Annotated in this window: 56 protein-coding genes and 3 pseudogenes; 35 read left to right on the top strand and 24 right to left on the bottom strand. The window is 71.9% G+C overall.

Annotated elements, in window-relative coordinates:
* From DDP54_RS16895 to DDP54_RS16910, 4 genes are all read left to right on the top strand, one after another.
* Positions 1-1,004: lipid II flippase MurJ (locus DDP54_RS16895; protein WP_277949612.1), on the top strand; the 1,004-nt coding region annotated here is incomplete at its 5' end.
* Positions 997-2,148: a glycosyltransferase family 4 protein gene (locus tag DDP54_RS16900; RefSeq protein WP_109133170.1), complete on the top strand. Its 1,152-nt coding sequence runs from the start codon at positions 997-999 to the stop codon at positions 2,146-2,148. The genes DDP54_RS16895 and DDP54_RS16900, both read left to right, overlap by 8 nt.
* Before the next feature lie 59 nt (positions 2,149-2,207).
* On the top strand, positions 2,208-3,893 hold the full coding sequence (locus tag DDP54_RS16905) for a CTP synthase (RefSeq protein WP_109133171.1): 1,686 nt from the start codon (positions 2,208-2,210) through the stop codon (positions 3,891-3,893).
* 2 nt (positions 3,894-3,895) lie between these two features.
* Positions 3,896-4,492: an NUDIX hydrolase gene (locus DDP54_RS16910; RefSeq protein ID WP_109133172.1), complete on the top strand. Its 597-nt coding sequence runs from the start codon at positions 3,896-3,898 to the stop codon at positions 4,490-4,492.
* Between the two features lie 21 nt (positions 4,493-4,513).
* On the opposite strand, the gene DDP54_RS16915 is transcribed toward DDP54_RS16910, so the two are convergent.
* The 3 genes from DDP54_RS16915 to DDP54_RS16925 all read right to left on the bottom strand — a co-directional run bounded on the left by DDP54_RS16915 (position 4,514) and on the right by DDP54_RS16925 (position 7,252).
* Positions 4,514-5,461 carry a COX15/CtaA family protein gene (locus DDP54_RS16915; protein WP_109133213.1) on the bottom strand — a complete coding sequence of 316 codons (948 nt, stop codon included), beginning with the start codon at positions 5,459-5,461 and terminating at the stop codon, positions 4,514-4,516.
* A gap of 61 nt (positions 5,462-5,522) precedes the next feature.
* Complete coding sequence (locus tag DDP54_RS16920) at positions 5,523-6,299, bottom strand: ABC transporter permease (protein WP_109133173.1); 777 nt, start codon at positions 6,297-6,299, stop codon at positions 5,523-5,525.
* Positions 6,296-7,252 (bottom strand): ABC transporter ATP-binding protein, encoded by a 957-nt coding sequence (locus DDP54_RS16925; RefSeq protein ID WP_109133174.1) that lies wholly within the window; start codon positions 7,250-7,252, stop codon positions 6,296-6,298. The genes DDP54_RS16920 and DDP54_RS16925 overlap by 4 nt, the downstream gene beginning before the upstream one ends.
* A gap of 196 nt (positions 7,253-7,448) precedes the next feature.
* Between DDP54_RS16925 and DDP54_RS16930 the strand changes: the two genes are divergently transcribed.
* The 8 genes from DDP54_RS16930 to DDP54_RS16965 are packed head-to-tail and all read left to right on the top strand — an operon-like array spanning position 7,449 to position 14,241.
* Positions 7,449-8,183, top strand: a complete 735-nt coding sequence (locus tag DDP54_RS16930) for a helix-turn-helix domain-containing protein (protein ID WP_109133214.1) — start codon at positions 7,449-7,451, stop codon at positions 8,181-8,183.
* Positions 8,180-9,622, top strand: coding sequence for a Fe-S cluster assembly protein SufB (gene sufB / locus DDP54_RS16935; RefSeq protein WP_109133175.1), 1,443 nt, complete (start codon positions 8,180-8,182; stop codon positions 9,620-9,622). The genes DDP54_RS16930 and sufB overlap by 4 nt, the downstream gene beginning before the upstream one ends.
* The gene (gene sufD, locus DDP54_RS16940) at positions 9,622-10,896 is read left to right on the top strand and encodes a Fe-S cluster assembly protein SufD (RefSeq protein ID WP_109133176.1); all 1,275 of its coding nucleotides are present in this window, start codon (positions 9,622-9,624) and stop codon (positions 10,894-10,896) included. Before sufB ends, sufD begins: the two co-directional genes overlap by 1 nt.
* Positions 10,893-11,240 carry a non-heme iron oxygenase ferredoxin subunit gene (locus DDP54_RS16945; RefSeq protein ID WP_109133177.1) on the top strand — a complete coding sequence of 116 codons (348 nt, stop codon included), beginning with the start codon at positions 10,893-10,895 and terminating at the stop codon, positions 11,238-11,240. The genes sufD and DDP54_RS16945 overlap by 4 nt, the downstream gene beginning before the upstream one ends.
* A 2-nt stretch (positions 11,241-11,242) precedes the next feature.
* Positions 11,243-12,007: a Fe-S cluster assembly ATPase SufC gene (sufC, locus tag DDP54_RS16950; RefSeq protein ID WP_109133178.1), complete on the top strand. Its 765-nt coding sequence runs from the start codon at positions 11,243-11,245 to the stop codon at positions 12,005-12,007.
* Positions 12,008-12,065: 58 nt separating this feature from the next.
* Positions 12,066-13,403: a SufS family cysteine desulfurase gene (locus DDP54_RS16955; RefSeq protein ID WP_242448564.1), complete on the top strand. Its 1,338-nt coding sequence runs from the start codon at positions 12,066-12,068 to the stop codon at positions 13,401-13,403.
* Positions 13,400-13,894: a Fe-S cluster assembly sulfur transfer protein SufU gene (sufU, locus tag DDP54_RS16960; RefSeq protein ID WP_109133179.1), complete on the top strand. Its 495-nt coding sequence runs from the start codon at positions 13,400-13,402 to the stop codon at positions 13,892-13,894. Before DDP54_RS16955 ends, sufU begins: the two co-directional genes overlap by 4 nt.
* Complete coding sequence (locus DDP54_RS16965; protein WP_109133180.1) at positions 13,891-14,241, top strand: metal-sulfur cluster assembly factor; 351 nt, start codon at positions 13,891-13,893, stop codon at positions 14,239-14,241. The genes sufU and DDP54_RS16965 overlap by 4 nt, the downstream gene beginning before the upstream one ends.
* A gap of 49 nt (positions 14,242-14,290) precedes the next feature.
* Here DDP54_RS16965 and DDP54_RS16970 read toward each other — a convergent pair whose 3' ends face one another.
* From DDP54_RS16970 to DDP54_RS16985, 4 genes are all read right to left on the bottom strand, one after another.
* Positions 14,291-15,181 carry a neutral zinc metallopeptidase gene (locus tag DDP54_RS16970; RefSeq protein WP_242448565.1) on the bottom strand — a complete coding sequence of 297 codons (891 nt, stop codon included), beginning with the start codon at positions 15,179-15,181 and terminating at the stop codon, positions 14,291-14,293.
* 66 nt (positions 15,182-15,247) lie between these two features.
* Positions 15,248-15,889 carry an energy-coupling factor transporter transmembrane protein EcfT gene (locus tag DDP54_RS16975; RefSeq protein ID WP_109133182.1) on the bottom strand — a complete coding sequence of 214 codons (642 nt, stop codon included), beginning with the start codon at positions 15,887-15,889 and terminating at the stop codon, positions 15,248-15,250.
* Complete coding sequence (locus DDP54_RS16980) at positions 15,886-16,614, bottom strand: ABC transporter ATP-binding protein (RefSeq protein WP_109133183.1); 729 nt, start codon at positions 16,612-16,614, stop codon at positions 15,886-15,888. Before DDP54_RS16980 ends, DDP54_RS16975 begins: the two co-directional genes overlap by 4 nt.
* Positions 16,615-16,625: 11 nt before the next feature.
* Positions 16,626-17,267, bottom strand: a complete 642-nt coding sequence (locus DDP54_RS16985; protein WP_109133184.1) for a biotin transporter BioY — start codon at positions 17,265-17,267, stop codon at positions 16,626-16,628.
* 195 nt (positions 17,268-17,462) lie between these two features.
* On the opposite strand from DDP54_RS16985, the gene DDP54_RS16990 reads away from it, so the two are divergent.
* Complete coding sequence (locus DDP54_RS16990; protein ID WP_109133185.1) at positions 17,463-19,061, top strand: ABC-F family ATP-binding cassette domain-containing protein; 1,599 nt, start codon at positions 17,463-17,465, stop codon at positions 19,059-19,061.
* A gap of 23 nt (positions 19,062-19,084) precedes the next feature.
* On the opposite strand, the gene DDP54_RS16995 is transcribed toward DDP54_RS16990, so the two are convergent.
* The 3 genes from DDP54_RS16995 to DDP54_RS17005 are packed head-to-tail and all read right to left on the bottom strand — an operon-like array spanning position 19,085 to position 20,537.
* Positions 19,085-19,930: an SURF1 family protein gene (locus DDP54_RS16995; RefSeq protein WP_242448566.1), complete on the bottom strand. Its 846-nt coding sequence runs from the start codon at positions 19,928-19,930 to the stop codon at positions 19,085-19,087.
* The gene (locus DDP54_RS17000; RefSeq protein WP_109133187.1) at positions 19,927-20,211 is read right to left on the bottom strand and encodes a hypothetical protein; all 285 of its coding nucleotides are present in this window, start codon (positions 20,209-20,211) and stop codon (positions 19,927-19,929) included. The genes DDP54_RS16995 and DDP54_RS17000 overlap by 4 nt, the downstream gene beginning before the upstream one ends.
* Positions 20,208-20,537, bottom strand: coding sequence for a DUF3099 domain-containing protein (locus tag DDP54_RS17005; RefSeq protein ID WP_242448567.1), 330 nt, complete (start codon positions 20,535-20,537; stop codon positions 20,208-20,210). Before DDP54_RS17005 ends, DDP54_RS17000 begins: the two co-directional genes overlap by 4 nt.
* A gap of 151 nt (positions 20,538-20,688) precedes the next feature.
* Between DDP54_RS17005 and fabG the strand changes: the two genes are divergently transcribed.
* The gene (fabG, locus tag DDP54_RS17010) at positions 20,689-21,420 is read left to right on the top strand and encodes a 3-oxoacyl-ACP reductase FabG (protein WP_242448568.1); all 732 of its coding nucleotides are present in this window, start codon (positions 20,689-20,691) and stop codon (positions 21,418-21,420) included.
* A gap of 96 nt (positions 21,421-21,516) precedes the next feature.
* Complete coding sequence (locus DDP54_RS17015) at positions 21,517-22,038, top strand: histidine phosphatase family protein (RefSeq protein WP_109133190.1); 522 nt, start codon at positions 21,517-21,519, stop codon at positions 22,036-22,038.
* 89 nt (positions 22,039-22,127) lie between these two features.
* On the opposite strand, the pseudogene serB reads toward DDP54_RS17015, so the two are convergent.
* Positions 22,128-22,706: pseudogene (gene serB, locus DDP54_RS17020) on the bottom strand (phosphoserine phosphatase SerB); the annotation flags it as partial.
* A 76-nt stretch (positions 22,707-22,782) separates the two neighbouring features.
* Positions 22,783-24,023 (bottom strand): annotated as a pseudogene (locus DDP54_RS17025) (glucose-1-phosphate adenylyltransferase).
* A gap of 106 nt (positions 24,024-24,129) precedes the next feature.
* Here DDP54_RS17025 and glgA point away from each other — a divergent pair.
* Positions 24,130-25,338, top strand: coding sequence for a glycogen synthase (glgA, locus tag DDP54_RS17030; RefSeq protein WP_109133217.1), 1,209 nt, complete (start codon positions 24,130-24,132; stop codon positions 25,336-25,338).
* Here the strand turns inward: glgA and DDP54_RS17035 are convergent.
* The gene (locus DDP54_RS17035) at positions 25,335-26,156 is read right to left on the bottom strand and encodes a hypothetical protein (protein WP_109133191.1); all 822 of its coding nucleotides are present in this window, start codon (positions 26,154-26,156) and stop codon (positions 25,335-25,337) included. The two genes, glgA and DDP54_RS17035, sit on opposite strands and share 4 nt — an antisense overlap.
* Before the next feature lie 66 nt (positions 26,157-26,222).
* On the opposite strand from DDP54_RS17035, the gene DDP54_RS17040 reads away from it, so the two are divergent.
* The 8 genes from DDP54_RS17040 (at position 26,223) to DDP54_RS17075 (ending at position 35,538) form a co-directional block, all read left to right on the top strand.
* Entirely contained in the window at positions 26,223-27,008 is a 786-nt protein-coding gene (locus tag DDP54_RS17040; RefSeq protein WP_109133192.1) for an ABC transporter ATP-binding protein, read from the top strand.
* Positions 27,009-27,120: 112 nt separating this feature from the next.
* Positions 27,121-27,579 (top strand): NfeD family protein, encoded by a 459-nt coding sequence (locus DDP54_RS17045; RefSeq protein ID WP_109133193.1) that lies wholly within the window; start codon positions 27,121-27,123, stop codon positions 27,577-27,579.
* 72 nt (positions 27,580-27,651) lie between these two features.
* Entirely contained in the window at positions 27,652-28,842 is a 1,191-nt protein-coding gene (locus DDP54_RS17050; RefSeq protein WP_109133194.1) for an SPFH domain-containing protein, read from the top strand.
* 81 nt (positions 28,843-28,923) lie between these two features.
* Positions 28,924-29,586, top strand: coding sequence for a TetR/AcrR family transcriptional regulator (locus DDP54_RS17055; RefSeq protein ID WP_146192467.1), 663 nt, complete (start codon positions 28,924-28,926; stop codon positions 29,584-29,586).
* 2 nt (positions 29,587-29,588) lie between these two features.
* A complete protein-coding gene (locus tag DDP54_RS17060) occupies positions 29,589-31,325 on the top strand; it encodes an ABC transporter ATP-binding protein (protein WP_109133196.1) in 1,737 nt (578 codons plus the stop codon).
* Positions 31,322-33,298, top strand: a complete 1,977-nt coding sequence (locus tag DDP54_RS17065; RefSeq protein ID WP_109133197.1) for an ABC transporter ATP-binding protein — start codon at positions 31,322-31,324, stop codon at positions 33,296-33,298. Before DDP54_RS17060 ends, DDP54_RS17065 begins: the two co-directional genes overlap by 4 nt.
* A gap of 82 nt (positions 33,299-33,380) precedes the next feature.
* Positions 33,381-34,676, top strand: coding sequence for an MFS transporter (locus DDP54_RS17070; RefSeq protein WP_242448570.1), 1,296 nt, complete (start codon positions 33,381-33,383; stop codon positions 34,674-34,676).
* Between the two features lie 19 nt (positions 34,677-34,695).
* Positions 34,696-35,538 carry an RNA methyltransferase gene (locus tag DDP54_RS17075; protein WP_242448571.1) on the top strand — a complete coding sequence of 281 codons (843 nt, stop codon included), beginning with the start codon at positions 34,696-34,698 and terminating at the stop codon, positions 35,536-35,538.
* Positions 35,539-35,602: 64 nt separating this feature from the next.
* Here the strand turns inward: DDP54_RS17075 and DDP54_RS17080 are convergent, their stop codons facing one another.
* Positions 35,603-37,105, bottom strand: a complete 1,503-nt coding sequence (locus tag DDP54_RS17080) for a leucyl aminopeptidase (protein ID WP_109133220.1) — start codon at positions 37,103-37,105, stop codon at positions 35,603-35,605.
* Positions 37,106-37,168: 63 nt separating this feature from the next.
* On the opposite strand from DDP54_RS17080, the gene DDP54_RS17085 reads away from it, so the two are divergent.
* Genes DDP54_RS17085 through DDP54_RS17105 form a run of 5 tightly spaced genes read left to right on the top strand, consistent with a single transcriptional unit; the run spans position 37,169 to position 39,929 of the window.
* A complete protein-coding gene (locus DDP54_RS17085; protein ID WP_109133198.1) occupies positions 37,169-37,528 on the top strand; it encodes a hypothetical protein in 360 nt (119 codons plus the stop codon).
* Entirely contained in the window at positions 37,525-37,986 is a 462-nt protein-coding gene (locus DDP54_RS17090; protein ID WP_242448572.1) for a hypothetical protein, read from the top strand. Before DDP54_RS17085 ends, DDP54_RS17090 begins: the two co-directional genes overlap by 4 nt.
* Positions 37,987-37,996: 10 nt before the next feature.
* Positions 37,997-39,049 (top strand): quinone-dependent dihydroorotate dehydrogenase, encoded by a 1,053-nt coding sequence (locus DDP54_RS17095; protein WP_109133199.1) that lies wholly within the window; start codon positions 37,997-37,999, stop codon positions 39,047-39,049.
* Entirely contained in the window at positions 39,049-39,261 is a 213-nt protein-coding gene (locus DDP54_RS17100) for a hypothetical protein (protein ID WP_109133200.1), read from the top strand. Before DDP54_RS17095 ends, DDP54_RS17100 begins: the two co-directional genes overlap by 1 nt.
* Before the next feature lie 56 nt (positions 39,262-39,317).
* Entirely contained in the window at positions 39,318-39,929 is a 612-nt protein-coding gene (locus DDP54_RS17105) for a hypothetical protein (protein WP_109133222.1), read from the top strand.
* Between the two features lie 45 nt (positions 39,930-39,974).
* Here the strand turns inward: DDP54_RS17105 and DDP54_RS17110 are convergent, their stop codons facing one another.
* Both DDP54_RS17110 and DDP54_RS17115 read right to left on the bottom strand, forming a co-directional pair.
* Entirely contained in the window at positions 39,975-40,985 is a 1,011-nt protein-coding gene (locus tag DDP54_RS17110) for an aldo/keto reductase family protein (RefSeq protein WP_197711476.1), read from the bottom strand.
* Positions 40,986-41,004: 19 nt separating this feature from the next.
* Entirely contained in the window at positions 41,005-41,631 is a 627-nt protein-coding gene (locus tag DDP54_RS17115) for a DUF3043 domain-containing protein (protein ID WP_109133201.1), read from the bottom strand.
* 32 nt (positions 41,632-41,663) lie between these two features.
* Between DDP54_RS17115 and DDP54_RS17120 the strand changes: the two genes are divergently transcribed.
* Complete coding sequence (locus DDP54_RS17120; protein WP_109133202.1) at positions 41,664-43,109, top strand: dipeptidase; 1,446 nt, start codon at positions 41,664-41,666, stop codon at positions 43,107-43,109.
* Positions 43,110-43,118: 9 nt separating this feature from the next.
* Here the strand turns inward: DDP54_RS17120 and DDP54_RS17125 are convergent, their stop codons facing one another.
* The 3 genes from DDP54_RS17125 to nadA are packed head-to-tail and all read right to left on the bottom strand — an operon-like array spanning position 43,119 to position 45,486.
* Positions 43,119-43,682, bottom strand: a complete 564-nt coding sequence (locus DDP54_RS17125; protein ID WP_109133203.1) for an acyl-CoA thioesterase — start codon at positions 43,680-43,682, stop codon at positions 43,119-43,121.
* Complete coding sequence (locus DDP54_RS17130) at positions 43,679-44,269, bottom strand: DJ-1/PfpI family protein (protein ID WP_109133204.1); 591 nt, start codon at positions 44,267-44,269, stop codon at positions 43,679-43,681. The genes DDP54_RS17125 and DDP54_RS17130 overlap by 4 nt, the downstream gene beginning before the upstream one ends.
* Before the next feature lie 11 nt (positions 44,270-44,280).
* Entirely contained in the window at positions 44,281-45,486 is a 1,206-nt protein-coding gene (nadA, locus tag DDP54_RS17135) for a quinolinate synthase NadA (RefSeq protein WP_242448573.1), read from the bottom strand.
* Positions 45,487-45,570: 84 nt separating this feature from the next.
* Here nadA and DDP54_RS17140 point away from each other — a divergent pair, with 84 nt between their 5' ends.
* Positions 45,571-46,755, top strand: coding sequence for a glycerate kinase (locus DDP54_RS17140; protein WP_109133206.1), 1,185 nt, complete (start codon positions 45,571-45,573; stop codon positions 46,753-46,755).
* A gap of 112 nt (positions 46,756-46,867) precedes the next feature.
* Positions 46,868-47,218, top strand: coding sequence for an iron-sulfur cluster insertion protein ErpA (gene erpA, locus DDP54_RS17145; protein WP_109133207.1), 351 nt, complete (start codon positions 46,868-46,870; stop codon positions 47,216-47,218).
* A gap of 91 nt (positions 47,219-47,309) precedes the next feature.
* On the opposite strand, the gene DDP54_RS17150 is transcribed toward erpA, so the two are convergent.
* Genes DDP54_RS17150 through DDP54_RS18770 form a run of 3 tightly spaced genes read right to left on the bottom strand, consistent with a single transcriptional unit; the run spans position 47,310 to position 48,786 of the window.
* Positions 47,310-47,555, bottom strand: coding sequence for a sulfurtransferase TusA family protein (locus DDP54_RS17150; protein WP_109133208.1), 246 nt, complete (start codon positions 47,553-47,555; stop codon positions 47,310-47,312).
* Positions 47,555-48,433 carry an aminotransferase class V-fold PLP-dependent enzyme gene (locus tag DDP54_RS17155; RefSeq protein WP_242448574.1) on the bottom strand — a complete coding sequence of 293 codons (879 nt, stop codon included), beginning with the start codon at positions 48,431-48,433 and terminating at the stop codon, positions 47,555-47,557. The genes DDP54_RS17150 and DDP54_RS17155 overlap by 1 nt, the downstream gene beginning before the upstream one ends.
* Positions 48,337-48,786, bottom strand: a complete 450-nt coding sequence (locus DDP54_RS18770) for a hypothetical protein (RefSeq protein WP_242448575.1) — start codon at positions 48,784-48,786, stop codon at positions 48,337-48,339. Before DDP54_RS18770 ends, DDP54_RS17155 begins: the two co-directional genes overlap by 97 nt.
* A 221-nt stretch (positions 48,787-49,007) precedes the next feature.
* Here DDP54_RS18770 and coxB point away from each other — a divergent pair, with 221 nt between their 5' ends.
* The 3 genes from coxB to DDP54_RS17170 are packed head-to-tail and all read left to right on the top strand — an operon-like array spanning position 49,008 to position 52,035.
* A complete protein-coding gene (coxB, locus tag DDP54_RS17160) occupies positions 49,008-49,883 on the top strand; it encodes a cytochrome c oxidase subunit II (protein ID WP_109133209.1) in 876 nt (291 codons plus the stop codon).
* Complete coding sequence (gene ctaD / locus DDP54_RS17165; protein ID WP_109133210.1) at positions 49,883-51,640, top strand: cytochrome c oxidase subunit I; 1,758 nt, start codon at positions 49,883-49,885, stop codon at positions 51,638-51,640. Before coxB ends, ctaD begins: the two co-directional genes overlap by 1 nt.
* On the top strand, positions 51,637-52,035 hold the full coding sequence (locus tag DDP54_RS17170; RefSeq protein ID WP_109133211.1) for a cytochrome c oxidase subunit 4: 399 nt from the start codon (positions 51,637-51,639) through the stop codon (positions 52,033-52,035). Before ctaD ends, DDP54_RS17170 begins: the two co-directional genes overlap by 4 nt.
* Positions 52,036-52,184: 149 nt before the next feature.
* Here the strand turns inward: DDP54_RS17170 and DDP54_RS17175 are convergent, their stop codons facing one another.
* Positions 52,185-52,811 (bottom strand): superoxide dismutase, encoded by a 627-nt coding sequence (locus tag DDP54_RS17175; protein WP_109133212.1) that lies wholly within the window; start codon positions 52,809-52,811, stop codon positions 52,185-52,187.
* A 123-nt stretch (positions 52,812-52,934) separates the two neighbouring features.
* Positions 52,935-53,291 (bottom strand): annotated as a pseudogene (locus DDP54_RS17180) (ubiquinol-cytochrome c reductase cytochrome b subunit); the annotation flags it as partial.

A 53,291-nucleotide genomic window follows, 5' to 3' on the forward strand; every position in this document is an offset into this window, starting at 1 on the left:
TCCCGACGTGGCGCTCCGGGGTTCGGCTGCGCCCGACCCTCAGGTTCCCGCCGGGCGTCGCGCGACGGGTGGGGGGCCTCGCAGTCGCCGGCGTCGGCGCGCTCCTCGCACAGCAGGTCTCGATCCTCGTGGCAGCCCGGCTCGCCAAGAGCTACGGGACCGACGGGACCTACACGACCTACCTGACCGTGATCCAGGCGGTCTACCTCCTGCCGTACGCGGTGCTCGCGGTGCCGCTCGCCACCAGCACGTTCCCGCGACTGGCCGGGCGTGCCGCCGCGGGCGATCGCGACGGCTACGCGCGGATGGCCGCGTCGACGACCCGTGCGGTCCTGGTCGCGAGCGGGGTGGGGGCGACGGCGCTGGTGGCTGCCGTCCCCGGTGTCGTCGACGTGTTCGCGGGGATCGCCGACGGTGACCGCGCGCTGGTCGCGTCGATGGGACCGGCGCTCACCCTCATCGCTCCCGGGCTGCTCGGTCTCGGGCTGATCTTCCACGTGTCGCGCTCGCTGTACGCGCTCGAGCGCGGCCGTGCGGCCGTCGCGGCGACCAGCCTCGGGTGGTTGACGGTCGTGGTGGCGTCGGTCGTCGCGTGCTGGCTCCTGGTCCCGGACGGCCGCGACGGGCCGGCGACGCTCAACGCACTCGCGGTCGGGACCTCCGTCGGCATGACGGTCGGTGGTGCGGCACTGCTCGTCGCGTTGCGGCGCGCTGGCGGGCCCGGGGTCGGAGCGGGGCTCGGTCGCACCGTCGCGGTCCTCCTGCTCGCAGGCTCGGCGGGTTCGATCGCGGGGCGCTGGACCGTGGACACGGTGCTCGCGATGGTGGGCAGCGGCGTCCTGGGTGCGGTCGGCGCCGCTGCTGGTGGCGCCTGCATCGCTGTCGCGGTGGTCCTCGGCGCGACCTGGTTGGCGGATCGCTCGACGCTCACCGGGCTGCGCTCGGCGGGTGGCAGGCCCGGTCCGGGCCGGCTGCTCGAGACGACGCGGCACACCGATGGCTGAGCGGGGCGTGCACCGCCCGAGGGCGACCGACGGCGGGCATCGGGTGCTGATGATCGTCGGGCCCGCTGCCGGCGGGATCGGCGCGCACGCTGCGAGCCTCGTCCAGGGCCTGACGGACGAGGGCTGGCAGGTCGTCGTCGCCACGGCGCCCGTCACTGCGGCACGCTTCGACCTCGGACCCCATGTCGAGGTGAGTTGGCCCGGTCGGCGTCCGGTGGCTGTCTGGCGGGCTCTGCGCCGGCTCCGGGCCCTCGCCGCGGGCGCCGACGTCGTGCACGCCCAGGGGCACCAGGCGGGCCTGGTCGCGCTCCTCGTGACGGCGGGCCTCGGTCGGCGCGCTCCGTCCGTCGTCATCTCGTGGCACAACGCGATCCTGGGCGCAGGGATCCTGCGCCGCGCCCGCACGTTGCTCGAGCGGGTCCAGGTGCGCCGCGCCGACCTCGTGACCGGGGCCTCGCAGGATCTCGTCGACCGGGCGACGTCCCTGGGGGCTCGGCGCGCGGAGCTGGCGGAGGTGGCGGCCCCGGCCGCCGGGCGGGCGGCGCTCGACCGGGCTGCAGCGAGGGCGCTGCTGGCCGACGAGCTGGGGATCGACCCGGACGGCGACTGGCTGCTCACGGTGTCGCGCATCGCGCCGCAGAAGAACCTCGACGTCCTCGTCGACGCTGCGAGGATCGCGCAGGGCAGGCGCGGCGGCGCGTCCGAACGCGGTGTCGTGTGGCTCGTCGTGGGGGACGGCCGGGACGACCTGCTGGCATCCCTGCGCGCGTCGGTCGCGGCCGACGCGACCCCGGTGCGGTTCGTGGGTGCGCGCAGCGACGTGCCGACCTGGATGGCCGCTGCTGACCTCTTCGTGCTCCCGAGCGCCTGGGAGGCGCGCGCGCTCGTCGTGCAGGAAGCTCTCGCGGCTGGTCTGCCGATCGTGGCGAGCGCCGTCGGCGGCCTGCCGGAGCTCGTCGCGAACGCCGGGGTCCTCGTGCCGGTGGGGGACCCGCACGAGCTGGCGGAGGCCGTCGTCGGGCTTCTCGCGGACCCCGAGCGGCGGGCGGTGCTGGCTGCCGCTGGGCGTCGGCGCTGGGCGGCGCTGCCGGACGCGGCCGACGTGCTCGAGGAGTGGACGGCGCGCTACCGATCGATGATGTGAGCGCCGACTCGTGGCGCCGCGGGGTGGTGCCGGTCGGCCGTACGGTAGAGTGAAAGCCCGTGGCAGACCGAGCAAATCGACTTCCCGGGCGGTCGGACAATACGACCCGGCACATCTTCGTCACCGGAGGCGTCGCCTCCTCTCTGGGCAAGGGCCTCTCGGCCAGCAGCCTGGGACGACTCCTGCGATCGCGTGGCCTGAGGGTCGCGATGCAGAAGCTGGATCCGTACCTGAACGTCGATCCCGGCACCATGAACCCGTTCCAGCACGGCGAGGTCTTCGTGACCGAGGACGGCGCCGAGACGGACCTCGATGTCGGTCACTACGAGCGCTTCCTCGACGTGAACCTCGTCGGTTCGGCGAACGTGACGACCGGACAGGTGTACTCCGAGGTCATCGCCAAGGAGCGACGCGGGGAGTTCCTCGGCGACACGGTCCAGGTGATCCCGCACATCACCGACGAGATCAAGTCGCGGATGCGCGCGCAGGCCCACCCGGCCGTCGGCGAGGCGCCCGACGTGATCATCACCGAGATCGGCGGCACGGTCGGTGACATCGAGTCGCAGCCCTTCCTCGAGGCGGCGCGTCAGGTCCGCCGCGAGCTGGGCCGCGAGAATGTGTTCTTCCTGCACGTCTCGCTCATCCCGTACATCGGGCCGAGCGGTGAGCTCAAGACGAAGCCGACCCAGCACTCGGTCGCTGCGCTGCGCTCGATCGGCATCCAGCCCGACGCGATCGTGTGCCGGGCAGACCGCGAGGTCCCCGAGTCCGTCAAGCGCAAGATCGCCCTCATGTGCGACGTCGACTCCGAGGCCGTCGTGACGGCAGTGGACTCGCCGAGCATCTACGACATCCCGCGCGTCCTGCACTCCGAAGGGCTCGACGCCTACGTCGTCCAGCGTCTCGGCCTGCCGTTCCGTGACGTCGACTGGGCCGACTGGGACGAGCTGCTGCGGCGCGTGCACCAGCCGGCGCACCGCGTCGAGGTCGCGCTCGTCGGCAAGTACATCGACCTGCCCGACGCGTACCTGTCGGTGACGGAGGCGCTGCGCGCCGGCGGCTTCCACCACGACGCGAAGGTCGTCATCCGCTGGGTCACCTCGGACGACTGCCAGACCCCCGAAGGGGCACGGCTCGCACTCGAGGGTGTCGACGCCGTGCTCGTCCCGGGTGGCTTCGGGGTCCGTGGCATCGAGGGCAAGCTCGGCGCGCTCCGGTGGGCCCGCGAGCAGCTCGTGCCGACGCTGGGGATCTGCCTCGGCCTGCAGTGCATGGTCATCGAGTACGCGCGGAGCGTCCTCGGGCTGACCGGTGCGTCGTCGTCGGAGTTCGACGACCACCCCGCCGACCCGGTCGTCGCGACGATGGCGGAGCAGCTGGCGTTCGTCGACGGCGGCGGCGACCTCGGTGGCACCATGCGGCTCGGTGCGTACGACGCGATCCTGACACCCGGCTCGGTCACGGCCGAGGCGTACGGCTCGACGATGGTCTCGGAGCGTCACCGTCACCGCTACGAGGTCAACAACGCTTACCGCGGCAAGCTCGAGGCCGAGGGCATGGTCATCTCGGGGACCTCTCCGGACTCCTCGCTCGTCGAGTTCGTGGAGCTGCCCCGCGAGACCCACCCGTACTACGTCGGCACGCAGGCGCACCCCGAGTTCAAGTCGCGGCCGAACCGCGCGCACCCGCTGTTCATCGGGCTGATCGGGGCGGCGCTCGCACGGCGCGGCACCGAGGAGGACTGAACGTGAGCGACGCGCCGTCGGACCAGGTGGCGGCGCGTCCGCTCACGGATCACACCCTGATCCACGCGGGCAAGATCTGGGACATCGTGAGCGATGTCGTGGACCTCGGCCCGACGCAGGTGCTGCGCGAGTACGTCGACCATCCCGGTGCGGTCGCGATCATCGCGGTCGACGATCAGGACAGGGTCCTGCTCGTCTCGCAGTACCGGCACCCCGTGCGGTCGGAGCTCTGGGAGCCGCCTGCGGGTCTGCTCGACGTCGCGGGGGAGCCTGCGGTCGTCGCGGCGGCGCGCGAGCTGGCCGAGGAGGCCGACCTGCGGGCAGACACGTGGCACGTCCTCGTCGACTTCTACACGACGCCGGGCGGGTCGAGCGAGCGGATCGAGGTCTTCCTCGCGCGCGGTCTGCACGAGGTCCCCGAGGACGAGCGGCACGTGCGGCTCGACGAGGAGGCCGACATGGTTCCCGTGTGGGTCCCGCTCGACGACGCGGTGGACGCGGTCCTCGCGGGCCGGCTGCACAGCCCGACGGCGGTCGTCGGCGTGCTCGCGGCGGCACGCGCTCGCGAGCGTGGTTGGGACGCGCTGCGTCCTGCGTGATCGCCTGCGCCCCGCGGGCGGTCAGTCCGTCGCGGTCGTGGGTACGACGAGATCGCGGGTGCGCAGCGACAGCACGAACCAGGTGAGCGACGCCGTCAGGAGCACGGCTCCCAGCATGTGCAGCCCGACCAGGACGACGGGCAGCCCCGTGAAGTACTGCACGTAGCCGATGACACCCTGCAGCAGCGTCACGGCGAGCAGCCACAGGGCGGCCCTGCGCGTCGTGCCGGGTGCGGCCGTCCGGTAGAGACCGATCAGCACGACCGCGAGGACCACCACGAAGAGCCACACGGCGCCGGCGTGGGCGCGGGCGATCAGGACGGGGTCGACCGCGAACCGGTAGGCCACGTCGTCGTCGCCGCCGTGCGGGCCCGAACCGGTCACGACGACCCCGAGTGCGAGCAGGACCACGGCGACGACGGTGAGCAGCCGGGCGAGGCTGAGCTGCCGCGGTGCGACGACCGGTCGTGCGGGTCCGTCGCCGGCGCGCTCGCGCACGACCAGGACGGTCGACACCGCGACGAGCGCGAGCGAGACGAGCATGTGGATGCCCACCACCGCGGGGTTCAGGTGGAACAGGACCGTTACGCCGCCGATCACGGCCTGGGCGACGACCCCGAGGACCGGGGCGAGGCCGAGCAGCCGGTAGGACCGTGAGCGCGAACGGTCCGTCCAGACGAGGACCGCGACCGTCAGTGCGATGGCAGCGAGGAACCCCGTCAGCGTGCGGTTGCCGAACTCGATGAACGGGTGGATCGACGTCGCCTCATGGAGCGCCGGGGTGAACGACCCCGGCTCGCACGCGGGCCACGTCGAGCAGCCGAGGCCTGAGCCGGTGAGGCGCACAGCGCCGCCCGTCACGACGAGCACACCCTGGGCGACGACGTTGGTGATCAGGGCTCTGCGGGTCCAGCGCCGCCGACGGGCGAGGCGATCGGTCGGGGGCTCAGTCACTGACGTGGTGCTCACGGGGCCAGCGTAGAGCCGGTGCCCAGGCCCCGGTGCCACCTCGAGCCGCCGCGGACGACTGTCAGTGCCACCGGAACAGACGGGCTGCCGCCCAGGCCAGCACCGCCGTCCACGCCAGCAGCACGCCCACTGACCATGCCGGGAGCGTGCCGTGCAGCAGCGCCCCGCGCAGCGCCTCGCCGAGCGCGCCGGAGGGCAGCAGCCGGGCGACGTGCTCGAGCGGGCCGGGGAGCTGGGAGGCCGGCACGACCACGCCGCTGCCGACCGCGAGGAGGACGAGCAGGAGGTTCGCGCCGGCGAGGACCGCCTCCGCGCGCAGCGTCCCGGCGACGAGGAGTGCCAGCGAGATGAACGCTGCGGTTCCCAGCGCGAGCGCGATGACGGCGAGGGGGATGCCGGCCGCGACGGGTCGCCAGCCCAGGGCGAGGCCGGTGCCGCCGACGACGACGACCTGGACGGCCTCGACCGCAGCGACCGCGAGGAACTTCCCCGCAAGCAGCCCACGGCGACCGAGCGGCGTGGTGGCGAGCAGGCGCAGCACCCCGTTGCGCCGGTCGAAGGACGTCGCGATCGCCTGGGAGGTGAAGGCCGTGCTCATCACCGCGAGCGCGAGGACCCCGGGCGCCACGACGTCGATGCGGGCCGCCCCGCCCGTGGCGAGCTCGACGACACCGCTGCGTGCCAGGCCGACGAGCACCAGGACGGGCAGGAAGATCGTCACCAGGAGCTGTTCGCCGTTGCGCAGGATCATGCGGGTCTCGAACGCGCCCTGCGAGACGACCCGACGCCAGGGGGCCGCCGCCGCCGGTGCGGGTGGGGCTGCCGTCAGCGCGCTCATCGCAGGCTCCGTCCGGTGAGGTCGAGGAAGACGTCCTCGAGGGTGCGACGCCCGACCCAGATCCGTGTCGCGAGGACGTCGCGCTCGGCACACCAGGAGGCCAGTGCCGCGACGACGTCCGGGTCGACGTGCCCGCTCGCGACGTACTCGCCGGGAGACTCCTCGGTGACGCTGACCGACACCGCGGGAGACAGGCCGGCGGCGGGGACCGCGGTGTTGAGGCGTGCGCCGATCGCGCCGAGATCCAGACCCCCGACGGCAGTGAAGTGCAGCGTGCGGTCGTCGTGAGCAGCAACCAGGTCGGAGACCGTCCCCTGGGCGATGACGGCGCCGTGGTCGACGACGACGACACGGTCGGCCAACGACTCCGCCTCGTCCATGAGGTGCGTCGTCAGCACGATCGCGACACCCTCGTCGCGCAGCTCGCGCACCAGGTCCCACACCGCGTGCCGCGACTGCGGGTCCATCCCGGCGCTCGGCTCGTCGAGGAAGACGAGCTCGGGGCGTCCGACGAGGGCGATCGCCAGCGCGAGGCGTTGGCGTTGCCCGCCCGAGAGACGCCTCACGGTCGTGCGAGCGAACGATGCGAGCCCGAGCCGGTCGGTCAGGTCGGTCACGTCGCGGGGGTGGGCGTACATGGTGGCGACGTGCTGCAGCATCTCGAGCGCGCGGACCCCCGTCGGCAGACCGCCGTCCTGGAGCATGACCCCGACGCGGGGGCTGAGCGCGCGTGCGTCGGTGCGCGGGTCGAGGCCGAGGACGCGCACGGTGCCGCCGTCGGGCACGCGCAGCCCTTCGCAGCACTCGATCGTCGTGGTCTTCCCGGCGCCGTTCGGACCGAGGACCGCGGTGATGCTCCCGGCGTCGGCGACGAGGTCGAGCCCGTCGACGACGGCGCGACCGTCGTAGCGCTTGACCAGGCCACGGATCTCGACGGCGGGGGAGTCGGGCACGGTCGCGAGTCTAGGCGCCCCGCCCGTGAGCCTGTCGTCCGCGGCGTCCGCGGGTGAGGGTCACCTTGCTTGCGCGGAACGAATTGCGACACAAGGATGTTGTCAATATCAAGCGGGCGCGTCTGCGCGCCCTTCCCGATCACGAGCGCCCCGACCCGGGCGATCGGTGGACCACCGGATCCCGCAGGAGGTGTGCATGAGCGTCACGCTGCCCGACGTGCGCCCCTCGACCTTCGGGCCCTCCGACGCCGGCGAGTCAGAGGCCGGGACCCGCCTCCGCGTCCTCCAGCTCATCGCGGCCGACGGACCCGTCTCGGCCGCCGACATCGCGCGCGAGCTCGACCTGACGCCGGCCGCGATCCGCCGGCACCTCGGTGTGCTCGAGAGCACCGAGCAGATCTCCGTCCACGAGGGTTCGCAGGGGCTGGGCCCGGCCCGTCGTGGGCGGCCCGCGCGCCGCTTCGTCGCCACGAGCCACGGACAGGCCGCTCTGTCGCACCGGTACTCCGAGCTGGCGGGGCAGGCTCTGCGCTACCTGTCCGCCTTCGCGGGCCCCGATGCCGTCACCGACTTCGCCGAGAGCCGCGTGCGCGACCTCGAGGAGCGGTACGCCCTCGCGCTGGCGGCGGCTGGCACGGACATGCACGCTCGGGTCAACGTCCTGGCGGACGCGCTGGCCCGCGACGGCTACGCCGCGACCGCCAGGCCGGTCCCGGGCGCCGCTGCGATCCAGCTCTGCCAGGGCCACTGCCCGGTCCAGGAGATCGCCGCCGAGTTCCCCCAGCTCTGCGAGGCCGAGGCGCACGCGTTCTCGCGGCTGCTCGGCGTCCACGTGCAGCGTCTCGCGACCCTCGCCGGTGGCGGTCACGTCTGCACCACGAACATCCCGATCATCACGACCCCTGCCCCCGTGGAAGGACCGACACCATGAGCGCCCCCACCGACAGCGCTGTGAACGCACCGCTGACCCAGGACGAGGCCATCGCCTCGATCGGGAACTACAACTACGGGTGGCACGACTCCGACACCGCCGGCATCTCGGCGCGGCGCGGCCTGAGCGAGGAGGTCGTGCGGAACATCTCCGGGCTCAAGAACGAGCCCGAGTGGATGCTCAAGACGCGACTGAAGGCGCTGCGCCTGTTCGACAAGAAGCCCATGCCCTGGTGGGGTGCGGACCTCTCGGGGATCGACTTCGACAACATCAAGTACTTCGTGCGGTCGACGGAGAAGCAGGCCACCACGTGGGACGACCTGCCCGACGACATCAAGAACACGTACGACCGGCTCGGCATCCCCGAGGCCGAGAAGCAGCGCCTCGTCGGCGGCGTCGCCGCGCAGTACGAGTCCGAGGTCGTCTACCACCAGATCCAGTCGGAGCTCGAGGAGCAGGGCGTCATCTTCGTCGACACCGACACGGGGCTGCGCGACTACCCCGAGATCTTCGAGCAGTACTTCGGCTCGGTGATCCCGTCGGGCGACAACAAGTTCGCGTCGCTGAACACCGCCGTGTGGTCCGGCGGCTCGTTCGTCTACGTCCCGCCGGGTGTGCACGTCGACATCCCGCTGCAGGCCTACTTCCGGATCAACACGGAGAACATGGGCCAGTTCGAGCGGACGCTCATCATCGCCGACGAGGGCTCGTACGTGCACTACGTCGAGGGTTGTACCGCTCCGGTCTACACGTCGGACTCGCTGCACTCGGCGGTCGTCGAGATCATCGTCAAGAAGAACGCCCGCGTGCGCTACACGACGATCCAGAACTGGTCGAACAACGTCTACAACCTCGTGACGAAGCGGGCCACCGCGGCCGAGGGCGCGACCATGGAGTGGGTCGACGGCAACATCGGCTCCAAGGTCACGATGAAGTACCCCGCGATCTACCTCATGGGCGAGCACGCCCGGGGGGAGACGCTGTCGATCGCGTTCGCTGGCGCAGGCCAGCACCAGGACGCGGGCGCCAAGATGGTGCACGCCGCCCCGAACACGTCGTCCTCGATCGTGTCGAAGTCCGTGGCCCGCGGCGGTGGACGCACGTCCTACCGCGGTCTGGTACAGGTGCTCGAGGGCGCCTCGCACTCGGCCTCGAACGTCCTGTGCGACGCGCTCCTCGTCGACCAGATCTCCCGGTCCGACACCTACCCGTACGTGGACGTCCGCGAGGACGACGTGTCGATGGGCCACGAGGCCACGGTCTCGCGCGTGAGCGAGGACCAGCTCTTCTACCTCATGTCGCGCGGCATGAAGGAGACCGAGGCCATGGCCATGATCGTGCGCGGCTTCGTGGAGCCCATCGCTCGCGAGCTGCCCATGGAGTACGCCCTCGAGCTGAACCGCTTGATCGAGCTGCAGATGGAAGGTGCCGTCGGCTGATGACGAGTACGACTACTGACTTCGAGGAGGCCACCGGCGCGCCGCGCGGACTCTCGACCGACCACTCGCGGGCGGTTGCCGAGGGCGCGCATCAGCACGGCCGTGGTGGCACGCCCCAGTCGAGCCGCGCGGACCGCGTCAGCTCGTTCGACCTCGCGCAGTTCCCCGTGCCGAACGGGCGCGAGGAGGAGTGGCGGTTCGCGCCGGTCGACCGGCTGGCCCCGCTGTTCGACGCCGAGCTCACCGGACCCAAGGTCATCACGACCGTCATCGAGGCACCCGAGGTGACGGTCGAGGTCGTCGACCGCGACGACGTCCGCCTGGGTCAGGCTGGCAAGCCCGGCGACCGGACGGCTGCGACGGCGTGGGCGTCGTTCCAGCGCGCGACCGTCGTGACGATCCCGGCGCAGGCCGTCGCGTCCACCGCGACGACGATCCGCGTCGAGGGCATCGACGCGAGCAAGCCGACGGCGTCGCACGTGCTCGTGCACGCCCGTGAGCTGTCCGAGGCGCTCGTCGTCATCGACCACATCGGGCCCGCGACGCTCGCCGAGACCGTCGAGGTCGTCGTCGAGGACGGCGCACACCTGACGGTCATCTCGGTCCAGGACTGGGCCCCCGGTTCGGTGCACGCGTCCTCGCACCGCCTGCGCCTCGGCCGGGACGCGACGCTCAAGCACATCGTGGTCACGCTCGGCGGCGACGTCGTGCGGATCACGCCCGACGCGGAGTTCGTCGGCGAGAACGGCTCGGTCGAGATGATCGGGCTGTACTTCGCCGACGCGGGCCAGCACCAGGAGCACAGGCTCTTCGTCGACCACGCGGTCGCGTCGTGCCGGTCGCGCGTCACCTACAAGGGCGCGCTGCAGGGCGAGGGTGCGCACACCGTGTGGGTCGGGGACGTGCTCATCCGGGCGGCCGCCGAGGGCACCGACACCTACGAGCTCAACCGCAACCTCGTCCTGTCCGAGGGGGCCCGCGCCGACTCGGTGCCGAACCTCGAGATCGAGACCGGCCTGATCGCGGGCGCGGGGCACGCGAGCGCCACGGGCCGGTTCGACGACGAGCAGCTGTTCTACCTGCGCTCACGTGGCATCCCCGAGCCCGATGCACGTCGGCTCGTGGTCCGCGGGTTCTTCGCCGAGCTCATCCACGCGATCGGCGTGCCCGAGGTCGAGGAGCGCCTCACGGCGGCGATCGACGCCGAGCTCGAGAAGAGCATGAGCGTGCTCGACGCGGCGCCGACCCTCGCGGGGCTCGAGGACGGACTGTGAGCGCCCAGCTCGCCTGTGACGTCGCCGACGTCGCCGTCGGCAGCGCCCTGCGGGTCGAGCTGCTCGGGGTGAACGGTCCCGTCGAGGTCGCCGTCGTGCGCGACGAGGACGGCGAGCTGCACGCGATCTCCGACATCTGCTCGCACGGGCAGGTGTCCTTGTCCGACGGCGAGGTCGAGGGCCGCACGATCGAGTGCTGGCTGCACGGCTCCCGCTTCGACCTGAGGACCGGCAAGCCGCTGAGCCCGCCGGCCGTCCGCCCCGTCCCCGTCTACCCCCTGACCGTCGACGGCGAGCGTGTGCTCGTCGACGTCGACGCCAACGGATCCTCCGAGGAGAGCTGAGTATGGCCACGCTAGAGATTCACGACCTGCACGTCAGCGTCGAGACCAAGGAAGGCCCCAAGCCGATCCTGCGCGGCGTCGACCTGACCGTCGCGAGCGGCGAGACCCACGCGATCATGGGCCCCAACGGCTCGGGCAAGTCGACCCTGGCGTACTCGCTCGCCGGACACCCGAAGTACACGGTCACGAGCGGGACGGTGACGCTCGACGGCGCCGACGTGCTCACGATGACCGTGGACCAGCGGGCGCGCGCCGGGCTGTTCCTCGCGATGCAGTACCCCGTCGAGGTCCCCGGCGTGTCGGTGACGAACTTCCTGCGGACCGCCAAGACCGCGATCGACGGCACCGCACCGAAGCTGCGCACGTGGACCAAGGACGTCAAGGCAGCCATGGAGCTGCTGCGCATGGACCCGGAGTTCGCGGCCCGCAGCGTCAACGAGGGGTTTTCGGGTGGCGAGAAGAAGCGTCACGAGATCCTCCAGCTTGAGCTGCTCAAGCCGAAGTTCGCGATCCTCGACGAGACCGACTCCGGCCTCGACGTCGACGCGCTCCGCATTGTGTCGGAGGGCGTGAACCGCGTCCGCGAGAGCGGCGAGGTGGGCGTCCTGCTCATCACGCACTACACGCGGATCCTGCGGTACATCAAGCCCGACTTCGTGCACGTGTTCGTCGACGGGCGGATCGCCGAGCAGGGCGGCCCCGAGCTCGCCGACCGGCTCGAGGACGAGGGCTACGACCGCTTCCTGACCGACGGGGCGACGGCCTGAGGCTGCACGCCGCACCGCGCGACGAGCAACCCCTGGCCGAGGAGAGCAAGGACCGACAGTGACCGAGATCTCGCAGGTCGCCCGGCTCACGCCGGGTGAGCTCGCCGCCGTGCGGGCGGACTTCCCGCTGCTCGCCCGCACCGTGCGTGGCGGGCGACCGCTCGTGTACCTCGACTCTGCGGCGACCTCGCAGAAGCCCGAGGTGGTGCTCGACGCCGAGCAGGACTTCTACCTCCAGCGCAACGCGGCGGTGCACCGCGGGGCGCACCAGCTCGCGGAGGAGGCGACCGAGGCGTTCGAGAACGCCCGGGAGCGGGTGGCGTCGTTCGTCGGCGCCGACCCGGGGGAGCTCGTCTGGACCTCGAACGCGACCGCGGGGATCAACCTTGTCGCGTACGCCATGTCGAACGCGACGCTGGGTCGCGGGGGCGAGGCGGCACGGCGGTTTGCGCTCGCGCCCGGTGACGAGATCGTTGTCACCGAGGCCGAGCACCACGCCAACCTCGTGCCGTGGCAGGAGCTCGCCGCCCGGACGGGAGCGACGCTCCGCTGGCTCGGGGTGCACGACGACGGCCGGATTCGGCTCGACGAGCTGGCGATGGTCGTGACCGAGCGCACGCGGGTCCTGGCGTTCACGCATGCCTCGAACGTGACGGGAGCGGTCACGTCGGTCGCGCCGTTCGTCGCCCGGGCGCGCGAGGTCGGCGCACTGACCGTGCTCGACGCCTGCCAGAGCGTCCCGCACCTGCCGGTCGACCTGCACGCGCTCGGCGTCGACTTCGCGGCGTTCTCGGGGCACAAGATGCTCGCCCCCACCGGTGTCGGCGCGCTCTACGGGCGGCGCGAGCTGCTCGAGGCCATGCCGCCGGTCACGACCGGGGGATCGATGGTCGAGGTCGTCACGATGGAGTACACGACCTATGCGCCGCCGCCCCAGCGGTTCGAGGCGGGCACGCAGATGGTCTCGCAGGCGGTGGCGATGGGCGCCGCGGCGAGCTACCTCGACGAGCTCGGCATGCCTGCGGTCGCGGGCCACGAGGCGGAGATCGCGGCCGCGCTGCTCGCCGCCGTCGCGTCGGTCCCCGGGGTGCGCGTCCTCGGACCGACCGATACCGTCGACCGGCTCGCGACCGTGTCGTTCGTCGTGGACGGCGTGCACGCGCACGACGTCGGCCAGGTGCTCGACGCCGCGGGCGTCGCGGTGCGCGTCGGCCACCACTGCGCCCAGCCCCTGCACCGGCGCCTGGGCGTCGCTGCGTCGGCTCGCGCGTCGGCGGGCGTCTACACGACCCTCGACGAGGTCGAGGTCTTCCGGGAAGCACTGGCGGGTGTCCGAGCGTTCTTCGGAGTGAGCGGCGTACCGGTCGCTGCGGCGGGTCAGAAGGACGGGCGATGAGCATCGACGCGATGGAACAGCTCTACCAGCAGGTCATCCTCGACCATGCCCGCGAGCCGCACGGCCGCGGGCTGCAGCCGCTCGGCCTGCTCGCGGGCGAGTCGCACCAGATCAACCCCACGTGCGGCGACGAGGTCACGCTCCGGGTCGAGCTCGACGACGCGGGCCGGCCGGTTGTCCGGGACGTCAGCTGGGACGGGCAGGGCTGCAGCATCTCGCAGGCCTCCCTCTCGGTGCTCCACGACCTCGTCGTCGGCGCCGACCTCGACGAGGTCGACCGGCTCGCCGGCACGTTCCGCGCGCTGATGAACGCGCGCGGCCTCGGTCTCGACGACGACGCCGAGGAGCTGCTCGGCGACGCGACGGCCTTCACCGGCGTCGCGAAGTACCCCGCCCGGATCAAGTGCGCGCTGCTCGGCTGGGCCGCGCTGACCGATGCCCTCATCAAGACCGGCGCGACGTCGCCGGGCACCCCACAGGAGGACGCATGACCACCACGACCCCGGGTGCCGCGCCTGCGAACCCGTCGCCGACCACAGCCGCTGACGTTGAGGAAGCCCTCCACGACGTCATCGACCCCGAGCTCGGCATCAACGTCGTCGACCTGGGCCTCGTCTACGGCGTCATGGTCGACCAGCAGAACCATGCCGTCATCGACATGACCCTGACGTCGGCGGCCTGCCCGCTCACGGATGTCATCGAGGACCAGGCCGGCATGTCGCTCGAGGGCCTCGTCGACGGGTTCCGCATCAACTGGGTGTGGATGCCGCCGTGGGGCCCCGAGAAGATCACGCCCGACGGGCGCGAGCAGATGCGGGCGCTCGGCTTCAACATCTGACGCCGGACCTGGCGTCAGTCAGCTGGTCGGCCTCAGCGGCTGTCCGCGGTCAGAGGCTCGCTGCGCTGAACGTGTCGCACGCCGTGATCGTGCCCTCGGTGTACCCGGTCATGAACCAGCGCTGACGCTCCTCGCTCGACCCGTGCGTCCAGGTGTCGGGGTTCACGCCGCCGCTCGACTGCTGCTGGATGTGGTCGTCGCCGACGGCCTGCGCGGCGGACAGCGCGTCGGACAGCTCGGTCTGGGTGATCGGGTTGAGGAAGGTCACACCGGTCTTCGGGTCGACGACGGTCGCGGCATGGCCGGTCCACAGGCCCGCATAGCAGTCGGCCTGCAGCTCGGTCTTCACGGAGTCGGAGTCGGCCCCCGTGCCCTGGCGGTTCGCCTGGTCCATGACGCCGGTGATCTGCTGGATGTGGTGCCCGTACTCGTGCGCCACGACGTACATCTCGGCGAGCGCGCCACCCGATGCCCCGTACTGGCTCTGCAACAGGTCGTAGAAGCCGAGGTCGATGTAGATGGCCTTGTCAGGAGGGCAGTAGAACGGGCCCGTCGAAGCGGACGCGGTCCCGCAGCCCGTCTCCATCGCGGACTCGAAGCTCCAGACGTCCGGCTGCGAGAACGTGAGGTTGTTCGCGGGCAGCGTCTCGGCCCAGTACGTGTCGAGCGCATACACCGTCGCGGACAGGCGGCAGTCCCGCTGGGAGTTCGCCTCCGCCGCGCTGCATGTCCCCAGGGTGCTCTCCGTCGCCTGGACGGCGCCCGGCGCGCCGCCCTGAACGGCGTCGACGACGGGTGTGAGGTTCACCCCGGTCAGCTGCGAGATCACGTAGACCGCGATGGCGAGCAGGCCCACCCCGCCGCCCGCTGCGGCTCCACGCCTGCCACGACTGGTCTTGACACGGCCGCCCTCGAAGCTGCCACCCTCGGTGAAAGTCATGTCGGTCAAAGTACGTCCTGGCCGCGCAGTCCGCACGGCGTGCGGGGTTGGACTCCAGAGCGAGGCTCAGTCGGCGAGTCCGCGCGCAGCCAGCGCGTCGCCGGTCGCCCGGGCGCGCGCCACGGTGCGGACCGCGGCCGGGACGAGCAGTGCACGCGGAGACCGGTCGAGCCCGCGGGCGCGTGCGGCGTCGCGGGTCTCGGTGAACGTCTCCAGCAGCGCCGGGATCGCGCGGAGCATGATCCCGACGGCGAGGGCAACGGTCTCGGGCGGCAGCCCGACGTGACGCAGCGGCCGGGCGGCGGTCCCGAGCGCGTCGAGCATGCGGTCGGCCGGCGTGGTCGCCGTCACGACGGTGGCCGCGAGGACGAGGGTCACGAGGTCGACGGCGACCTCCGCGCCGACCTGCCAGCCGCGCGCCCACCACTGGTAGCCGCCGAGCAGCGTCGCCGTGAGCAGCACCGGGAGAGTGCTGCGAACCGTCGACCACAGCGGGAGCCGACCGATCGCGGCGGCGCCGAGCACGGCGACGAGCAGGGCTGCTGCGCTCCCTGGTCCCCGCAGGACGACGACCAGGGCCCCCAGCGTGGCGAGCCCGCCGAGCTTGGCCCCCGGACGGGCCCGGTGCAGCACCGTCGTGCCTGGGCGGTACAGCCCGAGCGGCCCGGCCCACGGGCTGCGCTGCGTCGGGCGCGCCGGGCGGCTCACGGCGACACCCGTGGCGCCATCAACGCGCGGTAGGCCTCGACGGCGTCGACCGGGTCGCCGTCGAACACCACAGCGCCCGCGTCGACGACGAGGACCCGGTCGGACCGGGCGGCGGCGTCCAGGTCGTGCGTGACCTGGAGCACCTGCTGGTCGAGCCCGTCGAGCAGGTCGTCGACGACCCTGCGCCAGCGCAGGTCGAGCAGGGTCGTCGGCTCGTCGCACACGAGGACCGCCGGCTCGGTCGCGAGGACGCCGGCCAGAGCGAGCAGCTGCTTCTGGCCGCCTGAGAGCGCATGGACCGGGACGTCGCCGCGACCTGCGAGGCCGAACCTGGCGAGGATCTCGTGGGCACGCTCGGCACGCTCCGCGGTCGGCAGCCCGAGCCGGCGCAGGGACAGCGCGACGTCCTCGACGGCGGTCGGCATGACGAGCTGGGCGTCGGGGTCGGTGAAGACGAAGCCGACCCGGCTCCGGACCGCTCGTCCGTCTCGGGCGGTGTCGAGCCCGTCGACCCTGACCGTGCCCGACGACGGCAGGACGAGACCGTTCACGAGCCGCGCGAGCGTCGACTTGCCCGACCCGTTCGCCCCGATGACGGCGATCCGCCGTTCAGCGAGCCGGCACGTCACCGGACCGAGCAGGGTCACGACGTGACTCGTCGGGCCAGCGCCACCGCCGGCGTGCGGGGCGTAGGCGGTGACCGTGACGGCGTCGAGCTCGATCATGAAGGGCCGTGTCAGGGACGGCGCCGGACCATGTCCGGGAACGCCCGGAGCACCGCGCTCGCGACCAGTGCGGCGAGGAGGTTCTTGATCAGGTCGCCCGGGATGTAGCGCGACCCTGCGACGAGGGCCTCCGAGGCGGACAGGCCGCCACGCCAGCCCATGACCGCGATGCCGATCGGGTGGATCAGCAGGAGGCTCGCGGCGGTGGCCGAGGCGAACAGGGCCACGTACCGCACCGAGGGACGCAGGCCGCCGGCACGCGTTGCGAGGTACCCCGCGAGCGCGGCAGCCAGCGGGAACGCGAGCAGGTAGCCGGCCGACAGGCCTGCGAAGACGCCCACCCCACCGGCACCGCCCGAGAAGACCGGGAGTCCCGCGGCCCCCACGGCGAGGTACAGCAGGGCGGCCAGGGCCCCACGCCGTGCGCCGAGGACGAGCCCCGCGAGCATGACGCCGAACGTCTGCAGCGTGATGGGCACGGCGCTGCCGGGGACGGGGATCGCGGGCAGGATCGCGCACACCGCGATGAAGGCCGCGAACGTCGCGACGAGCGCGACGTCGGTGGCCGCCGAGGACCGGGTCACGGGGACCGCGGGCGCGATGGCGCCACCCAGTCCGAGGGCGGGGTTCGAGCTGTCAGGTGCGTCGGGCATCGGAGCTCCCAGGGGCTGTGGCACGTCGGTGGAGGGCCCGGCACGGCGCCCGAAATGACTGTGTTGCGGGCCTGCGGCCGTCTGCAACGCTAGCCGGTCGTAGACTGGGGCGCGTTTGTGCCCGCGCCCAACGGTGGCGCGTGGCGTTCGGAGGAAACCGCAGTCGGCGGTTCGCCGACCCCGGAGGGACACCTAGTGATCACTGCCCATGCCATCGAGCTGCGCGTCGGCGCGCGCGTGCTGCTGGAGGAGGCGACCTTCCGCATCGCGGCGGGTGACCGGATCGGTCTCGTCGGGCGCAACGGTGCGGGCAAGACGACCCTGACGAAGACGCTCGCGGGGGAGACCCTGCCGACCGGCGGCCAGATCACGCGGTCCGGCGACGTCGGCTACCTCCCGCAGGACACGACCTCGGGCGACCTCGCGATGCTCGCGATGGACCGGGTGCTGTCCGCCCGCGGCCTCGACGAGATCGTCAACGCCATGCGTGAGACCGAGGGCGCCATGGCGAGCGCGATCGACGACACCCGCGACGCCGCGATGGAGCGCTACTCGCGGCTCGAGGCGCGGTTCTCTGCCGCGGGTGGGTACGCGGCCGAGAGCGAGGCGCACCGCATCACCTCGAACCTGGGCCTGGACGACCGCGTGCTCGGTCAGACGCTCGGGACGCTCTCGGGCGGCCAGCGTCGACGCGTCGAGCTCGCTCGGATCCTCTTCTCGGGTGTCGACACGCTCCTGCTCGACGAGCCCACCAACCACCTCGACGGTGACTCGATCCTCTGGCTGCGCGACTACCTGCGGACGTACGCGGGTGGGTTCATCGTGATCAGCCACGACGTCGAGCTGCTGCGGGCGACCGTGAACAAGGTGTTCTACCTCGACGCCAACCGGGCCGAGCTCGACCAGTACAACCTGGGGTACGCGGCCTACCTCGTGCAGCGCGAGACGGACGAGAAGCGGCGCAAGCGCGAGCGAGCCAACACCGAGAAGAAGGCCGCGGTCCTGCTGCTGCAGGCCGACAAGATGCGCGCGAAGGCCACGAAGGCGGTCGCGGCCCAGAACATGGCCCGGCGGGCCCAGCGCATGCTGTCCTCGCTCGACGACGTGCGGGCGGCGGACAAGGTCGCCCATCTGCGGTTCCCCGACCCGGCACCGTGCGGCAAGACTCCGCTCACCGCGACCGGGCTGTCGAAGTCGTACGGCTCCCAGGAGGTCTTCACCGACGTCGACCTGGCGATCGACCGGGGCAGCCGCGTGGTGGTGCTCGGGCTCAACGGCGCAGGCAAGACCACCCTGCTGCGCATGCTCGCCGGGATCGACGCCCCGGACACCGGGGAGGTGCACGCCGGTCACGGGCTCAAGCTCGGGTACTACGCGCAGGAGCACGAGACGCTCGACCTCGACCGGACCGTCCTGGAGAACCTGCGCAGCTCCGCCCCGGACCTCACCGACACCCAGGTGCGCTCGGTGCTCGGGTCCTTCCTGTTCTCGGGCGACGACGCCGACAAGCCCGCGCACGTGCTGTCGGGTGGCGAGAAGACCCGGCTCGCCCTGGCGGCGCTGGTCGTGTCGTCGGCCAACGTCCTGCTGCTCGACGAGCCCACGAACAACCTGGACCCGGCGAGCCGCGCGGAGATCCTCGGTGCGCTGCGCAGCTACGCCGGCGCGGTCGTGCTGGTGAGCCACGACGAGGGTGCGGTCGAGGCGCTCAACCCCGAGCGCGTCGTCCTGCTGCCCGACGGCGACGAGGACCACTGGAGCTCGGACTACCTGGACCTCATCTCGCTGGCCTGACCCACCGCGGGGCGCAACCTCCGTCAGCCGAGCTGGGAGTCGACGAGCGCGTCCTCTTCGTCCTCGGCGCTCGGTGACCTGCGACGCCGCTCGGGTCGGGCCGCCGGGCCTGCGCCTGACCCGTCCACCAGCTCGCGGCGTGCCATGGCCGTGAAGCCGACGAGCGACCCCAGGGCGAAGGTCCACCACTGGAATGCGTACGACAGGTGCGAGCCGGGGTCGGTGCTGGGCGTCGGCAGCGTGCCCAGCGCGTGGTCGGGTGCAGGGTCCTCGGCCGCCATCTCGGCGTAGACCTCGTAGGCGCCGGGGGAGCCCGTCGCCGGGACGGCGTCGCCGGCCTCGAGGACCTGGGCGACCGAGATCGCCTGGACCTGACCGGCCGGTGCGGACCGCGGCGACTGCGCCTCACCGCGGCGCAGGCGCACGGTCACCGTCGCCGTGCCCGTCGGAGGCGCCGGGACCTGGGCGACCTCGCTGCCGTTCTCGCCCGTCGGGACCCATCCCCGGTCCACGACCAGCACCGCTCCGGCCTCGCCCCCGTCGGCGACGACGAACGGGACGAGGACGTGGTAGCCGGCCATGCCGCCGATCGGCCTGTTGCGGAGCAGCACGGTCGCGTCGGCCTCGTAGCGACCCGTCACGGTCACCTGGCGCCACACCGCGTCGGCGGGCAGCGCCTCGCCCGGCGTCGCGACCAGCGCGGACAGGGGGACGGGCTCAGCCGAGTAGTTGTCCTCGATGAGCCGGATCTGCGCGTCACGGGCGACATGCCGGTTCCACTGCCACCGTCCCAGGAACGTGCAGGTGACGCCGAGGGCGAGTGCGAGCAGCAGGAGCGACACGGCGCGCCGCACGTGCGGCTTCATCATCCGTCGGCCGCGGGGAGAGCGTCGGCAGGCAGGCCGTCCGCCGGAAGGTCGGCCCCGGGCAGCTCGCTCGCGGGGACGACGTCCCGCAGGAACGAACGGGCGCCGAGGAACTCCTCGAGCTGCGCGCGGTGGCCGTCGCACGCGAGCCAGACCTTGCGGCGCTCGGCGGTGTGCAGCTTCGGGTTGTTCCAGAGCAGACCCCAGGTGGCTTCCTCGCGGCAGCCGCGCGCGCTGCAGACGAGGTCCCGGACGGCGTCCGGTGTGGGAACGGACAGGGTCATCGCTTGCCTCCATCGAGCTGACCGGTACCCGTGCCGGGTCCGAGGGTGCGGGTGTCGACGACCTCCACTGCGTCGTCGCGCCGTTCGCGGCCGGCATTCGCGAGGATGACCGCGATGTAGGGCAGGACGACGGCGGCGACGAGCAGGATGACCGACAGCCACACGGGCATCCGGTTCCACAGGATGACGACGAGGAGGAAGCACACGACCCGGACACCCATCTGGACGAGGTATCGGCGGGTGCGCCGCGCGATGTCGTCGGCCAGAGGGTCGGCGGCGGTCGTGATCCGGTGCACCTCGCCGGCGCCCGGTCGCTTCCTTCTCACCTCCCGATCCTAGACCGGCATGCTGTGGTCGATCCGGCGCTCGTTCCGGCCGGCGGCTGTGCGCCGTTGTGCTCACCGGACAACTCGAGGGTCCGAGCGTGAGGTCCGTCGCGCGGCGCCCAGTGCCTTCGGTCGGATAGCGTCGGTTCTCGTGCCAGACATCACAGCGGGTGGACCCGCACCACGAAGCGTGCTCGTCACCGGGGCGAACCGGGGGATCGGCCGGGCGATCGCCGAGCGTTTCGTCGCGGCAGGCGACAGGGTCGCGACGATCTACCGCAGCGGGAACCTGCCGGACGGAGTCTTCGGCGCGATCGGCGACGTGCGCGACTCGGCGTCCGTCGACGCGGCGTTCAGCGCCATCGAGGCCGAGCACGGACCCGTCGAGGTCCTCGTCGCGAATGCCGGCATCACGCGCGACCAGCTCGTCCTGCGGATGACCGACGAGGAGTTCGAGGATGTCATCGACGTCAACCTCACGGGTGCGTTCCGGGTCGTGCGTCGTGCGTCCAAGGGCATGATCCGCCTCCGTCGCGGACGCATCATCCTCATCTCGTCGGTCGTCGGGCTGTACGGATCGCCCGGCCAGGTCAACTACTCGGCGTCGAAGGCCGGGCTCGTCGGCATGGCTCGCTCGCTCACGCGCGAGCTGGGCGGGCGCGGCATCACCGCGAACGTCGTGGCGCCGGGCTTCGTCGAGACGGCGATGACCGCCGAGCTGCCTGAGGCACGTCAGGACGCGTACCGCGCCGCGATCCCGCTCGCGCGGTTCGCGCTGCCCGACGAGGTCGCCGCTGCCGTCCAGTTCCTCGCGTCCGCGGACGCCGGCTACATCAGCGGCGCGGTGATCCCCGTCGACGGTGGCCTTGGCATGGGCCACTGACGACTCGTCGGTGCGGCCGAAGATCCCCAGGGCGACTCAGCGCTGAGTCGGCTCGTCCGCGTGACGCGGGAGCCCGAGCGATGCGACTCTAGGGGCGTGGAAGACCTCAGCGCCTCGCGCCGTATCGTCCTGCTCCGTCATGCCAAGGCGGAGCACGGGGGCGACCTCGCCGACCACCTGCGTCCGTTGTCGCTCGTCGGTCGCCGCCAGGCGACCGGGGTCGGGGCCACGCTGCGGACCGCCGGGGTGATCCCCGAGCTCGTGCTCTGCTCGTCGTCGCTGCGGACCCGTCAGACCTGGGACCTCGTGCGCTCGTCGCTCGGCACGCAGCCGACGGTGGAGCTCAGCGACACGCTGTACTCAGCCGGGGTCCGGGCGTTGCTGGACGTCGTCCGTGCGGTGCCGGCGGACGTCCGCACCGTCCTGGTCGTCGGCCACGAGCCCACGGTCTCTGAGGCCGCAGCGACACTGGCCGGACCGGGGTCGGACGAGCCGTGCGTGGCGCGGGTGCGCGTCGGGATGCCGACCGGCAGCTACTCCGTCCTCGAGACGGACGTCGACTGGGCGCTGCTCGAGCCCGACGGGGCGCGGCTGCTCCGGCTCGTGACGCCGGCCTGAGAGGGCGGCGCACGACGTCCAGCGGGGGGCTAGGTGCCGGACGCCGTGCGGAACGGAGCGAGCGCGAGCACGTCGTCGAGCCGGCCTTGCACGGCTGCGTCGGCGCGATCGGCCAGGACCGGCTTGGCGTTGAACGCGATCCCGAACCCGGCGACAGCGAGCATGTCGACGTCGTTCGCCCCGTCGCCGATCGCGATCGTGCGTTCCAGCGGGATCGCGTCGTCCGCCGCGAAGCTCCGCAGGGCTTCGGCCTTCCCGGCCCGGTCGACGACCGGACCCCGGACGCGACCGGTGAGCACACCGCCCACGACCTCGAGCCCGTTCGCGCGGTAGCGCGTGACGCCCAGCCGATCCGCGAGCGGCCCGACGACCTCGAGGAAGCCGCCCGACACGAGCGCGACGGGCCACCCACGCCTCGCGAGCTCAGCGAGCAGCTCCTCGGCACCCGGGGTCAGGGTCACCTCGGCCAGGACGTCCGGGAAGACGCTCACCGGTAGGCCGGCCAGCGTCGCGACCCGGGCGTGCAGCGACGCGGCGAAGTCCAGCTCGCCCCGCATCGCGCGCTCGGTGATGTCGGCGACCTCGGCACGCGAGCCCGCGTGCGCAGCAAGGAGCTCGATGACCTCGGCCGTGATGAGGGTCGAGTCGACGTCCAGCACGACGAGGCGTCGGTCGTCCAGGCCAGGGGGCAACGGGGTCACGCAGGTGAGGGTAGTGCTCCGACGCGGTGGGCGCGGCGACCGTTCAGGGTTCGATGACCGTCCCCTTCGGGACGACCGTGATGCCCGACTCGGTCACCGTGAAGCCCCGCGCCAGGTCGTGCTCGCGGTCCAGGCCGACGCCCGCCCGCTCGGGGACGATGACGTTCTTGTCGAGGATCGCGCGGTGCACCTGCGCGTAGCGGTTGACCTGGACGCCGTCCATGAGGACCGAGTCCGTGACCTGCGCCCACGAGTGCAGGTACGTCCCGGGGGACAGGATCGATCCGGAGACTGTCGCGCCGGAGACGAGCACGCCGGGGGAGACGATCGAGTCGGCGGCGTGGCCGAGGCGACCGGCACCGGCGTGCACGAACTTGGCGGGAGGCAGCCCGGTGTAGCCCGTGTACACCGGCCACTGGTCGTTGTAGAGGTTGAAGACAGGCTCGATCGAGATGAGGTCCTGGTTCGCGTCGAAGTACGAGTCGATCGTGCCGACGTCGCGCCAGTAGTCCCGGTCGCGAGGGGTCGACCCGGGCACGTCGTTGCGGATGAAGTCATAGACCGCCGCGGTGCCTCGCTCGACGAACGCGGGGACGAGGTCGCCGCCCATGTCGTGCCGGGACGTCGGGTTCTCGGCGTCCCGTGTCACGGCGTCGACGAGCGCGTCGGTGTTGATGACGTAGTTGCCCATCGAGGCCAGGATCTCGCCGGGGGAGTCCGCGAGGCCCACGGGGTCGGTCGGCTTCTCGCGGAACGCGGCGATGCGGGTCGGGTCGCCCGGGACCGTCTCGATGACGCCGAACTGGTCGGCCATGGCGATCGGCTGCCGGATCCCGGCGACCGTGAGCTCAGCACCCGTCTCGACGTGCTGGTCCACCATCTGGGAGAAGTCCATGCGGTACACGTGGTCTGCACCGACGACGACGACGATGTCGGGCCGCTCGTCGTCGATGATGTTGAGGCACTGGTAGATCGCGTCGGCGCTGCCCAGGTACCAGTGCTTGCCGACCCGCTGCTGCGCGGGCACGGGGGCGACGTAGTTGCCGAGCAGCGTCGACATGCGCCACGTCTTGGAGACGTGCCGGTCGAGGCTGTGCGACTTGTACTGCGTCAGCACGATGATGTGCAGGTAACGCGAGTTCACGAGGTTCGACAGGGCGAAGTCCACCAACCGGTAGATCCCCCGAACGGCACCGCGGGCTTGGCCCGGTGCGCCGTGAGCGGCATGAGCCGCTTGCCTTCCCCACCTGCGAGGACGATTGCCAGGACACGCGGCGCTGCCATGGCACGACCCTAAGCCACCGGGGTGCCCGACGCGATATGCGGCTCGCCACGCGCTAGCGTGTCGCCTGATGGACCGGTGTGGCCGGGCCGGGATGAGGGAGCGAACGTGCGCGTCGATCTGTTGACCCGGGAGTACCCGCCCCACGTGTACGGCGGTGCCGGTGTGCACGTCACGGAGCTCGCCGCCGTGCTGCGACGGAGCATCGACGTCCGCGTGCACTGCTTCGACGGTCCGCGCGACGAGGCCGGCGTGACGGGCTACGACGTCCCCGGCACGCTCGGTGGTGCCAACGCTGCGCTCGCGACGTTCGGTGTGGACCTTCTGATGGCCGACGGGGTGTCAGGCACGGACCTCGTGCACTCGCACACCTGGTACGCGAACCTCGGCGGTCACCTCGCCGGGCTGCTGCACGGCATCCCGCACGTCGTCTCGGCGCACAGCCTCGAGCCGCTGCGGCCGTGGAAGGCCGAGCAGCTCGGCGGTGGCTACGCCCTGTCGAGCTGGGCCGAGAAGACGGCGTACGAGGGCGCCGCGGGCGTGATCGCCGTGAGCGCCGGCATGCGCACCGACATCCTGCGGAGCTACCCGGCCGTCGACCCTGAGCGTGTGCACGTCGTGCACAACGGCATCGACCTCGACGGGTGGCGGCGCCCGACCGGTGAGGCCGCGCTCGCGCGCGCCGACGCGGTGGTCCGCGGGCTCGGCATCGACCCGGACCGGCCGTCGGTGGTGTTCGTCGGCCGCATCACCCGGCAGAAGGGCCTGCCGTACTTCCTGCGCGCGGCCGAGCAGCTCCCCGCCGACGTCCAGCTGGTCCTGTGCGCCGGCGCCCCCGACACCCCGGCTATCGCCGCTGAGGTCAGCGCGCTCGTCGAGGCGCTCCGTGCACGGCGTGACGGTGTCGTGTGGATCGAGCGCATGCTGCCGCGCGAGGACCTCGTGGCCGTCCTCGCGAGCGGCACGGTGTTCGCGTGCCCATCCGTGTACGAGCCCCTGGGCATCGTCAACCTCGAGGCCATGGCGGTCGGCCTGCCGGTCGTCGGCTCGGCGACCGGTGGGATACCCGAGGTCGTGGACGACGGCGTGACCGGGCTCCTCGTGCCGATCGACCAGGTGCAGGACGGCACCGGCACGCCGCTCGACCCCGACCGGTTCGTCGACGACCTCGCGGCCGCGCTCATCGAGCTGTCGACCGACCCGGCGCGGGCGGCGGTCATGGGTGCGGCCGCACGGCGCCGCGTCGAGGACCACTTCTCGTGGGACGCGATCGGGCAGCGGACGCTCGAGGTCTACCGGTCGGTGCTCGGGGACTAGTCGCTCGACCCGCCACGCCCGTCCGGGTCGGGGGCGGGCAGCGTCGCGGCCGACATGGCCCGGCGCGCGGCCCGGTCGACCTCACGCAGCGCCGTCGAGCGCTGGTCCGCCTGCCACAGGTTGACGGCGCCGCCGTCGTCCGCCGTCGCCAGCGCGACGATCGCGCGCAGCCGAGCGGCGCTCGCCAGCACGCGCACGCGACGTGCGTCGACCCCTCGGGGCAGCCGCCATCCCGGGTTGCCGTCGCTGCGCAGCGACGCGATCGCCTCCGCCGCGTCGGGTCGCCAGCGGGCGACGTCGAGCGCGGCGAGGGCTCGCGTCGCCTGCGTGAGCGCCGTGCGCAGGTCCCGTTCCGCGTCGGCGAGCGAGCCGACCTGGCCGATGAGCCCCGTCTGCCACTCGGGGACGGTCACGACCTCCCAGCGCACCAGGTGGCCCGGCTCGTACACGCTCCCGAACTCCTCGACCCTGGGGATCGCCGCGTAGGACCTTGCCCCGGTCGCCACGAGCAGGCACTCGCCGGCCGCCGCCGCGAGCTGACCGATGGCTGCGGGGACACCTGCGGGGTCGCCCGGCGCGGGCAGGGCCGCTGCGACGATGCGGGCGCCGCCCGCCCAGACGTCCACCAGCTCGGCGAGGGTCGAACCGAGCTCGGCCGTGTCAGGCGCAGAGACGACGGCGTGCGGCTCGTCGTCGCCCTGCACGGCGGAGACGAGCCGGGCGACCGGCGCGGGGTCGGCGGCGCTGGCCGGACCGAGGTCCTGGAGCCAGAGCGCGAGCGCGACCGACCGCGGCAGGTCGAGGTCGGGTGAGTCCATGGCTCCAAACTACGACGCGCGTCGCGGACGGACCGCGTCGGCCCACGGCGGCTAGGGTCTGTGCCCATGACCGACGTGCTCGACCTGCAGGGCGTGACCATCCGGCGGGGGACCGCCACCATCCTCGACGGACTCACCTGGCACGTCGGTGAGGGTGAGCGCTGGGTCGTGCTGGGCCCGAACGGCGCCGGCAAGACGACGTTGCTCCAGGTCGCCGCCGGGCGGATGCAGCCGTCGTCGGGCTCGGCCGACCTGCTCGGATCGCGGCTCGGTCGCGTCGACGTCTTCGAGCTCCGGCCGCGGATCGGCCTGTCGAGCGCGTCCCTCGCCGACAGGATCCCGCCGGGGGAGACCGTGCGCGATGTGATCCTCACCGCGGCCTACGGGGTCACCGGCCGGTGGCGGGAGGCCTATGAGGAGCCCGACGAGACCCGCGCTGCGGACCTCATGGCGGCCTTCGGCGTGACCGACCTGGCCGAACGCCGGTTCGGGACCCTGAGCGAGGGCGAGCGCAAGCGCGCGCAGATCGCGCGCTCGCTCATGAGCGACCCCGAGCTGTTGCTGCTCGACGAGCCTGCCGCCGGCCTCGACCTGGCCGGACGCGAGGAGCTCGTCGGAGCTCTCGCCGAGCTCGCTGGTGACCGCCGGTCGCCTGTTCTCGTTCTCGTCACGCACCACGTCGAGGAGATCCCCCCGGGCTTCACCCATCTGCTGCTGCTGCGCTCGGGTCGCGTGCACGCCGCCGGGCCCCTCGACGAGACGTTGACGGCCGAGAACCTGTCCGGAGCCTTCGGCCTCGATCTCGTCGTCGAGCGCGTCGGTGACCGCTGGACCGCACGCGCGTCCCGCTAGCGAACGTTCACCCAAGACCCCACGGAACGGCAAAGCGACCACCTAGGATCGGTTGTGACGGGTGAGCCGCGCATCGATGCGACGGTGCGCCCGCCATGACCTGGAGGTCGACATGAGCGGTTGGCTGTGGTGGGTGGGCGGCGCGTTGCTGCTCGGGATCGCCGAGATCGTGTCGGTCCAGCTGGTCTTCCTCATGTTCGCCGGCGGAGCGCTCGCCGGCGCGGTCGCGAGTGCGCTGGGCGCCACCATGCCGGTGCAGATCGGCGTCGCCGTCGTGGTGTCGATGCTGCTGCTGTTCGCGCTCCGGCCCTGGCTGCTGCGTCGGCTGCGCCTCCGGGTGCCCCTCGTCGAGACCAACGCCGCGGCCCTCGTCGCTCGTGAGGCCGTGGTCCTGTCGACCACGACGGAGGGCGGTGGCCGCGTGAAGCTCGGGGGCGAGGTGTGGTCGGCGCGGGCCGAGCACGAGGGCGACGCGTTCACGCCGGGTACCGAGGTGCGCGTCGTCCGGATCGAGGGCGCGACGGCCATCGTGAACGCCGCGAACGGATCTGCTCGGCCGACCACTGGCTGACCACGCGGTCGACCTGACCGCGCCTGAACTCACCGTGCGAGAGCCCTCGGACGGTCACACCGAGGAGAACACATGGATCAACCCGGGTACATCGTCCTGGCGCTCGTCATCCTCTTCGTCGTCATCGTGCTCGTCCGGGCCGTGCGGATCGTCCCGCAGGCCACCGCCCTCATCATCGAGCGACTGGGCCGGTACTCGCGCACGCTTGACGCCGGTCTGCACCTGCTGATCCCGTTCGTCGACCGGGTTCGTGCGGGCGTCGACCTGCGCGAGCAGGTCGTGTCGTTCCCGCCGCAGCCCGTGATCACGTCCGACAACCTCGTCGTGAGCATCGACACGGTCATCTACTTCCAGGTGACCGAGCCGAAGTCGGCCGTCTACGAGATCTTCAACTACATCATCGGAATCGAGCAGCTCACGGTCACCACGCTGCGTAACGTCATCGGGTCGATGGACCTCGAGCAGACGCTCACCAGCCGTGACCAGATCAACGGCCAGCTCCGCGGTGTCCTCGACGAGGCGACCGGCAAGTGGGGCATCCGGGTCAACCGGGTCGAGCTCAAGTCGATCGACCCGCCCGCCAGCATCCAGGGCTCGATGGAGCAGCAGATGCGTGCCGAGCGCGACCGTCGTGCCGCGATCCTCACGGCCGAGGGTGTCAAGCAGTCGCAGATCCTCACGGCCGAAGGCGACAAGCAGGGCGCGATCCTGCGGGCCGAGGGTTCTGCTCAGGCGGCGATCCTCACCGCCGAGGGTGAGGCTCGCGCGATCCTGCAGGTCTTCGACGCCGTGCACCGCGGGGACGCCGACCCGAAGCTGCTCGCGTACCAGTACCTGCAGATCCTGCCCAAGCTCGCGGCCAGCCCGGCGAACAAGGTCTGGATCATCCCGTCCGAGCTCACCGGTGCCTTGTCCCAGCTCACGCAGGGCTTCGCGGGGTCGTTCACCGGTCAGCCGGACGGCACAGCGGCGCCTGCTCGTCCGGCGGGGACCTCTCCGCTCGGCATCGACCTGCCGCCGGTCGCCCTGACCGACCCGGCCGAGGCGTTGGCCGAGGCGCGGCGGCAGTCCGCCCTCGCGACGGCTGACGCCACGAGCGCGGGCACGTTGAGCGGTCGTCCGTTCGACCCGACCGCCGAGCTCGGGCAGCGACCGGGGGCTGCCGGCAGCCCGTCGCACCGGTCGGAGCACCCGACCCGTCCGGCCCCGGAGCCCCAGGTCCCGGGCGAGGAGGACGTGCCGCCGACGGTCAACCCCGCCTGAGCCGTCCCGGCGGTGCGTTCGTCCGAGCGCACCGCCGGGGGCGACTTGTGAGTGAGTCCTCACTCAGTTAGGCTCCTCCGAGTGAACACACCCACGTCGACGCGTGCTGGCCGGGCCGCGCCGATGAGCCCCGAGGAACGGCGAGCGTCGATCCTCGCGGCCACGGTCCCCCTCCTGCTCGAGCGCGGCAGGGATGTGACGACCCGCGAGCTGGCGGCTGCCGCCGGCGTCGCCGAGGGCACCCTGTTCAGGGTCTTCGCCGACAAGCAGGAGCTCGTCCGCGCCGCGGTCGCCCAGGTCCTCGACCCGGCGCAGCTGCTCGACGAGCTCGCTGAGCTGGCCGCGACGGCCTCCGGCTCGAGCCTGCACGAGGTGCTCGTGCGCGCAGTCACCGTCCTGCAGGTGCGCGGCCAGAGGATCACCTCGATCTTCGTCGTCGCGCACCAGGTCCTCGCCGCAGAGCCAGACCGTCCCGGCGGCCCGCCCGCGGCCTCCCCGCACGGCCACGGTCACGGTCGTGACCGCCCGCATCCCATGGACCTGATCGCCGACGCGATGGCGGCCGTCTTCGCGCCGCACGCCGCCGAGGTGCGCCGTTCGCCGCAGGACTGCGCACGGTTCCTGACGGCGATCGTCATGGCGACCATCCGCCCAGGCGTCCCGAGCTCGGCCGTGCCCCTGACCCCCGAGGAGGTCGTCGACCTGCTGCTCGACGGCCTTCGCGTCCGCACCGAGGAGAACTGACCATGCTCGTCCGCCTGCTCCGGCAGTACCTGGCCCCCTACCGGACCGGCGTCGTCGCCGTCCTCCTGCTCCAGCTCGTCCAGACGATCGCGACGCTCTACCTGCCAAGCCTGAACGCCGACATCATCGACAACGGTGTCGCGGTCGGTGACACCGCGTACATCGTCCGGATCGGCGCCGTGATGCTCGGTGTCAGCCTCGTCCAGGTCGCCTGCGCGATCACCGCGGTCTACTTCGGCGCACGCGCCGCGATGGCCCTCGGGCGCGATCTCCGCGAGGGCCTGTTCTCGCACGTGCAGGAGTTCTCGGCGCAGGAGGTCGGCAAGTTCGGGGCGCCCTCGCTCATCACGCGCACGACGAACGACGTGCAGCAGGTGCAGATGGTGATCCTGTTCACGTTCACGATGATGGTGACCGCACCGATCATGCTCGTCGGCGGCGTCATCATGGCGCTGCGCGAGGACGTCGCGCTGTCGCGGCTCCTGATCGTCATCGTGCCTGTGCTCGGCGTCGCCGTGGCGCTGATCGTGTCCCGGATGGTGCCCTACTTCCGGGTGATGCAGACCAAGATCGACGCGATCAACCGGGTCCTGCGGGAGCAGATCGCGGGCATCCGGGTCATCCGCGCGTTCGTCCGCGAACGGCGCGAGTCCGAGCGGTTCGCGGCCGCCAGCACCGACCTGTTCGAGACGTCGCTGCGCGTCGGGCGGCTCATGGCGCTCATGTTCCCGGTCGTCATGCTCATCATGAACGCGTCGAGCATCTCCGTCATGTGGTTCGGCGCCCAGCGGATCGACTCCGGGCAGATGCAGATCGGTGCGCTCACGGCGTTCCTCAGCTACATCATGTACATCCTCATGGCGGTCATGATGGCCTCGATGATGTTCGTGATGGTCCCCCGCGCGATGGTGTCCGCGGAGCGCATCGGCGAGGTGCTCGACACCCAGACGTCAGTCCTCCCGCCGGTTGCTCCGGTCTCGCTCCCGGCGACGCGCCGTGGGCGCCTCGAGCTGCGCGACGTCGAGTTCCGGTACCCCGGCGCCGAGGAGCCCGTGCTGCGCGGCATCGACCTCGTCGTCGAGTCCGGGAAGACCACGGCGGTGATCGGGTCGACCGGCTCGGGCAAGACGACGCTCGTCAACCTCGTGCCCCGCCTCTTCGACGTCACCGGGGGAGCCGTGCTCCTCGACGGGATCGACGTCCGCGACCTCGAGCCGGACGACCTGTGGAGCTCGATCGGGCTCGTCCCGCAGAAGCCGTACCTGTTCAGCGGCACGGTGGCGTCCAACCTGCGGTACGGACGCACCGACGCCACCGACGACGAGCTGTGGCACGCCCTCGAGGTCGCCCAGGCCCGCGAGTTCGTCGAAGCCATGCCCGAGGGGCTCGACGCGCCGATCTCCCAGGGGGGCACCAACGTGTCGGGCGGGCAGCGTCAGCGTCTGGCCATCGCGCGGGCGCTCGTCCGCCGACCGAGCATCTACCTGTTCGACGACTCGTTCTCGGCGCTCGACTTCGCGACCGACGCCGCACTGCGCTCGGCGCTCGTCCCGGAGACCCGGGATGCCGCCGTCGTCATCGTCGCCCAGCGCGTCGCCACCATCCGGCACGCCGACCAGATCGTCGTCCTCGAGGACGGTGAGGTCGTCGGAGCCGGCACCCACGGCGAGCTGATGGCGTCGTCCTCGACCTACCGCGAGATCGTCTTCTCGCAGATCTCCGCGGAGGAGGCAGCATGAGCATGCAGAGCAAGCCGGCCGCACCGGCACGTCCCGCGGGCCCGCCCGGAGGCCGGGGTCACGGCCCGATGAGCATGGGCGTCCCGGGCGAGAAGTCGATGGACTTCCGCGGGTCGAGCCGACGACTGCTGGGCGTGCTGCGCCCGGAGCGCGTGCGTCTCGGCACGATCATCGCCCTCGGCGTGGCGTCGGTCGCCCTCGTCGTCAGCGGGCCGAAGATCCTCGGCGCGGCGACCAACGTGATCTTCGAGGGGGTCATCGGCAAGCGGCTGCCCGTCGGGGTCAGCCTGGACCAGACGATCGAGGCGCTGCGCGCGCAGGGTCAGAACACCTACGCCGACCTGCTCAGCGGCACGCACGTCGTGCCCGGCGTGGGCATCGACTTCGCGCACCTGCGCACCATCGTCCTGACGGTGCTCGCGGTCTACGTCGGGTCGTTCCTCTTCGGCTGGCTCCAGGCGCGCCTGACCACCGGCGTCGTCCAGCGCACCACCTACCGGATGCGCGAGGACGTCGAGGCCAAGCTGTCGCGGCTGCCGCTCGGCTACTTCGACCGCCAGGGGCGCGGCGAGGTGCTCAGCCGTGTCACCAACGACATCGACAACATCGCCCAGACCCTGCAGCAGACCCTCTCGCAGCTCATCACCTCGCTGCTCACGGTCGTCGGCGTGCTGGCGATGATGTTCTGGATCTCGCCGATCCTTGCGGTCGTGGCCCTGGTGACCGTGCCGCTGTCCATCGTCGTGACGATGCTCATCGCGAAGCGCTCGCAGCCGCAGTTCGTCGAGCAGTGGGCCCGGACCGGCACGCTCAACGCGCACATCGAGGAGATGTACACCGGGCACGCACTGGTGAAGGTCTTCGGGCGCCAGCGGGAGGCCGTCGCGACGTTCCACACCGAGAACGCCCACCTCTACGGCGCGAGCTTCAAGGCCCAGTTCATCTCCGGGATCATCATGCCCGCGATGGGTTTCATCGCGAACCTCAACTACGTCATCGTGGCGGTCGTCGGCGGGCTCAAGGTCGCGTCGGGCACGCTGTCCCTCGGTGACGTGCAGGCGTTCATCCAGTACTCGCGGCAGTTCACGCAGCCGATCACGCAGATCGCGTCGATGATGAACCTGCTCCAGTCCGGCGTCGCGTCGGCCGAGCGGGTGTTCGAGCTGCTCGACGCCGAGGAGCAGCGCCCCGACCCCGCCGTCCCGACAGCCGTCGAGCTGCCCGTGCGCGGACGGGTCGCGTTCGAGGACGTCTCGTTCAGCTACGACCCCGAGACGCCGCTCATCGAGCACCTGTCGATCGTCGCGGAGCCCGGCCAGACCGTCGCGATCGTCGGTCCGACGGGTGCCGGCAAGACGACGCTCGTCAACCTGCTCATGCGGTTCTACGAGCTCGACTCGGGTCGCATCACGCTCGACGGGGTCGACACGACCGCCATGACGCGCGACGACCTGCGCTCGCAGATCGGGATGGTGCTCCAGGACACCTGGCTGTTCGGCGGGACGATCGCCGACAACATCGCCTACGGCGCGACCGACGTCTCGCACGGCGACCTGGTCGCTGCCGCGCAGGCGACCCACGTCGACCGGTTCGTGCGCACCCTGCCCGACGGCTACGACACGGTCATCGACGACGAGGGCTCGAACGTCAGCGCGGGGGAGAAGCAGCTCCTGACGATCGCGCGGGCGTTCCTCGCGGACCCGCCGATCCTGGTTCTCGACGAGGCGACGTCGTCCGTCGACACCCGCACCGAGGTGCTCGTGCAGCAGGCGATGAACGCCCTGCGCGTCGGGCGGACCTCGTTCGTGATCGCGCACCGTCTGTCGACCATCCGCGACGCCGACACGATCCTCGTGATGGAGCACGGCTCGATCGTGGAGCACGGCACGCACGACGGTCTGCTCGCCGCCGGCGGTGCGTACGCGCGGCTGTACGACAGCCAGTTCGCCGCCGCGACTGCTCCGGTCGAGTGACGTCGCGCACCACTTGTGTCAGAGGTCCGATCCTGGGCCTTCGCGCGCGGATCGGGGGGGCGGCGGCACGTAGGCTCGGTCGGTGACCGCAACCGCTGAGCCCGCCCCGATCCGGCTGGTGCGGGACCGGCCCACGCTGAGCCTGTATAGCTACTTCGTCGTGTGGGGATGGCTGCTCTACAGCTTCAGCCCGAGCGTCCCGCTCCTCGCCGACGAGCTCGGCGTGACGAAGGCCCAGGGCGGGTTGCACGGCACGGCGTTCGCAGCCGGCGCGATCCTGGTCGCCCGGATCACCCCACGGCTCGTGGACCGCTACGGTCGCCGGGCGACCTTGGTCGGTGCGGGTGTGCTGATCGCGGTCGGCACGATCGTGCTCGTCACGGGGCCGATCCTGGCGTGGACCCTCACCGGGGTGTTCATCCTCGCGGCCGGCGGGAACGTCGCCGTGAGCGCCGCGCAGGCCGGGCTGTCGCTGCGGCACGGTCGCGCGAGCTCGGCTGCCGTGACGGAGGCCAACGGGGTCGGCTCGGGGGTCGGGCTGCTGGGTCCGCTCGCCGTCGGAGCCTGCGTCGCGGCCGGTTGGGGGTGGCGTCCGGCGGTTGCCGCAACGGCGGTGCTGGCCATCGGCTCGGCCCTGCTCGCACTTCGCCTGCCGAGCGACGCGCGCGACCACGCCGTCCCCGCGCCCGACCCCGCGCTCGTCGACCCGGCCGAGGCCGTCCCAGCCGAGGCCGTCCCCGCCGACGCGATCGCGCTGGACGCCGCCGACCGGGAGTCTGCCGTGGCGACCCGCTGGTTCCTCGTCGCCATCGTCGCGGCGATCGCGCTCGAGAACGCGACGACGTTCTGGTCGACCGACCTCATCCGGCAGCAGACCGGAGCCGGAGCGGGGATCGCGACCGCCGCCACCGCCGGTCTGGTGGCCGGCATGACGGTCATCAGGTTCGTCGTCGGGCCACTGTCGCTGCGCATCGAGCCCGCACGCCTCCTCGCAGCGTCGTTCCTGGTCGCCGTCGTCGGCTGGGCCATCCTGTGGACCGCCACCGAGACGCCCGTCGCCCTCACCGGCCTCGTCATCGCCGGGATCGGCTACGGCGCGCAGTACCCGCTGTCGATATCGATCCTCCTGAGCGCAGCCCGACGGTCGACCGACCGCGCGCAGGCGAACGCGACCCTCGCCGGCGGCGCAGCGATCGGCGTGGCGCCCTACGTGCTGGGCGCGCTCGCCGACTCGTTCGGGGCGCACACGGCGTTCCTCGTGATCCCGGTCGTCGCGCTGATGGGAGCGGCGGCGGCCGTCGTCGGCCCGGTCGCGGCGCGTCGCGCGAGCGCCCTGCGCACCGCGCGGCTCCTCGCGGGGTCCTCACCGGTCGTCTGACCGCGAGATGATGGGGCCCGTGCCGGCCCCAGACATCCATCCGATCACCGACCCCACCGACGATCGGCTCGCCGACTACGTCTCGCTCACGGACGTCGCCCTGCGTTCGCGGCACGAGCCCTCGAAGGGTCTCTACATCGCCGAGAGCTCGACCGTGCTGCGGCGGGCGCTCGGTGCGGGGCACCGCCCCCGGTCGGTCCTGCTGTCGCCGCGCTGGCTGCCCGACCTCGTCGCGACGCTCGAGTCGCTGCCCGACGACGGCACGACGGTGCCCGTCTACGTCGCGGAGCCGGACCTCCTCGAGGCGATCACCGGGTTCCATGTCCACCGCGGCGCGCTCGCGTCGATGCACCGCCCGGCGCTGGCACCGGTCCACGACCTGCTCTCGGCGGCCCGCGGCGGCACCGGAGCGCGACGCGTCGCGATCCTCGAGGACATCGTCGACCACACGAACGTCGGCGCGATCTTCCGGAGCGCCGCGGCGCTCGGGGTCGACGCGGTGCTCGTGACCCCGCGCTGCGCCGACCCGCTGTACCGCCGGTCCGTGCGCGTCTCGATGGGCACGGTGTTCCAGGTGCCCTGGACCCGGCTCGAGACGTGGCCGGGCGGACTCGACGACCTGCGTGCGGCGGGGTTCACCGTCGCCGCGCTCGCGCTGGCCGACGACGCCGTGTCGCTCGACGACGTCGTCGCCGCGCCGCCCGAGCGCCTCGCGCTCATGCTCGGCACCGAGGGTGACGGGCTGTCGCGCGGCGCGGTCGAGGCGGCCGACCTGGTCGTCCGCATCCCGATGGCGGGCGGCGTCGACTCCCTCAACGTGGCGGCGGCGTCCGCGGTCGCGTTCTGGGCGACGCGGACCTGACCCGGCCGGACGAGCCGCGCCCGGCCGGGCGCCGGTGTCCAGCCGGGCGGCCGATCCGGACCGGCTACCGCTGGGCCGCGCGACCCTCGAGGAACGCGAGCATCGTCCGCACGCCGACCCCGGTACCGCCCACCGGCGTGTAGCCGTGCGCGGCCTTCTCGTTGAACGCCGGACCGGCGATGTCGAGGTGCGCCCAGGGCGTCGAGCCCACGAACTCCTGGAGGAAGAGCCCGGCGAGGAGCATCCCGCCGAACCGCTCGCCGATGTTCGCCAGGTCCGCGACCTTCGACTTCAGCCCAGGCTTCAGGTCGGCGGGCAGCGGCATCGGCCAGAACAGCTCGCCCGAGGACTCGGCGGACGCGACGACCTCGGCGCGTGCACCGTCGGTCCCCATGACGGCCGAGACCTGGTTGCCGAGCGCCACGGTCTGTGCGCCGGTGAGGGTGGCGATGTCGAGGACGACGTCGGGCTTCTCCTCGATCGCGGCCACGAGACCGTCGGCGAGCACGAGCCGACCCTCGGCGTCGGTGTTGAGGACCTCGACGGTCTTCCCGCCGCGGATCGTGATGACGTCGGACGGGCGCTGGGCGGTACCCGACGGCATGTTCTCCGCAAGGCACAGCCATCCGGTCACGGCGACCGGCAGCCCCAGGCGGGCGGCGGCCAGGACGGTGTGCAGCACGGCGGCAGCCCCCGACATGTCCGACTTCATGGCGTCCATGCCCGCGGCGGGCTTGATCGAGATGCCGCCCGAGTCGAACGTGATGCCCTTGCCGACGAGCGCGACCTTCGCGGCCGGGCGTGAGGGGGAGTAGGCGACCTTGACGAGGCGCGGGCCGCGGACGGACCCCTGGCCGACGCCGACGAGGCCGCCGTAGCCGCCGGCGACGAGCGCCTTCTCGTCGAGCACCGTGACCTTGACGGCACCGGTGCGCAGGCCGGACTCCTTGACCGCTGCCTTGGCAGCCTCGGCGAACGCCGCGGGGTAGAGGTCGTTGGGTGCGGTGTTGACCAGGTCGCGCGTCGCGTGGACCGCACCGGCGACGACCTCGGCGCGGGTCACGGCGCTCGTCGCCGAGCTCTGGCGGGCGAGCGGCGTGACGACCTCGATCGACGGCACGGGCGCGGACGTGGCCGCCTGGTCGGCGTTGCGGTACCGCGTGAACGTGTAGGCGCCGAGGAGCGCGCCCTCGATGACGGCCGTCAGCTCGGTCAGGTGCCCGGCAGGCAGCGCCAGGGCCACGCTCGACGTCCCGGCGAGCTCGCGCGTCGCGGCACCCGCCGCCCGGCGCAGCAGCTCGGGTGTCACGGCTGCCGCGTCGCCGACACCGGTCAGGACCAGCACCTTGGCCGACAGGCGGCCGGCCGTCGGGTACCGACGGACCTCGTCCTGGTCGCCGGTGATCCCGAGCGCGGCGGCGCTGGTCGCGATCTCCGCGGCGATCTCCGCCGGAAGCTGGTCAGGGTCGAGCAGGCGCGGGCCCGCTGAGGTCTTGGCGATCGCCACCACGAGGGCGTCGACGGCGAGGCTGGCAGGGTTCTTGGAGGTGAGAGTCACTCGAGGCACGTGGCGATCGTAGTCCGACCGGGTGGACACGACAGATGCGGACGCCCGGTAGCGTGGCGAATCGTGATCGGACCGGTGTCCCTCCTCGTCGTCATCCTGTCCCTCGCCCTCGCTGCGTGGGCGCTGTGGTTCGTCGTCCGCGACCGTGCGGTGATCCTGCGCCAGCTCTGGGGCGGCGCCGTCGTCGAGGCGGTGCTCGTCGTTCAGGCGGTTGTTGCGACGGTCCTGGTGGCCAACGGCACGGGCTCACCGGATCGCGTGCTCTTCGGCGGCTACGTCGTCGTGCAGCTGCTCATCCTTCCGATCGCGGCGATCTGGGCGTTCGAGGAGCGCACCCGCTGGAGCTCGGTCCTGCTGCTCATCGCCGCCTTCACGACTGCCTTCCTCGAATACCGCCTGCTACAGATCTGGGGAACCTTGTGACCGGAACCGAACCTGGCGTCGCAGCGGGCCGGCCCGCGAGCACCTCGAGCGGACCGGGCCGCGCCCTGGTCGGCGTCTACGGGGTGTTCGCCCTGTCGGCGTCCGCGCGTGCGGGCTACCAGATCGCGACGAAGTTCGACGAGGCGCCGCTCGCCTACGCGCTGTCAGCGTTCTCGGCCGTGGTGTACGTCCTCGCGACGGTCGCACTGGCGAAGGGCGGCGGCCGCTGGCGACCGGTCGCATGGTCGGCCGTGCTCGTCGAGCTGGTCGGTGTGCTCGTCGTGGGGACCGTCTCGGTGCTCGATGCGGGGGACCTCTCGGCCAAGACGGTGTGGTCCGGCTACGGGCAGGGCTACGGCTACGTGCCGCTCGTCCTGCCGTTCCTCGGCCTCGCGTGGCTCTGGCACACCCGTTCGCGGAGTGGTGACCGTGCCGCCCGGACCGGTGTCGACCACTAGGTTGTAGCGCGTGTATCGCCTCCTGTTCAACCTGGTCTTCGTCCGCATGAGCCCCGAGCGGGCGCACGAGCTCGCGTTCGGCCTGATCAGGTTCGTCGGTCGCGTCCCCGTGCTGCGCCGCGTCATCGCGCGGCTTGCGGGCTCGCCCGCAGGGGGTGAGGTGCGCACGCTCGGGCGCACGTTCCCGGCCCCGTTCGGGCTTGCGGCCGGGTTCGACAAGAACGCCCTCGCGGTCGAGGGTCTGACGATGCTGGGGTTCGGCTTCGTGGAGGTCGGGACCGTCACGGCGTACGCGCAGCCGGGCAACGACGCGCCGCGGCTCTGGCGCGTCATCGAGCAGCAGGCGCTGCGCAACCGGATGGGGTTCAACAACGAGGGCTCGGCCGTCGTGGCCGGACACCTGCGGACCCTCCGGTCGACGGCCGCCGGCCGCGCCCTCATCGTGGGTGTCAACATCGGCAAGACGAAGGTGACCCCGCCGCAGGACGCTGCCGCGGACTACGCGATGAGCGCCGGGCGGCTCGCGCCCTACGCCGACTACCTCGTCGTCAACGTCTCGTCGCCGAACACGCCGGGCCTGCGCGACCTGCAGTCCGTCGACGCGCTGCGCCCCATCCTCGTGGCGACGCGCGAGGCGGCCGACGCCGCAACCACGTCCGCCGGGCGACCGCCCGTGCCGTTGCTCGTCAAGATCGCCCCGGACCTGTCCGACGACGACGTCGACGCGATCGCCGACCTCGCGACCGAGCTCGAGCTCGACGGCGTCGTGGCCGTCAACACGACGATCTCCCACCCGTTCGGCGAGGGCGGCCTGTCGGGCCCGCCCCTCCTCGCACGCGGGCTGGACGTCGTGGCGAGGCTGCGCACCCGGCTCGGACCGGACCCGGTGATCATCGGGGTCGGCGGCATCTCGGAACCGGCCGACGCGCTCGAGTACCTCGCGAACGGGGCCACCCTCGTCCAGGGGTACACCGGGCTGATCTACCGCGGCCCCTTCTGGGCTGCCCACATCAACCGCGCACTCGCGGGCGATGCCGTCCGTCGCACGGTCCGGGGGTCGTGATGGTGCTGCGGCCCCAGTGGGAGTGGGCGTTCGACGACATCGGAGGGCGTGAGCTCGACCGCCCGGTGAGCCCCGTGTTCGCCAACCAGTACGACGCCGAGCAGTGGCTCGGTGAGCAGTGGCGCGTGCTCGCGACGCAGGGTGTGCACGCCGCGCGGCTCCTTCACGACGGAACCCAGGCGACCCCCGCCCTGGTCCTTCGCGTTCCGTGACCGTCCCAGACGCTGCCGTCGACCGCGCTCCGGCCATCGGGCGCGGGTCGCGGCGGATGGCTCGGCGGACCGTCCAGCTCGCGATCGGCCTCGTCCTGTATGCCGTCTCGGTCACGGTCCTCGTGCGCGCGGGGCTCGGCACCATGCCGTGGGACGTCCTCTCGCAAGGCGTGGCGCGCCGGACCGGCCTGTCGTTCGGGACGGTCACGCTCGCCATCAGCGCGGCCGTGCTCGTCGCCTGGTGGCCCCTGCGACAGCGACCCGGCGCGGGGACCGTCGCCAACGTGCTCGTCATCGGCTTCCTGGTGGACCCGTTCCTTGCGCTCCTCGCGCTCCTGCCCGACCCGCTCCCGCTGCCGGCGGCCGTCGGGCTCGTGGTGCTCGGCATCGGGCTCAACGGCCTCGCGACAGCGCTCTACATCGGGGCACGGTTCGGTCCCGGACCGCGTGACGGCCTGATGACCGGCCTCGTGGCCCGGACCGGGCGGTCGACGCGGCTCGTGCGAACGAGCATCGAGGTCGCCGTCGTGGCTGCAGGCTGGCTGCTCGGCGGGACGGCGGGCTTCGCGACGCTGACCTATGCGCTCGTGATCGGGGCGGTCGTGCACCCCCTGCTGCCCAGGTTCACTGTCGAGGACGACCTCGAGGCCGTCGCCGACGAGCACTGAGCGGCAGGGCCGCCCCTCCGGGGGAGAAGCGGCCCTGCATGGTGCTCAGCGGGCTGCGGGGGAGCTCTTCGCGGTCTCGGCCGGGTCGGTCACGACCGCGTCGCCCAGCACCTGGTCGATGCGGACGAGCAGCTCGGCGGGGATCGTCACACCCGACGCCTTGACGTTCTCTCGCACCTGCTCCGGTCGGCTCGCACCGATCAGTGCTGCTGCGACGTTGTCGTTCTGCAGCACCCAGGCGACGGCGAGCTGTGCGAGCGTGAGCCCCAGCTCGTCGGCGATCGGCCGGAGGTCCTGGACCCGCTGGAGGACCTGGGGCCGCTCGAGGAACCGCTGGATCATCCGCGCGCCGCCCTTCTCGTCGGCGGCCCGGGAGCCCGCGGGCACGGGCGCCCCGGGTGCGTACTTGCCCGACAGGACGCCCTGGGCGACCGGCGACCACACGATCTGCGAGACTCCGAGCTCCTTCGAGACCGGCACGACCTCGGCCTCGATGACACGCCAGAGCGCCGAGTACTGCGGCTGGTTGGAGATGAGCTGGAAGCCCAGGTCGGCGGCGAGCGCGTGACCCGCCCGGATCTGGTCGGCGGTCCATTCGCTGACGCCGATGTACAGCGCCTTGCCCGCGCGCACGATGTCGGCGAACGCCTGCATCGTCTCCTCGAGCGGCGTGGAGTGGTCGTAGCGGTGCGCCTGGTACAGGTCGACGTAGTCGGTCTGCAGCCGCTCGAGGGAGCCGTCGATCGACTCCAGGATGTGCTTGCGCGACAGGCCGGAGTCGTTGGCGCCACCGGGACCTGTGGGCCAGTAGACCTTCGTGAAGATCTCGAGCGACTGCCGGCGCTGACCCTTGAGGGCCTCGCCGAGGACGCTCTCGGCCTTCGTGTTCGCGTAGACGTCAGCGGTGTCGAACGTCGTGATGCCGACGTCCAGAGCCGTGTGCACGCACTGGACCGCGGTGTCGTTCTCGACCTGCGAGCCGTGCGTGAGCCAGTTGCCGTAGGTGATCTCGGAGATCTTGAGACCAGAGTTGCCGAGGAAGCGGTAGTTCACCATGGACCTACCGTACGTGCGCTCAGGCGGGGTACTCGCCGTGCTTGACCTGCGCCTTGGGGAGGCGCGAGCGACGGAGCTGGAACACGCGCAGGACCGCGTACATCGTCGTCCCGCGCGGGATGGCGGCCGCACCGAACTTCGCGACGAGCTTCTTCTTGAGCGAGCGCCACATGAACAGGACGTCGACCATCATCGCGAGGACGAAGACGTACAGGAGGAGCAGCGCGAGGATCGCGAGGGTCGCGTTCACCTGGGCGAGCGTCAGCTGCAGGACGAGCAGCACCATCGCGACCGGCAGGAAGTACTCGCCGAGGTTGTGGCGCGCATCGATGTGGTCGCGGATGTACCGGCGAACCGGCCCGCGGTCCTTGACGGGCAGGTACCGCTCGTCGCCCGTCTGCAGCGCGGCGAACTCCTTGTCGCGCTGGGCGCGCGCGGCGACGCGGGCCGCCTTGGCTGCACCCTTGCGGTCGTCAGGGACGAGCGGGCGCTTGTTGGCTGCCTCGGCCTGCTTGCGCTTGGGCGTCGGGTGTCCCTTGCCTGCTCCGGACCCGTCTGCGGACACGCCGGCGCCAGGGGTGAGCTGCGCGCCCTTCCGTGAGGAGGGAGCGGTCACTGACGGGTTGGCCTTGCTGCGTCCGAACACCCCACAAGGGTAGACGAGTACGGTGGGCCATCGTGACGTCACCGACCCCCGCCGAACCCGCCTCTGCCGCACCCACCTCTGCAGTACCCGGTGGTGCCGCGCCCAGCCCTGCTGGACCCACCTCCGTCGAACGCCTCCGCGAGCGCACTGCCCAGGAGTTCGGGCGCGTACGCGCCGACCTCGAGGCGCTCGTGCGCATCCCGAGCGTCTCCAACGCAGACTTCGACCAGGCGCACGTCGCGGCCAGTGCGGCCGCTGTCGGTGACCTCCTGCGCGGCGCCGGGTTCGACGACGTCCGCATCCTGTCGGCCCAGCGCGCGGACGGTCGTCCCGGCGCACCCGCGGTCGTCGCGCGCCGACCGGCTCCGGCCGGCGCGCCGACGGTCCTGCTCTACGCGCACCACGACGTGCAGCCGCCCGGCGACGAGAGCAGCTGGTCCTCGCCCGCGTTCGAGCCCGAGGAGCGCGACGGTCGGCTCTACGGCCGGGGTGCGGCGGACGACAAGGCCGGTGTCGTCGCCCACGTCGGCGCGCTGCGGGTGCTCGGCGACGAGCTGGCGGTCGGCGTGACCGTCTTCGTCGAGGGCGAGGAGGAGGTCGGGTCGCCGACGTTCACCGACTTCCTGCGCACCTACCGTGACGAGCTGGCGGCGGATGTCATCGTCGTCGCCGACTCCTCCAACTGGCGGGTCGGGGTCCCCGGCCTGACGACGTCACTGCGGGGGCTCGTCGACGTCGAGGTCGAGGTTGCGGTCGTCGACCACGCGATCCACTCGGGCATGTTCGGCGGAGCGATCCTTGACGCACCGACGCTGCTTGCGCGCCTCATCGCGACGCTGCACGACGACGCCGGCGACGTGGCCGTCGCGGGGCTCGTGAGCGCACCCGACCCCACGGTCGACTACGACGAGCAGTCGTTCCGGGCTGACTCCGGCGTGCTCGACGGTGTGCGCCTGGCGGGCACCGGCCCGCTCACCGCCCGCCTGTGGACCAGGCCGGCCATCTCCGTCATCGGCTTCGACGCCCCGAGCGTGGCCCGCGCGTCCAACACGATCACGCCGCGCGCGACGGCTCGCCTGTCGATGCGCATCGCTCCGGGGCAGGACCCTGTCGCGGCGCACACCGCGCTGCGCGCACACCTCGAGGCCCACGCACCGTTCGGTGCTCGCGTCAGCGTGAGCGACGGCGAGCTCGGCAAGGCGTTCCAGGCACCGACTGACTCGCCGGCGATGACAGCCGCACGGTGGGCGTTCACCCAGGCGTGGGGCACCGACCCGGTGGACATCGGCATCGGCGGCTCGATCCCGTTCATCGCGGACCTGCTTGAGGTGTACCCCGGCGCGGCCATCCTCGTCACGGGTGTCGAGGACCCCGACAGCCGCGCGCACGGCAGCGACGAGTCGGTCGACCTCGGCGACCTCGAGCGGGTCGTCCTCGCGGAGGCGCTGCTCCTCGACCGGCTGGGGCGCCGGGCCTGAGGTCAGCCGTCAGTCGCGCGGCCGGTGCGCGAGGTCCAGGGCCCTGGCCCACGCGAGCACGGCGTCGGGCACGGGTGGGCTCACGGCGTCCACCGCGAACGCGTCGGCGACGTCAGGTGAGGCGACCGTGCCGCCGGTCCGCGCGATGAAGCGGGCCGCGACCCACGCCTCCGCGACCACCTCGGGCGCGGCCGTCGCGGTCGCGCCGGCGCTCGGCGCGCGTTCGAACCTCTGCTCGAGGTAGAACACGCGCTCGTCCCACCCGATGAGGCGTGTCACGATCACGAATCGGTCCCACAGCCCGAGCGAGCGGCGGAACCGGATCGACTCCCCGACGACGACCGGGTACCAGCGACGTCGGCTGATGGCACCCTGCGCACCGGTCCGCACGAGCATGTCGACCCGCCCGATGTCCATGAGCGTCAGGTACGCCCCGTTGTTCATGTGCCGCAGCAGGTCGAGGTCGTTCGGCATGACCCGCAGCGGCGTGCGCCACTCGTCGAGCGGGGTGCCCGGACCGCGGTGACGGCGTGCGCGCAACCAGACGACGAGCAGCCGGACCAGGCGGTTCATGTGCGGTCGTACTGGATCCCGTACCGCACGGCCTCGGCGGCCTCGGGGGACTCGAGCCGCTCGACCAGGTGGAACGCCAGGTCGATGCCGGCCGAGACACCCGCCGACGTGATGATGTCGCCGTCGTCGACGAACCGCGCCTCGGTGTCCGCGAGAACGCTCGGGTCGATCTCGGCGAGCTCGTCGAAGGCGCTGCGATGCGTGGTGGCCGGGCGGCCCGCTAGCAGCCCAGCGGCGGCATACACGAGTGCACCCGTGCACACGCTGGTCATCAGCGTCGTCGACGCCGCCATCTCGCGCACCCAGGTGAGGTGGTCGGTGTCCTTGGCGAGGGGCCGCGTGCCACGCCCGCCGGGGTAGACGAGCACGTGGAGCGCGCCGACGTCGTCCGCGGAGTACTCGGGCACCAGGCGCAGGCCCTTCGCGCAGCGGACCCCCGCGCCGTCGGCGGAGAACGTGACGACCTGGGGCCGGAGCTCGGAGTGCTCAGCCCACGATGCGAGGACCTCGTACGGCCCGACGACGTCGAGCTCCTCGGCACCGTCGAAGACGAAGATCCCGATCCGCAGCGGGCTGCCGGTCGTCACGTCGAGTCCGTTCAGGCGCCGGGGAGGGCGAGCATCTGGTCGAGGGCGACGCGGGCCCATCGTGCGTCGTCCGGGTCGACGACGACGCGGTTGACGACCCGCCCGGCGACGAGGGACTCCATGGTCCACACCAGGTGCGGCAGGTCGATCCGGTTCATGGTCGAGCAGAAGCACACGGTCGAGTCGAGGTAGTGCACGTGCTGCGCGGGGTGGGTCGCCGCGAGGCGTCGCACGAGGTTCAGCTCCGTACCGATCGCCCACGACGAGCCGGGCTCGGCCGCGTCGAGCGCCTTGATGATGTACTCGGTCGAGCCCACCATGTCCGCCGCGGTGACGACCTCGTGCGTGCACTCGGGGTGCACCAGCACCTGCACCCCGGGGATGGCCGCACGCGCCGCCGCGACGTTCTGCGCCGAGAACCGGCCGTGGACCGAGCAGTGCCCGCGCCACAGGATCATCCGGGCGTCCTTGAGCTGCTGGGTCGTCAGCCCGCCGCCCGGCTTGCGCGGGTCGAAGACGACGCAGTCCTCGAGCGAGAGCCCGAGCTGGCGGACCGCCGTGTTGCGGCCGAGGTGCTGGTCGGGCATGAACAGCACCTTGCCTCTGCCGTCCACACCGCCGACCTTGTCGAAGGCCCAGCGCAGCGCGGTGGCCGCGTTGGACGACGTGCACACGGTCCCGCCGTGCCGGCCGGTGAAGGCCTTGATCGCGGCGGTCGAGTTCATGTACGTCACCGGGACCGTGTCGTCCGCGACGCCCGCGTCGACCAGCACGTCCCAGGCGTCCTCGACCTGGTCGATCGCTGCCATGTCGGCCATCGAGCAGCCGGCAGCCAGATCCGGGAGAAGGACCTGCTGGGCGTCGGACGTGAGGATGTCAGCCGACTCGGCCATGAAGTGCACGCCGCAGAAGAGGATGAACTCGGCGTCGGGGCGTGCTGCGGCCTCGCGCGCGAGCTTGAACGAGTCGCCCGTGACGTCGGCGAACGCGATGACCTCGTCGCGCTGGTAGTGGTGACCGAGCACGAACGCCCGGTCGCCCAGCGCAGCCCGCGCGACGCGCGCGCGCTCGACCAGGTCCGGGTCGCTGGCTGCCGGCAGCGCGCCGACGCACTCGACGCCACGCTCGGAGGCAAGGTCGATGCCACGACCCAGGAGGAGCAGGGCCGAGGGGGCCGGCTCCTCGAAGCCGGGCACTGCAGGGGTCAGAAGGCTCACGAGGTGATCTTTCCACAGCCTGTCGAGCGGGTCATCAGGACGGCGACGGGCGGGGCCCGCTCCAGACCGTGCCAAGATCGCCCGATGCGCGTTCTCATCGCTCCCGACGGCTTCGGCGGCACCCTGACGGCGCCGGAGGCGGCCGGTGCGCTGCGGGACGGCTGGCTGCGAGCCGCTCCCGGCGATGACCTACGCACGTGCCCGCTGTCCGACGGTGGCCCGGGCTTCCTCGAGACCCTACGGGCGAGCCTCGGCGGCGGCCTGGTCGCTGTGACGGTGCGCTCGCCGCTCGGTGAGCCGGTGCCTGCTGCGCTCCTGCTCGTCGAGGGCGCCGACGGCGCGCGCACCGCGTACGTCGAGTCGTCGCACGCCGTCGGGCTCCCGCTCGTCCCGCCGGGCCGCCGGGACCCGACACGCACGACGTCGTACGGCGTCGGTGAGCTCATCCGAGCGGCCGTCGGCACCGGTGCCCGGCGGGTCGTCGTCGGACTGGGCGGGTCCGCGACGAACGACGGCGGTGCCGGCATGCTCGCGGCCCTCGGTGTCGGGGCGCCTGACGGCGTGCTGACGCGTGGCGGGGGAGGGCTGGGGGGTGTGACGGCCGACGACCTGGTCGCGCTCGCCGACGTGCGTGCGGGACTGCGCGACGTCGACCTCGTCGCGGCGACGGACGTCGACGTCCCGCTGCTCGGCCTGCACGGCGCGAGCGCCGGCTTCGCCCCGCAGAAGGGTGCGACCCCGGAGCAGGCACAGGAGCTCGAGCGCGCGCTCGGGCACTTCGCGCACGCGGCGGTCGGCGCGTTGGCCGACGTGGTCCGGCCCGACCTGCTCGCAGGCGCGCGCACGGCCTCGCCGGTGACCCGCCTGACGGCCCAGCCCGGCGCGGGTGCGGCCGGCGGGCTCGGCTTCGGTCTGGCGCTGCTCGGCGCCCGCCTCGTGCCGGGATCGGCCCTCGTCGCCGACGCGGTGGACCTGACGCGTCGGATCGCGGACGTCGACCTCGTGGTCACGGGGGAGGGGACCTTCGACTGGCAGTCGCTGCACGGCAAGGTGGTCGCGGCTGTCGCCGAGCGCGCCCTGGGCGTCGCGGTCCCGACGATCGTCGTCGCCGGCCAGGTCACGGTGGGTCGTCGGGAGCTCGCGGCGGCCGGGATCACGGCGGCGTACGCCGTGGCCGAGGGGCCGGGCGAGGTGGCCGCGGCACTGGCCGACCCCGCAGGGACGTTGGCCCGCCGCGCCGAGCGGGTCGCTCGGACGTGGTCCCGATGAGCCGCCCGTGGTGCGGCGTAGCCTGAGGGAACAACGGGCCGTAGGGTGGCGTTGAGCCGCTAGCGGGGTGCTGCGCACCCGCTCGACAGAACTTCGAGGCACAGGAGAGACCATGAGCGAGACCACCGAGACAGCGACGCACGGCGTCCTCCTCTCCGACGTCGCCGCGGGCAAGGTGCGGAGCCTGCTCGAGCAGGAGGGCCGCGACGACCTGCGTCTCCGTGTCGCCGTCCAGCCCGGCGGCTGTTCCGGCCTGATCTACCAGCTGTACTTCGACGAGCGGGTCCTCGACGGCGACGCCATCAAGGACTACGACGGTGTCGAGGTCGTCGTCGACCGCATGAGCGTCCCGTACCTGGACGGCGCGACGATCGACTTCGCCGACACCATCGAGAAGCAGGGCTTCACGATCGACAACCCCAACGCCGGCAGCGCGTGCGCGTGCGGCGGGTCGTTCAGCTGATCGACTGACCGTTCACGAGGGCCCGGCACCGTGCAGGTGTCGGGCCCTCGTGCGTGAGGTCCCGTGCGCCTCGTCCCGGACGTGCTGGTCCTCAGCTCGCCGGGATCCCCGGTGGGCCGATCCGGACGTCCATCGCCACCGACCCGTCGGGCAGGTCCTCCACCCGGACGACGTCGTGGCCGCGCATGCGTGCCCACGCGGGGATGTCGAGTCGCGCGGCAGGGTCCGTCGCCCAGACGGTGAGCACCGTGCCGGGCGCGGCGTCGATGGCCGCGCGGGCGAGCCTGATCACCGGGATCGGGCACAGCAGGCCGCGCGCGTCGATGACCTCTGGCATCACAGCCCCCCCGCGCCGAGCGCGTCGCGCACGCGCCGCACCGTCCCCGGGAGCACGTCGAGGAAGCGGTCGACGCCGTCGCTCGTGACCTCCGGCGGCAGGCACAGGCGCACGTTGCCGTGAGTGAGGACGCCCATCGCGGCGAGCACGTGGCTCGGTTCGAGCGTGCTCGAGGTGCAGGCGGACCCGGATCCCACCGCGAAGCCGAGCCGGTCCAGCTCGGTGACCAGCGCCTCGCCGTCGACGTAGAGGCACGAGAACGTCACGACGTGCGGGAGCCGATCCGTCGCGTCCCCGACGACCTCGACGTCGGGGACCTCAGCAGCCACGCGACGGCGGATGCGCTCGACGAGTGCCCGGCGGTGCGCGTCGTCGGCCGCGCGGCTCGACCGCGCCGTCTCGAGCGCGACGGCCGCCGCGAGCGCGGCGGGCACGCTCACGCCGCCGGGTGACCAGCGGTCGGGGTCCTCGGGCCAGTCCGGTGCGCGTCGCACCCGGGCGCGGGTCGCGAGCACGGCGACACCGGGCATCCCGCCCCAGTCGCCCGGGTCGGCCGCGAGGATGTCCCAGGCGTCCGACAGCTCGACGTGGCCCGCGCTCGCCCCCACGTCGACGAGGAGCGGGACGCCTGCACGCGACGCCGCGTCGTGCACGGCCTCGACGGGTTGGCGCGTCCCGACCTCGCCGTTGGCGTGCTGGAGTGCCGCGAGGGCGACGCCCGGCGCGCGGACGGCCTCGGCGAAGGCGTCGGCGTCGACCCGCCCGAGGTGGTCGGTGCCGATCACCACGCGGGCACCGGTGCGACCGTCCCACGGCTGCGTGACGGCGAAGTCGGCGGCGGACAGGATCGCGGCGCGCTCGACCGCGCTGGCGACCACGTCCCGTCCGGCGCGTCGTCGGCCCGAGCGACGGACCGGACCGCGGCGTGCAGAGCGAGCGTGTGCGACGGCAGGAGGTCGATCTCCTCGGTCCGTGCGCTGAGGGCGCCCGCGAGCGACTCCCGCGCGCCCTCCAGCAGCAGGCGTGCCGTGCGGCCCTCGGTGTGCAGCCGACGCGGGTCGGCCCAGCCACGGTCGACCGCCTCGTCGAACGCGCGACGCGCGGCCGCCAGGATCGGGGCGTGGCCGCCGGCGTCGAGGAAGACCCGCTCGGAGCGTGCGGCGTCCGCGTCTGCGGCCTCGGCTGCCGGTTCGCGCGAGCGCGCGCCCGACGGCGACTCCTCGGTGCTCATGCGGGCACGGTAGCGCGGTCGCGCGTCCGCGCGACCCACCGTCGCGTGCCCCGGAGGGCGCCGAACCGCCTCGCGGTCCTGACAACTTGTCGGCAACGCGCGTCCAGGGGGCATCTGAGCGGCTCCGGCGCGCTACGCTGCTCGCAATGAGGACGAAGGTCCCAGGTCGCGGTCGCCCAGACGGGGTGGCTTGTCACCGGGACGTGAGTGAGAGGTCGTCAGTGCACTCGCAGAAACCCCGCCGGTCCCCACGTCCGGCCCTGAAGTGGGCCGGTCTGGTCGCCGCTGTCGCCGTGGCGCTGACAGGCTGCTCAGCCTCGGTCCAGCGCGGCTTCCTGCCTGGCAGCTCGAGCGCCGAGGTCACGAACCAGACCGGGCGTATCACGCACCTGTGGGTCGGGTCGTGGACGGCCGCGCTGATCGTCGGTGTCATCGTGTGGGGCCTGATCCTGTGGTGCGCGGCGGTGTACCGCAAGCGCAAGGGCGACGAGACGCTCCCGGTGCAGCTGCGCTACCACGTGCCCCTCGAGGTCATGTACGTGATCCTGCCGATCCTCATGGTCGGGGTGCTCTTCTACTACACCGCGCGGGATGCGTCGGCGATCAACGACACGAGCGCCAAGCCGGACCTGACGGTCCAGGTCGTCGCCAAGCAGTGGAGCTGGGACTTCAACTACCTCGACTCCGACGTCTACGACACGGGCGAGCACGCGAAGGCGGTCGGCAACCACGGGGTGCTGGCCGACCAGGTCACGCTCTACCTGCCGGTCAACGAACGCGTCGAGTTCGTGCTCAACTCGCGTGACGTCATCCACTCGTTCTGGGTCCCGGAGTTCCTGTACAAGCGCGACGTGATCCCGGGCCGCACGAGCAAGTTCCAGATCATCCCGCAGCAGGTCGGGGAGTATCGCGGCAAGTGTGCCGAGCTCTGCGGCGAGGAGCACTCGGGCATGCTCTTCAACGTCAAGGTCGTGACGCGCGCCGACTACGACGCCCACATGCAGGAGCTGCGCGCGAAGGGTCAGACCGGAGCCCTCGGGCTCGAGTACAGCCGCTTGCAGGACCTGCAGAGCGCCACGCAGGGGAGTGGGAGCTGATGGCCACCGCAGTCCAGACGATTCCGGGTCTCGCGCCGCACCGACAGGGCCTCGGCCGCACGGTGATCTCCTGGGTCACCTCGACCGATCACAAGACGATCGGGTACATGTACCTGATCACGTCGTTCGTGTGGTTCTGCCTCGGCGGGGTCCTGGCGCTCCTGATCCGCGCCGAGCTGTTCGAGCCGGGCATCCAGATCGTGGCGTCGAAGGAGCAGTACAACCAGCTCTTCACGATGCACGGCACGATCATGCTGCTGCTCTTCGCGACCCCCCTGTTCGCGGGCTTCGCGAACGTCATCATGCCGTTGCAGATCGGCGCACCTGACGTCGCGTTCCCGCGCCTGAACATGTTCGCGTACTGGCTCTACCTCTTCGGCGGGATCATCGCCGCATCGGGCTTCCTCACGCCCCAGGGCGCGGCCTCGTTCGGCTGGTTCGCCTACGCCCCGCTCTCGAGCGCCGTCTACTCGCCGGGGCTCGGGGGGGACCTGTGGGTCTTCGGGCTGGCGCTCGCCGGGTTCGGGACGATCCTCGGTGCCGTCAACTTCATCACGACCGTCGTGACCATGCGCGCGCCCGGCATGACGATGTTCCGGATGCCCGTGTTCACGTGGGGCGTCCTCATCACGAGCCTCTTGGTCCTCATGGCGTTCCCGCCGCTGACGTCGGCGCTCTTCGCGCTCGGCGCGGACCGGCGGCTCGGTGCGCAGGTGTTCAACCCCGAGAACGGTGGCGCGATCCTCTGGCAGCACCTGTTCTGGTTCTTCGGGCACCCCGAGGTCTACATCATCGCGTTGCCGTTCTTCGGCATGGTCGCGGAGATCCTGCCGGTGTTCAGCCGCAAGCCGCTGTTCGGCTACAAGGGCCTCGTCTACGCGACGATCTCGATCGCTGCGCTTTCTGTGACCGTGTGGGCCCACCACATGTACGTCACGGGCGCGGTCCTGCTCCCGTTCTTCTCACTGATGACGATGCTGATCGCCGTGCCGACCGGGGTGAAGTTCTTCAACTGGATCGGCACGATGTGGGGCGGCAGGCTCACCTTCGAGACGCCCATGCTGTGGACGTTCGGGTTCCTTGTCACCTTCCTGTTCGGCGGCCTGACCGGGGTCATCCTGTCGAGCCCCGCGATGGACTTCCAGGTCTCGGACACGTACTTCGTGGTCGCGCACTTCCACTACGTCGTGTTCGGCACGGTCGTGTTCATGATGTTCGCCGGCCTGTACTTCTGGTGGCCCAAGTTCACCGGGCGGATGCTCGACGAGCGCCTGGGCAAGATCCACTTCTGGATGCTGTTCGTCGGTTTCCACACGACGTTCCTCATCCAGCACTGGCTGGGCGTGCGGGGGATGCCCCGGCGCTACGCCGACTACTCCCCGGAGGACGGGTTCACGCTCATGAACCAGGTGTCGACGGTCGGCTCGGTGCTCCTCGCGGCCTCGACGCTCGTCTTCCTGTGGAACGTGTACACGACGTCGCGCAACGCCCCGAAGGTGACCGTGGACGACCCGTGGGGCTACGGCGCCTCGCTCGAGTGGGCCACGAGCTGCCCGCCGCCGCGACACAACTTCACGTCGCTGCCGCGGATCCGCTCGGAGCGGCCGGCGTTCGACCTCCACCACCCGGAGGTCGCCGCGCTCGACCGCGCCGAGCCCAATGCCGGCCTCCTCGACGAGATCCTCGGAGATGCCGACCGTCGAGGCCAGAGTGACGTCGACCCGGGCCCGGGCGCCCAGCCGGAGGCAAAGCGATGAAGGTCGAGACCAGGTTCTTCCTCTTTCTCGCCCCGTTCTTCCTGATCATGACGATCATCTACGGGCTGTGGAGCCGCGGCGAGATGATCGGCACGCTGGCGCTGCTCGTCCTGGTGCTGCTCGTGTCGATGATCGGTGGCTACCTGGCGCTCCTCTCGCGCCGGATCGATGCGCGTCCCGAGGACGACGCCTACGCAGAGATCGAGCAGGGCGCGGGTGACCAGGGCGTCTACAGCCCGTGGAGCTGGTGGCCGCTCGCCATCGGTCTCGCCGCGGCGATCCTGTTCGCGGGGCTCGCGATCGGCTGGTGGCTCGTGTACGTCGGTGCGGCCGTCGGGGTGATCGCGCTCATCGGCTGGGTCTTCGAGTTCTCGCGCGGGCAGCACGCGCACTAGAGCTGGGACGGCGCGAACCAGGCACGAACCCTGGAACGAGCCTAGGAACGACGAAGCGCCGGTGACCTCCTCGAGGTCACCGGCGCTTCGTTGTCGGCTCTGCCGTGTCGTCGGCTCTGCGGGCCTCCGCGGGGGAGGCGGAGACCGGGTCAGGCGGGGACGATCAGACCCGCCGTCTGCGTGCGGGCCCGCGTGAACCGCGCGGCCGCGTCGGCCCAGTTGACGATGTTCCACCACGCCTTGATGTAGTCGGCGCGGACGTTGAGGTAGTCCAGGTAGTACGCGTGCTCCCAGACATCGAGCATGACGACTGGGACGAGCCCCAGCGCGATGTTGCTCTGCTGGTCGTACAGCTGGACGACCACGAGGCGGGCGCCGATGGAGTCCCACGCGAGGATGGACCACCCGGAGCCCTGCACGCCCGCAGCGGCGGCCGTGAAGTGCTTCTGGAAGGCCTCGAACGACCCGAAGAACTCGTCGATCGCGGCCGCGAGCTCACCGATGGGCTTGTCGCCGCCGTCGGGGGACAGGTTGGCCCAGAAGACCGAGTGGTTGACGTGCCCACCGAGGTTGAACGCGAGGTTCTTCTCGTGCAGGTTGACGGCGTCGAGGTTCCCGCTCTCGCGGGCCTCCGCCAGCTTGGCGAGTGCCGTGTTGGCACCCGCGACGTACGCGGCGTGGTGCTTGTCGTGGTGCAGCTGCATGATGCGGCCGGAGATGTGCGGCTCGAGTGCCGCGTAGTCGTACGGCAGGTCCGGAAGGGTGTAATCAGTCATGGCGCGATGCCTCTCCTGTCGGGCCGCGGCATGCGCCGCAGCAGCTTCTGTGCTCCGTCGGGACGGAGCTGCGGCGAGCCCGCGCAGGCGCTCGCCGTCCTCACCTGCAACTCTGACCCCGGATCAGAGATTCCGCTCGTCCGGCTCGACGACCCGGGAGATCGCGCTGTGCGCGCCGGCTGACGCGGGACGGACGCTGAGTGTCTCCTGCCCGTCGTGCTCGGCGTGCCCGTGCGCGGCGGCGAGCTCAGAGGGAGTCACCGGCTCGACACGGTCCTCGAAAAACAGGCGCGAGAGCCGCTGCCGGAACCGGTCGGCCCGGTATCCCTTGCGCCGGACCCCGCGGGAGTCCTCGGCCGGCTCGATCTCGAGGGGACGCCGGGGCTCGTGCTGGACCCGGAGCCACCGCTCGTGGTCGTCGAGAGGCCGGTGGACCTCGACGTACTCGCCGTGGGCGAACCGCACGATCCGGCCCGTCTC

It is taken from the genome of Cellulomonas sp. WB94 (genome assembly GCF_003115775.1).
In the GTDB taxonomy this organism is placed as follows: domain Bacteria; phylum Actinomycetota; class Actinomycetes; order Actinomycetales; family Cellulomonadaceae; genus Cellulomonas_A.

What these genes read in the sequence shown, in the direction of transcription:
- DDP54_RS16900 (WP_109133170.1), top strand. Translation starts at nt 997, where the DNA reads ATGGCTGAGCGGGGCGTGCACCGCCCGAGGGCGACCGACGGCGGGCAT.
- DDP54_RS16920 (WP_109133173.1), bottom strand. Translation starts at nt 6,299, where the DNA reads ATGAGCGCGCTGACGGCAGCCCCACCCGCACCGGCGGCGGCGGCCCCC.
- DDP54_RS16930 (WP_109133214.1), top strand. Translation starts at nt 7,449, where the DNA reads ATGAGCGTCACGCTGCCCGACGTGCGCCCCTCGACCTTCGGGCCCTCC.
- sufB (WP_109133175.1), top strand. Translation starts at nt 8,180, where the DNA reads ATGAGCGCCCCCACCGACAGCGCTGTGAACGCACCGCTGACCCAGGAC.
- sufD (WP_109133176.1), top strand. Translation starts at nt 9,622, where the DNA reads ATGACGAGTACGACTACTGACTTCGAGGAGGCCACCGGCGCGCCGCGC.
- sufC (WP_109133178.1), top strand. Translation starts at nt 11,243, where the DNA reads ATGGCCACGCTAGAGATTCACGACCTGCACGTCAGCGTCGAGACCAAG.
- sufU (WP_109133179.1), top strand. Translation starts at nt 13,400, where the DNA reads ATGAGCATCGACGCGATGGAACAGCTCTACCAGCAGGTCATCCTCGAC.
- DDP54_RS16965 (WP_109133180.1), top strand. Translation starts at nt 13,891, where the DNA reads ATGACCACCACGACCCCGGGTGCCGCGCCTGCGAACCCGTCGCCGACC.
- DDP54_RS16970 (WP_242448565.1), bottom strand. Translation starts at nt 15,181, where the DNA reads ATGACTTTCACCGAGGGTGGCAGCTTCGAGGGCGGCCGTGTCAAGACC.
- DDP54_RS16980 (WP_109133183.1), bottom strand. Translation starts at nt 16,614, where the DNA reads ATGATCGAGCTCGACGCCGTCACGGTCACCGCCTACGCCCCGCACGCC.
- DDP54_RS16985 (WP_109133184.1), bottom strand. Translation starts at nt 17,267, where the DNA reads ATGCCCGACGCACCTGACAGCTCGAACCCCGCCCTCGGACTGGGTGGC.
- DDP54_RS16995 (WP_242448566.1), bottom strand. Translation starts at nt 19,930, where the DNA reads ATGATGAAGCCGCACGTGCGGCGCGCCGTGTCGCTCCTGCTGCTCGCA.
- DDP54_RS17000 (WP_109133187.1), bottom strand. Translation starts at nt 20,211, where the DNA reads ATGACCCTGTCCGTTCCCACACCGGACGCCGTCCGGGACCTCGTCTGC.
- DDP54_RS17035 (WP_109133191.1), bottom strand. Translation starts at nt 26,156, where the DNA reads ATGGACTCACCCGACCTCGACCTGCCGCGGTCGGTCGCGCTCGCGCTC.
- DDP54_RS17040 (WP_109133192.1), top strand. Translation starts at nt 26,223, where the DNA reads ATGACCGACGTGCTCGACCTGCAGGGCGTGACCATCCGGCGGGGGACC.
- DDP54_RS17045 (WP_109133193.1), top strand. Translation starts at nt 27,121, where the DNA reads ATGAGCGGTTGGCTGTGGTGGGTGGGCGGCGCGTTGCTGCTCGGGATC.
- DDP54_RS17050 (WP_109133194.1), top strand. Translation starts at nt 27,652, where the DNA reads ATGGATCAACCCGGGTACATCGTCCTGGCGCTCGTCATCCTCTTCGTC.
- DDP54_RS17060 (WP_109133196.1), top strand. Translation starts at nt 29,589, where the DNA reads ATGCTCGTCCGCCTGCTCCGGCAGTACCTGGCCCCCTACCGGACCGGC.
- DDP54_RS17065 (WP_109133197.1), top strand. Translation starts at nt 31,322, where the DNA reads ATGAGCATGCAGAGCAAGCCGGCCGCACCGGCACGTCCCGCGGGCCCG.
- DDP54_RS17100 (WP_109133200.1), top strand. Translation starts at nt 39,049, where the DNA reads ATGGTGCTGCGGCCCCAGTGGGAGTGGGCGTTCGACGACATCGGAGGG.
- DDP54_RS17105 (WP_109133222.1), top strand. Translation starts at nt 39,318, where the DNA reads ATGGCTCGGCGGACCGTCCAGCTCGCGATCGGCCTCGTCCTGTATGCC.
- DDP54_RS17110 (WP_197711476.1), bottom strand. Translation starts at nt 40,985, where the DNA reads ATGGTGAACTACCGCTTCCTCGGCAACTCTGGTCTCAAGATCTCCGAG.
- DDP54_RS17125 (WP_109133203.1), bottom strand. Translation starts at nt 43,682, where the DNA reads ATGAACCGCCTGGTCCGGCTGCTCGTCGTCTGGTTGCGCGCACGCCGT.
- DDP54_RS17140 (WP_109133206.1), top strand. Translation starts at nt 45,571, where the DNA reads ATGCGCGTTCTCATCGCTCCCGACGGCTTCGGCGGCACCCTGACGGCG.
- erpA (WP_109133207.1), top strand. Translation starts at nt 46,868, where the DNA reads ATGAGCGAGACCACCGAGACAGCGACGCACGGCGTCCTCCTCTCCGAC.
- DDP54_RS17150 (WP_109133208.1), bottom strand. Translation starts at nt 47,555, where the DNA reads ATGCCAGAGGTCATCGACGCGCGCGGCCTGCTGTGCCCGATCCCGGTG.
- DDP54_RS18770 (WP_242448575.1), bottom strand. Translation starts at nt 48,786, where the DNA reads ATGAGCACCGAGGAGTCGCCGTCGGGCGCGCGCTCGCGCGAACCGGCA.
- ctaD (WP_109133210.1), top strand. Translation starts at nt 49,883, where the DNA reads ATGGCCACCGCAGTCCAGACGATTCCGGGTCTCGCGCCGCACCGACAG.
- DDP54_RS17170 (WP_109133211.1), top strand. Translation starts at nt 51,637, where the DNA reads ATGAAGGTCGAGACCAGGTTCTTCCTCTTTCTCGCCCCGTTCTTCCTG.
- DDP54_RS17175 (WP_109133212.1), bottom strand. Translation starts at nt 52,811, where the DNA reads ATGACTGATTACACCCTTCCGGACCTGCCGTACGACTACGCGGCACTC.